This is a genomic window from Chlorobiota bacterium (genome assembly GCA_016710285.1).
Taxonomy (GTDB): domain Bacteria; phylum Bacteroidota; class Ignavibacteria; order OLB7; family OLB7; genus OLB7.
Genome location: JADJXR010000001.1, coordinates 2,076,171 through 2,133,841, shown reverse-complemented (window position 1 = coordinate 2,133,841; position 57,671 = coordinate 2,076,171). Strand labels below are relative to the sequence as shown.

48 protein-coding genes (2 of these 48 cut by a window edge) are annotated in these 57,671 nt (G+C 59.0%); 8 read left to right on the top strand and 40 right to left on the bottom strand.

All coding sequences use genetic code 11. From position 1 onward, the window contains the following. The 3 genes from IPM61_07690 to IPM61_07680 all read left to right on the top strand — a co-directional run. On the top strand, positions 1–437 hold the 3' portion of the coding sequence (locus IPM61_07690) for a MotA/TolQ/ExbB proton channel family protein (GenBank protein MBK8911199.1). The gene continues 232 nt to the left of window position 1, outside the view; the window shows 437 of its 669 coding nt (coding positions 233–669); its start codon lies beyond the left edge, outside the window; the stop codon is at positions 435–437. After that, a complete protein-coding gene (locus tag IPM61_07685; GenBank protein MBK8911198.1) occupies positions 434–841 on the top strand; it encodes a biopolymer transporter ExbD in 408 nt (135 codons plus the stop codon). Before IPM61_07690 ends, IPM61_07685 begins: the two co-directional genes overlap by 4 nt. Positions 842–903: 62 nt before the next feature. After that, complete coding sequence (locus tag IPM61_07680; GenBank protein MBK8911197.1) at positions 904–3,411, top strand: TonB-dependent receptor; 2,508 nt, start codon at positions 904–906, stop codon at positions 3,409–3,411. Positions 3,412–3,522: 111 nt separating this feature from the next. Here IPM61_07680 and IPM61_07675 read toward each other — a convergent pair whose 3' ends face one another. From IPM61_07675 to dnaX, 23 genes are all read right to left on the bottom strand, one after another. Further along, the gene (locus IPM61_07675) at positions 3,523–4,425 is read right to left on the bottom strand and encodes a DUF4249 family protein (GenBank protein MBK8911196.1); all 903 of its coding nucleotides are present in this window, start codon (positions 4,423–4,425) and stop codon (positions 3,523–3,525) included. 8 nt (positions 4,426–4,433) lie between these two features. Then, complete coding sequence (locus IPM61_07670) at positions 4,434–6,749, bottom strand: TonB-dependent receptor (protein MBK8911195.1); 2,316 nt, start codon at positions 6,747–6,749, stop codon at positions 4,434–4,436. A gap of 205 nt (positions 6,750–6,954) precedes the next feature. After that, complete coding sequence (locus IPM61_07665) at positions 6,955–7,485, bottom strand: hypothetical protein (GenBank protein ID MBK8911194.1); 531 nt, start codon at positions 7,483–7,485, stop codon at positions 6,955–6,957. A gap of 63 nt (positions 7,486–7,548) precedes the next feature. Next, on the bottom strand, positions 7,549–8,445 hold the full coding sequence (locus tag IPM61_07660; GenBank protein ID MBK8911193.1) for an NAD(+)/NADH kinase: 897 nt from the start codon (positions 8,443–8,445) through the stop codon (positions 7,549–7,551). 92 nt (positions 8,446–8,537) lie between these two features. Further along, positions 8,538–9,152, bottom strand: coding sequence for a Holliday junction branch migration protein RuvA (ruvA, locus tag IPM61_07655; protein ID MBK8911192.1), 615 nt, complete (start codon positions 9,150–9,152; stop codon positions 8,538–8,540). 46 nt (positions 9,153–9,198) lie between these two features. Further along, entirely contained in the window at positions 9,199–10,683 is a 1,485-nt protein-coding gene (locus tag IPM61_07650) for a hypothetical protein (protein MBK8911191.1), read from the bottom strand. Positions 10,684–10,967: 284 nt separating this feature from the next. Beyond that, positions 10,968–12,323: a cell division protein FtsZ gene (gene ftsZ / locus IPM61_07645; GenBank protein MBK8911190.1), complete on the bottom strand. Its 1,356-nt coding sequence runs from the start codon at positions 12,321–12,323 to the stop codon at positions 10,968–10,970. Between the two features lie 115 nt (positions 12,324–12,438). Continuing rightward, complete coding sequence (gene ftsA / locus IPM61_07640) at positions 12,439–13,740, bottom strand: cell division protein FtsA (GenBank protein MBK8911189.1); 1,302 nt, start codon at positions 13,738–13,740, stop codon at positions 12,439–12,441. Positions 13,741–13,856: 116 nt separating this feature from the next. Further along, positions 13,857–14,648 carry an FtsQ-type POTRA domain-containing protein gene (locus IPM61_07635; protein ID MBK8911188.1) on the bottom strand — a complete coding sequence of 264 codons (792 nt, stop codon included), beginning with the start codon at positions 14,646–14,648 and terminating at the stop codon, positions 13,857–13,859. 107 nt (positions 14,649–14,755) lie between these two features. Next, positions 14,756–15,715: a UDP-N-acetylmuramate dehydrogenase gene (gene murB, locus IPM61_07630; GenBank protein ID MBK8911187.1), complete on the bottom strand. Its 960-nt coding sequence runs from the start codon at positions 15,713–15,715 to the stop codon at positions 14,756–14,758. 25 nt (positions 15,716–15,740) lie between these two features. After that, positions 15,741–17,123, bottom strand: coding sequence for a UDP-N-acetylmuramate--L-alanine ligase (locus tag IPM61_07625; GenBank protein ID MBK8911186.1), 1,383 nt, complete (start codon positions 17,121–17,123; stop codon positions 15,741–15,743). Positions 17,124–17,193: 70 nt separating this feature from the next. Continuing rightward, the gene (locus IPM61_07620) at positions 17,194–17,685 is read right to left on the bottom strand and encodes a hypothetical protein (protein ID MBK8911185.1); all 492 of its coding nucleotides are present in this window, start codon (positions 17,683–17,685) and stop codon (positions 17,194–17,196) included. 76 nt (positions 17,686–17,761) lie between these two features. Further along, positions 17,762–18,844, bottom strand: coding sequence for an undecaprenyldiphospho-muramoylpentapeptide beta-N-acetylglucosaminyltransferase (gene murG, locus IPM61_07615; GenBank protein MBK8911184.1), 1,083 nt, complete (start codon positions 18,842–18,844; stop codon positions 17,762–17,764). After that, the gene (locus IPM61_07610; protein MBK8911183.1) at positions 18,841–20,013 is read right to left on the bottom strand and encodes a cell division protein FtsW; all 1,173 of its coding nucleotides are present in this window, start codon (positions 20,011–20,013) and stop codon (positions 18,841–18,843) included. Before IPM61_07610 ends, murG begins: the two co-directional genes overlap by 4 nt. 61 nt (positions 20,014–20,074) lie before the next feature. Further along, positions 20,075–21,439 carry a UDP-N-acetylmuramoyl-L-alanine--D-glutamate ligase gene (locus IPM61_07605; GenBank protein MBK8911182.1) on the bottom strand — a complete coding sequence of 455 codons (1,365 nt, stop codon included), beginning with the start codon at positions 21,437–21,439 and terminating at the stop codon, positions 20,075–20,077. Between the two features lie 65 nt (positions 21,440–21,504). Continuing rightward, on the bottom strand, positions 21,505–22,629 hold the full coding sequence (locus IPM61_07600; protein ID MBK8911181.1) for a phospho-N-acetylmuramoyl-pentapeptide-transferase: 1,125 nt from the start codon (positions 22,627–22,629) through the stop codon (positions 21,505–21,507). A gap of 94 nt (positions 22,630–22,723) precedes the next feature. Further along, positions 22,724–24,175: a UDP-N-acetylmuramoyl-tripeptide--D-alanyl-D-alanine ligase gene (locus IPM61_07595; GenBank protein MBK8911180.1), complete on the bottom strand. Its 1,452-nt coding sequence runs from the start codon at positions 24,173–24,175 to the stop codon at positions 22,724–22,726. Next, positions 24,172–25,722, bottom strand: a complete 1,551-nt coding sequence (locus IPM61_07590; GenBank protein MBK8911179.1) for a UDP-N-acetylmuramoyl-L-alanyl-D-glutamate--2,6-diaminopimelate ligase — start codon at positions 25,720–25,722, stop codon at positions 24,172–24,174. Before IPM61_07590 ends, IPM61_07595 begins: the two co-directional genes overlap by 4 nt. Positions 25,723–25,811: 89 nt before the next feature. Continuing rightward, on the bottom strand, positions 25,812–27,947 hold the full coding sequence (locus IPM61_07585; GenBank protein MBK8911178.1) for a hypothetical protein: 2,136 nt from the start codon (positions 27,945–27,947) through the stop codon (positions 25,812–25,814). A gap of 21 nt (positions 27,948–27,968) precedes the next feature. After that, on the bottom strand, positions 27,969–28,406 hold the full coding sequence (locus tag IPM61_07580) for a cell division protein FtsL (GenBank protein MBK8911177.1): 438 nt from the start codon (positions 28,404–28,406) through the stop codon (positions 27,969–27,971). 56 nt (positions 28,407–28,462) lie between these two features. Beyond that, complete coding sequence (gene rsmH / locus IPM61_07575; GenBank protein ID MBK8911176.1) at positions 28,463–29,455, bottom strand: 16S rRNA (cytosine(1402)-N(4))-methyltransferase RsmH; 993 nt, start codon at positions 29,453–29,455, stop codon at positions 28,463–28,465. After that, positions 29,455–29,913 (bottom strand): division/cell wall cluster transcriptional repressor MraZ, encoded by a 459-nt coding sequence (gene mraZ / locus IPM61_07570; GenBank protein ID MBK8911175.1) that lies wholly within the window; start codon positions 29,911–29,913, stop codon positions 29,455–29,457. Before mraZ ends, rsmH begins: the two co-directional genes overlap by 1 nt. Before the next feature lie 353 nt (positions 29,914–30,266). Then, entirely contained in the window at positions 30,267–32,447 is a 2,181-nt protein-coding gene (dnaX, locus tag IPM61_07565) for a DNA polymerase III subunit gamma/tau (GenBank protein MBK8911174.1), read from the bottom strand. A 22-nt stretch (positions 32,448–32,469) separates the two neighbouring features. Here dnaX and IPM61_07560 point away from each other — a divergent pair, with 22 nt between their 5' ends. Then, positions 32,470–35,994: an exodeoxyribonuclease V subunit gamma gene (locus IPM61_07560; GenBank protein ID MBK8911173.1), complete on the top strand. Its 3,525-nt coding sequence runs from the start codon at positions 32,470–32,472 to the stop codon at positions 35,992–35,994. A gap of 158 nt (positions 35,995–36,152) precedes the next feature. On the opposite strand, the gene IPM61_07555 is transcribed toward IPM61_07560, so the two are convergent. The 4 genes from IPM61_07555 to IPM61_07540 all read right to left on the bottom strand — a co-directional run bounded on the left by IPM61_07555 (position 36,153) and on the right by IPM61_07540 (position 42,946). Next, entirely contained in the window at positions 36,153–39,107 is a 2,955-nt protein-coding gene (locus tag IPM61_07555) for a choice-of-anchor D domain-containing protein (protein MBK8911172.1), read from the bottom strand. A gap of 653 nt (positions 39,108–39,760) precedes the next feature. Then, entirely contained in the window at positions 39,761–41,119 is a 1,359-nt protein-coding gene (locus IPM61_07550) for a WD40 repeat domain-containing protein (GenBank protein ID MBK8911171.1), read from the bottom strand. Positions 41,120–41,164: 45 nt separating this feature from the next. After that, entirely contained in the window at positions 41,165–41,860 is a 696-nt protein-coding gene (locus IPM61_07545) for a tetratricopeptide repeat protein (protein ID MBK8911170.1), read from the bottom strand. A 627-nt stretch (positions 41,861–42,487) separates the two neighbouring features. Next, entirely contained in the window at positions 42,488–42,946 is a 459-nt protein-coding gene (locus tag IPM61_07540) for a hypothetical protein (GenBank protein ID MBK8911169.1), read from the bottom strand. A 197-nt stretch (positions 42,947–43,143) separates the two neighbouring features. Here IPM61_07540 and IPM61_07535 point away from each other — a divergent pair, with 197 nt between their 5' ends. After that, positions 43,144–44,184 (top strand): transcriptional regulator, encoded by a 1,041-nt coding sequence (locus IPM61_07535; GenBank protein ID MBK8911168.1) that lies wholly within the window; start codon positions 43,144–43,146, stop codon positions 44,182–44,184. Between the two features lie 1,087 nt (positions 44,185–45,271). Here the strand turns inward: IPM61_07535 and IPM61_07530 are convergent. Continuing rightward, complete coding sequence (locus tag IPM61_07530) at positions 45,272–45,505, bottom strand: hypothetical protein (GenBank protein MBK8911167.1); 234 nt, start codon at positions 45,503–45,505, stop codon at positions 45,272–45,274. A gap of 166 nt (positions 45,506–45,671) precedes the next feature. Between IPM61_07530 and ptsP the strand changes: the two genes are divergently transcribed. Then, the gene (gene ptsP / locus IPM61_07525; protein ID MBK8911166.1) at positions 45,672–47,474 is read left to right on the top strand and encodes a phosphoenolpyruvate--protein phosphotransferase; all 1,803 of its coding nucleotides are present in this window, start codon (positions 45,672–45,674) and stop codon (positions 47,472–47,474) included. 76 nt (positions 47,475–47,550) lie between these two features. Here the strand turns inward: ptsP and IPM61_07520 are convergent, their stop codons facing one another. The 12 genes from IPM61_07520 to ygiD all read right to left on the bottom strand — a co-directional run bounded on the left by IPM61_07520 (position 47,551) and on the right by ygiD (position 56,695). Beyond that, positions 47,551–48,015, bottom strand: a complete 465-nt coding sequence (locus tag IPM61_07520; GenBank protein ID MBK8911165.1) for a hypothetical protein — start codon at positions 48,013–48,015, stop codon at positions 47,551–47,553. Positions 48,016–48,049: 34 nt separating this feature from the next. Continuing rightward, positions 48,050–49,195, bottom strand: coding sequence for an RluA family pseudouridine synthase (locus IPM61_07515; protein ID MBK8911164.1), 1,146 nt, complete (start codon positions 49,193–49,195; stop codon positions 48,050–48,052). Next, complete coding sequence (gene rdgB, locus IPM61_07510; protein MBK8911163.1) at positions 49,188–49,820, bottom strand: RdgB/HAM1 family non-canonical purine NTP pyrophosphatase; 633 nt, start codon at positions 49,818–49,820, stop codon at positions 49,188–49,190. The genes IPM61_07515 and rdgB overlap by 8 nt, the downstream gene beginning before the upstream one ends. A gap of 147 nt (positions 49,821–49,967) precedes the next feature. After that, the gene (locus tag IPM61_07505) at positions 49,968–51,314 is read right to left on the bottom strand and encodes a T9SS type A sorting domain-containing protein (GenBank protein ID MBK8911162.1); all 1,347 of its coding nucleotides are present in this window, start codon (positions 51,312–51,314) and stop codon (positions 49,968–49,970) included. Between the two features lie 66 nt (positions 51,315–51,380). Continuing rightward, positions 51,381–52,127 carry a PH domain-containing protein gene (locus IPM61_07500; GenBank protein ID MBK8911161.1) on the bottom strand — a complete coding sequence of 249 codons (747 nt, stop codon included), beginning with the start codon at positions 52,125–52,127 and terminating at the stop codon, positions 51,381–51,383. After that, a complete protein-coding gene (locus tag IPM61_07495) occupies positions 52,120–52,671 on the bottom strand; it encodes a PH domain-containing protein (GenBank protein MBK8911160.1) in 552 nt (183 codons plus the stop codon). Before IPM61_07495 ends, IPM61_07500 begins: the two co-directional genes overlap by 8 nt. Before the next feature lie 80 nt (positions 52,672–52,751). Then, the gene (gene rpiB / locus IPM61_07490; GenBank protein MBK8911159.1) at positions 52,752–53,177 is read right to left on the bottom strand and encodes a ribose 5-phosphate isomerase B; all 426 of its coding nucleotides are present in this window, start codon (positions 53,175–53,177) and stop codon (positions 52,752–52,754) included. Between the two features lie 82 nt (positions 53,178–53,259). After that, positions 53,260–54,246, bottom strand: a complete 987-nt coding sequence (locus tag IPM61_07485; GenBank protein MBK8911158.1) for an SDR family NAD(P)-dependent oxidoreductase — start codon at positions 54,244–54,246, stop codon at positions 53,260–53,262. A gap of 34 nt (positions 54,247–54,280) precedes the next feature. Then, positions 54,281–55,240 carry a HipA domain-containing protein gene (locus IPM61_07480; protein MBK8911157.1) on the bottom strand — a complete coding sequence of 320 codons (960 nt, stop codon included), beginning with the start codon at positions 55,238–55,240 and terminating at the stop codon, positions 54,281–54,283. Then, complete coding sequence (locus tag IPM61_07475; GenBank protein ID MBK8911156.1) at positions 55,237–55,575, bottom strand: HipA N-terminal domain-containing protein; 339 nt, start codon at positions 55,573–55,575, stop codon at positions 55,237–55,239. The genes IPM61_07480 and IPM61_07475 overlap by 4 nt, the downstream gene beginning before the upstream one ends. 1 nt (position 55,576) lies before the next feature. After that, positions 55,577–55,798, bottom strand: a complete 222-nt coding sequence (locus IPM61_07470) for a helix-turn-helix transcriptional regulator (GenBank protein MBK8911155.1) — start codon at positions 55,796–55,798, stop codon at positions 55,577–55,579. Positions 55,799–55,873: 75 nt separating this feature from the next. After that, on the bottom strand, positions 55,874–56,695 hold the full coding sequence (gene ygiD, locus IPM61_07465; protein MBK8911154.1) for a 4,5-DOPA dioxygenase extradiol: 822 nt from the start codon (positions 56,693–56,695) through the stop codon (positions 55,874–55,876). Between the two features lie 328 nt (positions 56,696–57,023). Here ygiD and IPM61_07460 point away from each other — a divergent pair, with 328 nt between their 5' ends. Together IPM61_07460 and nuoK are read left to right on the top strand one after the other, a co-directional pair. Beyond that, positions 57,024–57,536: an NADH-quinone oxidoreductase subunit J gene (locus tag IPM61_07460; protein ID MBK8911153.1), complete on the top strand. Its 513-nt coding sequence runs from the start codon at positions 57,024–57,026 to the stop codon at positions 57,534–57,536. A 35-nt stretch (positions 57,537–57,571) separates the two neighbouring features. Then, a protein-coding gene (gene nuoK, locus IPM61_07455; protein MBK8911152.1) for an NADH-quinone oxidoreductase subunit NuoK crosses the window boundary here: on the top strand, positions 57,572–57,671 show its beginning. The gene runs 209 nt beyond the window's last position; 100 of the gene's 309 nt are visible here — the first part of the coding sequence; its start codon is at positions 57,572–57,574; the stop codon falls past the right edge of the window.

Genomic DNA, 57,671 nt, shown 5'->3' with positions numbered 1-57,671 from the left:
AATCTGGATTGCAGAAACTGCACCGGGGAAGCGCACGGGTCCAACAAGCAATGGAGGACCAGGGGCGCGCCGAGGCAGCAATCCTGGACCGCTACATGGGGGTGCTGGCAACCATGGCCGGCGTGGCCCCGCTGTTGGGATTCCTTGGAACCGTGGTCGGCATTGCGATTGCCTTCGACCAAATTGCGGCGCTTGGCGGGAAAGTCTCGCCCGACGCGCTGGCCGATGGTATCTCGCAAGCGTTGTACACCACCGTTTTTGGATTGATCGTTGGCATCCCTGCGTTTGCGGCCTACAACTACCTTTCCGGCATGATCCAAGGGATTATTGCCGAGCTGGAAAACACCGCACGCGAAACGTTCGACACGATTGAAGAAGAGCTTCCGCAAGGAATGCCCCACGCCACAATCACCCAACCAGAGCAGAGGGCGCAATGAGGTTCACCGCGCAGAAAAAGGACCCGTACCTCTCGGCCTTCAACTTCAGTTCGCTGACCGACATCGTGATGCTGCTGCTGATCTTTTTCCTTCTGACCAGCTCGTTCGTTGCCACCGAAGGGCTGAACGTTGTGCTTCCGCAAGCGGCCAACAGCGACACACAGGAGGATTCGCGTATCTATATCAGCATGAATGAAAAGAAAGTGATCACCGTGAACAACCAAGCGGCCACGCTGCAGACGCTGCCAGAAATTATCCGCGCCGAGCTGGCCAACGACAGCACCCAAACCGTGGTAATCCGTGCGGACCAGTCGCTGCTGCTTAGCGAAGTGGTGGGGGTGCTGGATGTGGTGAAAGGTGCCGGGGCACGGAAGTTTTTTATCGCTACCGAAAAAGACCGGTGAGGGATGGAAGGGCGAACCGTCCATCCCTCGTTATTTATCAAACACACGTTCCCACACAATCCATGAAACGCCTTCCCTTCCTTGCCACCGCGCTGCTGGCAACGGCCACAACCGCACTTGCGCAGCACTCCGCCGGGACCATCACCGGAACAATCCAAAATCTTCCACACTCAATGGCCACAACGCGGGCCGAGTTGGTTGAGCTGCGCACGGCAACGGTTGTGCAATCGCTGCAGGTTGGGACCAATGGCGCGTTCGCCTTCCATGATGTCCCGTTTGCCAGCTACGACGTTCGCATTTCCTCCGATGGCCTGCCGGTGGCCACCCAGCGGGTTGCGGTTCAATCGGCAATCCCGATAGCCATTGCGATGGATGCAAAGCCCCAGGTGCAATCGCCCGAAGTGACGGTGACGGCGGACCGCGTTGGCAACGACCGTTTGGGAACCACCACGCTCTTCACCGCGCAAAGCCTGCGGAAACTTCCCGCCATTGACGGAAGCAAACGGATTGAGTCCGCGCTGCTGGCAACGCCCGGCGTTGTTCCCGATGAAGATGGCCGCCTGCACGTCCGCGGCGAAGATGCCCAGCTTCAGTATGTGGTGGATGGGATACCGATCACCACCAACCTTACCCGCGTCTATTCCAGCTTGTTCGATGCCAACACCATCAAAGCCGTGGCGGTCCAGACCGGCGGGTTGGATGCACGCTACGGCGTGGCCGCCGCCGGAGTGCTGGCCGTCACCACCAAGTCCGGGTTCGACGCGCCAGGGTTCCTTACCGCCTCGGCAGGCGTTGGTTCCTACCACACCACCGACTTCTCGGTGACAGGCGGCGGCAACGTTGATGGCCGCATCGCCGGATGCTTCACCGTAAGCGGCGCAAAAAGCGAACACTACCTTGACCCCATTGCCGAAGGCTCCCCAATCCACGACGACGGGGATGGGCTGCACACCTTCGGGAAGATCAACGCAATCCTGAGCAACTCCATCAGCCTGAATGTGATTGGGCTGTACAACACCACAAACTATTCCATTCCCAACGGAAAAATTGCCACCCCGGCCCAGAACCAACGGCAGGAATTGCGCGATTACATGGGGGGCGTTCGGCTCAGTTTTCTGCTGGGCGAATCTTCCGATCTCAGCATTCTGGGCTATCACCGCAACGCCACGGCAACGGCCACCAGCGGGGGGCTGATGCGGATTGGCTCACCACAAGATTCGGCAAAAGCGGTGGCCGAGAACGAGAAGTTTTTCATCGGGGCCGACCGCTCGAACAGCGCGACCGGTGGCCAGCTTGAGCTTACCACGCCAACCGGCTGGTTCGGCTGGAACAACACCATCCAGGCCGGCGCTGGCGGGGAGCGGTATCCATTGAAGGAGTTCTTCACCTTCGCTGTGGTCAATCCTGCGCTCTCCAATCCAAGCGTCCCGGGTGGCGACAATCGCTACCGCCCGTACGACCTGACGCAAGGGGGAACGCCGTTTCTGGCCGATCAAGAAAAAACCGGGACGCGTGCGTCGGCATGGATCCAGGACCGGATTGCCTTCGATGAATGGATAGTGAATGCTGGGGTTCGTCTGGACCTGTTCAATCTTTTTGAACAAGAACTCTCCTTCTCCCCCCGGCTGGCGGCAAGCTACCGCTACAACGATCAGCTGGTCTTCCGCGGAAGCTACGGGCGGATTGTGATGCAGGCCCCGATTGAGAATATCCTTGTCTCCAGCTCACCCGAAGCCCAGGCCCTGAGCGGTGCCGAGCAAGGGAGCGTGCCAACGCAGGTCCGCAGCGAAAAATCCCATGTGGTTGAGCTTGGTGCCGACTGGGTAGCCAACGAGTATCTGGAGGTTGATGTGGCCGGGTTCGGCAAGCTGATTGATGACTTCATTGTGAAAGCCGAGCTTGGGAACTCCGGCATCATCTTCCCGCTGAATCTGAAGCAAGGGGTTGTGGCCGGCGGCGAAGTTCGCGCCGTGCTCCACCATTGGAACAACCTTGAAGGCTCGCTTTCGGTTAGCAGTTGCGTGGCGTTGGGGATGAAGCCGGAAGATGGCTCGTCGCCGATTGCCGCAGGGTTGATTTTTGGGGAGGAAGGGGCCAATTACTCGCACCCCTTTGCTGGCGAGGATATCTTCCCAACCGAACACAACCAACTTCTGACGGCGGTGCTGGATTTGGGGTGGCATCTTCCCATGGGCCTGTTTGTGCTGCTAGACACCCGCTTCGATTCCGGGCTTCCCTTTGATCTTACCGATGCCAACGGCAACGGCCTGGACCCCGAAGCCTCCCGTGCCGAGCTGCGCGCCCGCGGCTACTCCGATTCTGTCATTGACCTCCTCTCGTTGGAAAGCGAGGAACCTGGCTCGCCCGATAAATCGGTTGCGCCGCACGCAACGGTTGATCTGGCCGTTGGCTACGAGTTCGAAGCGTTGCACGCGCTTCATGGCCGGCTTGCGCTAACCGCCACCAATGTTTTCGACACCCCCTATCTCTACAAATTCGAATCCAGTTTTGGGGGGACGCACTTTGGGCACCCGCGCATGATTGGAGCACGGATCGAGATCGGTATCTGAGCAAGCCGATAGCGGCCAGCGCGGCAATCACACAGCAATCAAGGGATTATCAAAAATGGAGTAACCGCTTGCCCGGGTACTCCATTTTTTTGTGCTGGTTTTTCGCGCCAATCATGGCTGGTTTTTCAGCAGGAACTGCCGCTGGCCCACCACCGAGGCCGAGCCGAACACGCCGATTCCATCCCCTTCCACCGTGGAGAGAAGCGCGTTGAACTCATTCGGGCCAAAGCGCGTTTGCTTGAACCACTCCACCATGTTCGGGTCGGGGGCGTACACCGTAAGGTCATGCAGGCCATACCACTTGTAGGCGAACCACACCAACGGCAATTTGGAGGTTTGCACAAACGCCCAGCGTGTGGTTTCGTTGTACCGCCTGCGGGCATTCTGGTTGATAACGCTGCTGGTGCGCCGGTTCTTTTCCCCGGTTGCCGGGGCCAAGTAGCGGCCATACTCCAACGAGTCCACACAGGAAACGCTGATGATGTACTCGCGGGTTTTGGGGACCGCCGTCCACTCAAAACTGAGGGAATCGGGAGATGGAAGGTTGGCAGTGTCGGCGGGGTACTGAAGCAACGCCCGCGGCGGCTTCACCCACGCAACCCGCGCCGGTGTCACCGTCTGGCCGGTGATGCGCCCGCCATCGCTTAGGGCGATCTCCATCCGATAACTTTTTTCCGGCTGCACCAGAATCGTGGTGTCGGGAAGGTAATATTCGCCGATGTTGTTGCCATCGGTTCGGTACTGCAATCGGTAGGTGTTCGCACCTTCAATAATCCGCACGTCGGCATCGCGGATAACGCTGTTGGAGTACTTGAAGGAATCGGCAACCGCCTGGGACCGCGCCACCACAATGCCCCGAATTGGCTGGTCCACAATCAGATAGGCCGTCACCACATTCTGCGGGATGTAGTCGGTTGGCGCGGGGTCCTGGCAAGCCGCAACCAACAACGGCAGCAAGCCAAGCAGGGCAAGGTTCCAGAAGCGGTTCTTTCTGTTGTGATTTTTTCCGTTCATGGCGTTCATCAAAACTTCACCTCCAGCGCGACCGAGGGGATGATTGGAAGCAAGCGGACATCGGTTACTTTGGTTTCATCGGTGGTGGTGTCGTAGTAGCGGAACCAGATGTCGCGCCGGGAATAGACGTTGTACAGGTCAATCAGTAGCCGCATCGGCAGCCCGAACAGGGTGGAGGTGTAGTTGGCGTTGATGTTCAGCTGGTGCGACGGCGGCAGCCGAAGCCCGAACCGTTCGGAAGGGACCACCACATCGGCAGCAACCGTGTCGCCCGGCAGGTGCGTTCGGAATCGGGAGGTTGCGCCGGTGTACGATTGCCCCGATTGAAAGGCGAACGACGCACCAACTTCCCAGCGTTCGTTGATCTTATACTGGGCAACCACTTTGATGTCGTGCCGGCGGTCGTATTTGGGCCGGAACTCGCGCCCGCCGTTGATGCTGTCGAACTGCGCGGCGATAAACCCCAAGCCATATCCAACCCACCCGGTCAGCTGGCCTGCGCGCTTTTGCAGAAACAACTCCGCCCCGTAGGAATGCCCCTTCCCCGTGTAAAAAATTTGCGAGACCGTCCCCGCCCGCGTGTTGAAGCGGTTCAGCTCGGTAAGGTTCTCCATCGTCTTGAAGTAAACGTCAACATTGAGATTCACCCCCTCCCACGCCTCCGTTTCCACCCCAGCGATGTAATGGTTCCCAATCCCCGGAAGCGACGTGGAGTCGGTGGGAAGCCACGTGTCAAAGAAGGAGAAATCGGGGAGCGAAGCAAGGTGCAGATATTGATGGAACACCCCCCACGCCCCTTTCACCGCAACGCCGGGCTGGACTTGCAGCCGCACCGCCAGCCGCGGGTCCAAGTACGTTTGCTGAAGCTGGTCGTAATGGTCAATGCGCAAGCCGGCTTGCAGGCCAATCAGGTCGGTAAGCTGGTAGTTTCCTTGAAGGAACGCGGACCCGGTCCAATCCCGAATCTTCAGATTGGTCAGCCCCGCTTGCTGGGTTCCGCTGGCAATGGCGGTGTCGCTGCCGGTGGTGTTCTGGTAGTAGCTAAAGGTGTAGTTGGTGATCTCAACGCCCCCCTTCAGCGTGGCATCGTTGGTGATGAACCACTCCATGCTCCCTTTGGCGGTGTAATCGGTGATGGTGTTTTCCACGATGAAGCCAAAGCCACTGTTGTTCCCCACAAAGCCGTTTTCATACTGGCTTCCGCTGATGTTCAGCACCGCAAAAAGGCTTTCGTTGAAGATGTGATTCCAACGCAACGCCCCGGCTTTGTTCCCGATATGGACGTTGAAATCAATCCCACCGCCGTTCAAGCCCAGATCATCACGGCTAAGGAAACCGCTGGCGGAGATGATGTCGTTATCGCCAAGATTTTGGGTCAGCTTGGCGTTGGCATCGTAGAAAGCAAAGTCGGGGAATGGCTCGGCAGGGTCCTGGGGAAGCAATCCCAAAATCAGGTCCAGATAGGTGCGCCTTCCGCCGATAAACCACGAACCCGCGCCCAACGGTCCCTGCAACGATAACCGCGATGAGATTGCCCCCACCGAGGCAACCCCCTCCACTTTTTCCCGGTTCCCATCCTTCTGCGTAAGGTCCAACACCGCCGAAAGCCGCCCGCCATACTCAGCCGGATACCCCCCTTTTATCAGCTCCACATTCTTGACCGCGTCGGGGTTGAAGGTGGAGAAAAAGCCGAGAAGGTGCGAGGGGTTATAGACCGTGGAGCCATCAATCAGCACAAGATTCTGGTCCGGCGAACCGCCCCGAATGTACAGCCCGCTTGAAAGCTGCGAGCTTGTCAGCACCCCAGGCAGATATTGCAGCGAGCGGAAGATGTCGGCCTCGCCACCGATCCGCAGCTGGCTAAGTTGCTCCACCGGAATATCAACGCGGCTTACCAAAATCTCGCGCCGCTCGATTTCATCATCGGCAGTGACGGTGATCTCCTTGGTGGTGACAGGGTTCGGGGGAAGCTCGAACTCCACCCGCTTTGACTCCCCGGGGGCGAACGTCAGTTCTTGCTCCACCCGCCGGTATCCCACAAAGCTGGCGGTGACGGTGTACGTTCCCGGGGGGATTTCCTTGATGGTGAAGAACCCCTGTTTGTTGGTAATCGCCCCCAGCGTTGTTCCCCGCAGCGCGACTGTGGCGGAGATCATCTTCTCCTTGGTTGCCGAGTCGCTCACGAACCCAGTAAGCGAGGCGGCACCCTGCTGCGCGTGGGCGAGGGAGGGAAACAGGAGAGGGAAGGAGATCAGCGCAAGGATCAATCCAATCCTTCCGCTACGCTGAACGAACCGAACGGGATGGTGGCAGAAAGTAGTCATGCGTCAGTAGTTGGCCGGTTGCAGCGGCTGATGGAATGGAGAGATGACGTTGGCAGAACACCGCACGCGCCACGCCGTTGATTGCCCTGAATGACGAACAGCATAGGGAGGCCAAGTGTGGCAAAACGCGCTGGCGAAAAAAAACCAGAGCAACCGAAAACGCTTCGATTGCCCTGGCTGGATTTCCCTTGCTTGCGGCAGCTGGTTATGGAACCGCAAAGAAATCTGCTAAATCTTGGTCCACCGTTTTGCCAGTGGTTGGGGCTTTGATGATGCGCCCTTTCACGTCGCTTCCTTTCAGCACAATGTACACCGGGGCAACGTTGATGTTGTAGGCGGCTTTGATCGAATCAATGCCGTTCAGGCGTGTGTCGGTGGCGTAGATGTTGACGTTGCTGCGGGGGACACCGGCTGCGTCCAGAGTCTTCATAATCTGCGGGAAGGTGTTTTGGGTTTCGCTGCAACCGCAGTTGAGCTTCACGGCCATGGTGATGGAGTGCTGTGCGGGGTCGAAGCTGGCTTTGATTTTGGCAACGCTGCTGTCGAAAATCGCTTTGCCGGCTGCGGTTGGATAGGCATCGTAGCCAACTTGGAACCACGCGTACGCGCTGTTGGCCTGGACTTCCTCGACGGTGGTTTTGCCAAGTTCATCGGTGGTTGAGGAGGTGGTGTCGCTGCAGGCGGAGACCAGCAACGCCAGCGCGGCCAGTACGGAAGGGAACAAGAATCGGCGCATGATCGGTATACACTGTTGGTTAGGTTGACGGAAGGTTACGCACGCTGAATGAGGGTTGCGGCCTTATGGCTGGCTGCCATGCCGCACGGTTCGGACTTCTTCCCCCCACAAGAGCTTGGCGCGAAGGACATCAAAATACGTTGTGGCACTGCTCTTGACAAGGGCAGCCGTCTGTTGATGCCGCGTGATACAGACCCGCAAAGGCATTGGGAGGTTACGGTACACCTGGCCATCGGCGATAATTGTTGCGGTTTCCCCCTCGTGCTGGGCAATCGGGCGAACCTCGATCATGGCGGTGTCGGGGACAACCACCGGGCGGGCGGTCAGCATGTGGGGGGCGATTGGGGCCATCACAATCACCTGCGCGCTGGGAACAACCACTGGTCCCCCTACCGCCAGCGAGTAGGCCGTTGATCCGGTTGGCGTGGCAAGGATCAATCCATCGGCACGGTAGGCCCCCAAAAAATCGCCATTGATGAACGTCTCCATCTGCATCATCAGCCCCGCGCCACGCTTGTCGAACACGATGTCGTTCAGGGCAATCAGCGGCTCCTGCTCGGGAAGGTCGGGGAAGGTGGCTTGCAGCAACATCCGCTCCACAATGCGGCACTCCCCGGCCAGCAATTCATCAATGGTGGCGGCAAGGGTGGCCAGCGAGAACTCCGCCAAAAACCCCAGCTTCCCCAAGTTCACCCCCAGCAACGGGACCCCCGACCCCGGCAGCATCCGGCTTGCCGCCAGCATTGTCCCATCGCCGCCAAAAGCAATCGCGTAGGTGGCGTTGGCGCGGATTTCGGCGTAGGACCCAAACCTGCGCCCTGCGGCTATCCCCCCCAACTCCGCCCGAATTCCTTCATACAACAGGACCGGGATTGCGCGCTCGTCCAAAATTCCCAGCAAGGTGCGGACGGCGTTGGGAAGATCGGGCTTCCCCGGGTTACCAATAATGGCGATCAGCATGATGGAAGAAAGTTCATGGCGTACAGGCGGGCCGCCCACATCCCGCAGAGGGGAGCACCGTGTGGTTCCGGTGGTTCGTTGCTTCCGGCGGCTTATCCCCCCGCAATCTGCTTCAGCGCGGTTTTCAGCAGCGTCTCAACATTGGCTTCGGCTTGCGGACCTTCCTTCAAGGCGTTGCGGATTGCGCGCTCGGCCACCGGACGGCCATACCCCAGCGCAACCAACGCCGCCAACGCCTCGGCACGGATTTCCGGCACGCTTCCCGCGCCTGCGCCAAACGCTGCGCCATCGTCCACTCCCCCCAACGTGTTGACTTTTTCGCGAAGCTCCAAGGCTATCCGTTCCGCCGTTTTTTTGCCGATCCCGGGCAGGGCCGTTAATGCCGCAGCGTTGCCGCGGGCGATGTTCTGGCGCAGGGTGTCGGTTCCGGCACTGCTTAAAATCCCAATGGCGATCTTTGGCCCGATGCCGTTCACCCCCGTCAGCAGCAGGAACATCTCCCGCTCCAGCGTTTCGCCAAATCCGTACAACGTCAGCGCGTCCTCGCGGACGGCAAGGTAGGTATACAGCGATGCGTTCTGGCCAACGGCGGGAAGCCGCTCGAACGTGACCAGCGAGATCAACGCGCCATAGCCAACGCCGCCAGCAACGATTACCGCTTTGGTCGGCGTTTTTTCCAACAGCGTTCCGCTCAGATATTCAATCATGGAAGCAACGTAAAAAAAGTCGTGACGATAATGCCGCAGGCAAGCGTTATTGCTGCACGGCAATCCCCGTGGCGAACGAGCCGATGTCGAACTGCTTCAGGATGTTGAGCGTTGAGGTATCTATCACGTACAGAATCCCCGGCGCTTTCTCCTCGCCCGCAACCGGATGGTGGGAGGATGATCCTCCGCTCCGGTTCTCGCAACTTACAAACGCCTTCTTGCCGTCGGCACTGAAGGCCACGGCGTGGGGCTGGGTGAGCAAGCCCGGGACGGTGGCGATTACCGTGCGCGAGGCAAGGTCAATAATGGAGACACTGCTTGCGCCAGAATTTGGCACCCACAAATCGCGCCCATTCGGGGCCAGGCCGCAGATCAGCGGGGACCGGCCAACGGGGATGCTGTCGGTAACGGTTCCGGTGGCAAGGTCAATAATCCGCACCTCGCTGCTTTGGCGGCAGGTCACCAGCAGGTTCTTTCCATCAGCCGACAGAACGCCGTGGTACGGCTCGTACTTCACCCCACCAATTGGATTCACCGGAAGCCCCGGCGAAATGGGGAACCGCCGCACCACCCCCTTTGTTGATAAATCCACCTCGGTGACATCTTCCCCGCCAGGGTTAATGGAGTAAAGGAATCGTTCATCACTGCTAAGAACAAGGCTGTGGGGGGCATATCCAACATCGTAGATGGTGTCGGTGACGCGCATCGTTGCCGCATCCACACGAACAATGTAGGTAGGGGCACCGGTGTAGCTGAAGTTGGAGACGTAGAGCGTTGTGCCGTCGCGAGTGGTGATGATCTGCGCGGGCTGGTTCCCCACACCGGTCTCCCCCAATTTCTCGAAGGTGCTGGCATCATATTTCTCGATGCGTCCGCGAACAATCAGGTTCACAAACAGGGAGCGGCCATCGGGCGAGAGGAGGACGTTGTGGGGGCTTTCCGGGGGGGTGGTTGCGTCGGGCAAGGTGCCAACGCTGATGTAGCGTGCCACCGTCATTTTCTCCAGATCCACCACCGTCACCTTGTCCTCGCTTTGTGCGCCAATGAACATCCGTTTGCGGTTGGGCCCGCCGTAGGGGATTTCCCCTTGATCGTTTTTCGCGCCTTCTTCAATCCAACGTTTCACCACCAACACTTGCTCCATTGGGATTGGGTCGCGGCTTAGGGGCATTCGGGTGATTGCCACCGGGGCCAACGCGGTGTCGGTGTTGATGTTGTGAAGCAGGTAGCTTTTTCGCGGAGAGAACGGGACCACCACGCCGCCAAACTTAGCCCCAGCAACCAAGTCGTCCCACGTCTCCAGAGCAAGCCCGCCGCCGCGGTCGCCGTTCATGTGGCATCCGCTTCCGGCGCAACTGTTTTCCCAAATCGGTTGGATATGTTTTGAGTAGATGATCGGCTCGGAAGCACCAGGGATCACCACTGGCGGCGGGGCGGTGGGACCGTCGTCACCGCCACATGACGTTAGCCACAGGGAGCCAAGAAGGAACAGCATCGGCAGGGCCGCCGAACGGGTTGTGGAAAGTCTCATCAGCATCAATCGGAAGTATTGGCCGGTAAAATGGAGTTGCCGAAGCAATTGAGCAAGGGGCAGCGCAGGCCGGAAACCAAATTGGCACACGCCGATGAATAATCGGTGCCGAATAATGGTAAAAGATGCTACGTGGCGGACGGAGCAGGGAAAAGGGGCAAGGGAAGCGGTGGAGGTTCTACCAGTGAATTGTTGGCGATGGCCCTGATATCAACGCCCGTTGCGTCCGGCGGGAACCGGGCGGCAACGGGCGTTGTCCTCAACCAACAATGTATCAGTCGCGCTTAATCCATGATCCTCCGTAGGAACGCTGGTTTTTCAACAGCTTGGCGGCGGCGTTCGTGCTGCTGCTCCTGCTGTTCTTGTTGCTCTGGGTTTGCGTTTGCCTCGGCATCCTGGCGGCGGATGTCGAACCCACCACGGTGGATGCCAACCGATCCCCGGCGCATCACTGCCGGCTCGTTGTATTGCTCAAGCTCCTCTTGCCCAATCGGCACGCGGCTTCCTTCGTGTGGGAACGGGTACGCCGTGCGGATGCTGGGCTGGGGGGGCTGTTGAATCGGCTGCTGCGTCTGGTGGACCATTGGCTGGGCCGCCTGTTGCTGGGCCACTTGTTGCGGGCGGAATCCGTTGTTCTGCCAGCTGGCTTCGGCGGGCTGCTGGACCTTGTTCTCCTTGGCTTTGTTGAACCCGGTGGCAATCACCGTCACCATCATTTGGTCGGCCAGGTCATCGTTCAGCACCACACCGAAGATGATGTTGGCATCGGAACCAACGGCATCGTACACCACTTTGACGGCTTCGTCAACTTCCATCATGGTCATGTTGCTGCTGGCGGCGATGTTAATCAGCACCCCTTCGGCGCCGGAGATTGAAATGCCTTCCAGCAGTGGCGACGAGATGGCGTTCTGGGCGGCCTCGGTTGCGCGGTATTCGCCGTTGGCGATTCCGGTTCCCATCAATGCTTCCCCCATGTCCTTCATCACGGTGCGCACGTCGGCAAAGTCAACGTTCACCACGCCGTGGCCGGTGATGATCTCGGCAATGCCGCGCGTGGCGTTGTACAGAACATCATCCACCAAGCGGAACGCGTCGCGGAATCCAACGCGCTTGTCAATGATGGAAAGAAGTTTTTGGTTTGGAACCACAATCAGCGTGTCAACGTGCTGCTTCAGTTCCTTGATTCCAAGCTCGGCCTGGTCCTTCCGCCTTTTCCCCTCCCAGTCGAATGGGCGTGTGACAACGCCCACCACCAACGCGCCGGCAGCTTTGGCGATTTCCGCCACCACTGGCGCGCCGCCGGTTCCGGTCCCCCCGCCCATGCCGCAGGTGACAAACACCATGTCGGCCCCATGCAATGCTTGGTGGATTTCATCGCGGTTTTCCAGGACGGCATCGCGTCCCACGGTTGGGGTTGCCCCCGCCCCCAACCCGCGTGTAAGTTGGCGCCCAACCTGGACGCGAATGGGCGACAGGCTGTTCTGCAACGCCTGCACATCGGTGTTGACAACCATAAACTCGCAGCCGGCAAGCCCACGGTCAATCATGCTGTTGACGGCATTTCCTCCGCCGCCACCAACGCCGATGATTCTGAGTTTTGCGCCGTAGTGTTCTTCGGTGGTACGATCGAGTTCGATCATAGCGGTCCCCCTTGGTAGTTGAGAAAGTAGGTACTGTGAATGTCTATCTTGGATTGGTTCTCCCCGGGGCCGAACCGGATGGATTGGTTCCTGTTCGGCGGGGATGCTTGTTGTCTTAAAATTCGTCTAAGAATCGCTTCATTCTGGAGAAGATGGAGATGCCGCGTGGCTCTTCCTCCTCCTCCTGATGCTCGCTGGGTGGCTCCTCGATGATGATTGGTTGATGTTGTTGATTCTCGAAAGCATGAAGCACCAGCCCCACGGCGGTGGAGTAGATTGGGCTTTCCACCTCGGGCGCAAGTGCGGACCCCCCCAGCCCCGCCGGAATCCCGACCTTGACCGGAAGCCCCAGGACTTGCTGGGCAAGGTCGGCCATGCCGCGAAGCAGCGCGCCGCCACCGGTCAGGACCACCCCGGCGGAAAGCCGCCGCAGATAGCCCGATTTTTTCAGCTCCAGCATCACGAACTCAAGGATTTCCTCCATCCGTGGCTGGATGATTTGGGCAAGGGTCCGTTTGCTGATCTCCATCGGCTTCCGCCCGCCGATTCCCGGAATCATAAACACCTCATCGTTCAGCACCATCTCCTCCATCGCGTAGCCGTACTCCCGCTTGACCCGCTCGGCCTGGTCGCCAATGATTCCCAGCACTTTGCGGATGTCGTCGGTCAGCATCCGCCCTGCCATTCCAATCACCGCTGTGTGGCGGATGGTTTTATCCTCGAACACCGCGATGTCGGTGGTCCCGCCACCGATGTCAACCAGCGCAACGCCCACCTCTTTTTCGTCGTCGTCCAACACGGCGTAGCTGCTGGCAAGCGGCTCAAGAACGATGTCGTTCACGGCCAGCCCGGCACGCTCCACACAGCGGTAGATGTTTTGCGCGGCGGTCACCAAGCCGGTGATGATGTGGACGTTCACCTCCACCCGCAACCCCGACATCCCCACCGGATCGTAGATGCCATCTTGCCCGTCCACGATGTACTCCTGCGGGATCACATGAAGGATGCGGCGGTCGGCGGGGATGTTCACCCGCTTTGCGTCCTCCATCAATCGCTCCATGTCCTGCTGCGTCACCACGCGGTCGGGGTTGGAGATTGTCACCACGCCACGGCTGGGGAATGATTGGATATGGTCCCCAGCAATGCCAACCGAGACGGAGGTGATCTTCACGCCGGACTGCGATTGGGCAAGCTCGACAGCACGTTCCACCGAGCGGACCGTTTTTTCGATGTTGACCACAACGCCGCGGTTCAGCCCCTCCGATGGAGTGTGGCCAATCCCGAGGACGTGGATTCCGCCCGGGTAATCATCGTTTCGTTCGGCCACAATCGCGCACACCTTGCTGGTGCCGAAGTCAAGCCCCACAACGATTTCGCGCGGGTCGCGCCCTGATGCATTGGTCCCTGAACCGTTCATCGTTGTTCCGTTGATATGCTGTATTCTGGACATTGGGTCGGTTGTCTCGCTCTATCTATCTCTACTTCTTTTTATCGAAGTCGTGTTGCTTTGTTTGAATGCTTGCCGGGATTGTTTTAGGCGTTTTCCCCGGTGCGTTTTTTCACCACCACTTGCCCCTGCCACCGAAGGTCTATGGATTGAATGCTGGCCGCCCCCTCGGTAAGCAGCACCGTCCGCCAGAACAGGTCCAACTTCTTCAGATGCCTCGGGATTTCTGCGGCGACCCCGGCCCGAATCGGGATGCCGCCATCGGCAAACAGAAGCGTGTACTGGCCCGTTGGCTCGCGCCGTATCTCGGAAATCTGCTGGTAGAGTGCTGGGTCGAACTCCCGAATCGCCTTCACCACCCCGATGGCCTCCACCCCTTGCAGGCTATCCACCTTCCGCCCGTTGCTGATTCCGCCAAGGAGCGGGACGTCGAAGGCCGCGCTGCTGAATCGGAACGGGAGCGTGATCCCGGCGGAATCCAGATAAACCGGTGCGCCGCCAACAAACGCCACCGCAACCGGCGCGCACTCCTGGATTTGCAGAACCAGCGTCCCCTGTTCTTCCCGATAAACCGAAGCATCGGTAATGAAAGGGTGGCCAATCAGCCGCGTCTCGATCTCCTTCAAGTTCAGTTTGCCAAGAGGAAGGCTGTCGGGGATTGCAGCTTTCTGAACCACCTCGGCCGAGTCCAACACGTGCCTTCCAACAATCCGAATCTGCTCCAGCGGTTCGCGTTTCATCCACTTGTTGGCCACGGCCACCAGCCCGGCCACCCCCCCCGCAATCAGCAACCCCACCGACACTGCCGTGGCAAACCGCCGCGAGTCGTCGCGGCTGCGGGGCTTCTTCTTGGCGATCTGTTTGCGTCGGGCTTTCACGTTGCTGGATTGGCTGTCAAAAAAAAACGTCAGTTGCTAACCGTTGATCGCTGCCGCAGAGTACTCCGCCTGCAAAACTTCTCTCCTCTCTCTTCCCTCTTCTCTCTCTATCCCCCAATCCCCGTCCCCCAATCCCCGCCCCCCGATCCCCGCCCCCCAATCCCCGCTTCCCAATCCCCAATCAGCTTCACCTCCAACTCCAGTTCGATAGCAAATTTTTCAAAGACCGCTTGGCGGGCCACGTGGATCAGGGCCATCACATCGGCGGCGGTGGCTTGGCCGCGATTGATGATGAAATTGGCGTGCAGATCGCTGATCTGCGCCCCGCCGATGATTGTTCCTTTCAGCCCACACTCTTGGATCAACCGGGCCGCAAAATCCCCTTTGGGATTTTTGAAGATGCTTCCGGCGTTCCCCCACTGAACCGGCTGCGAGCTGTTCCGCTTCAGCAGCGTCTGCCGCCGGATGGTTTTCATGTTCTCCTTCTGTCCGCTGGGGAATTGGAAGCTGGCTTCCAAGATCACATCCCCTTGCAGCGTGCTGGTGCGGTAGGCGAAACCAGCATCGTCCTTGCTGATGGTCATCAGCTTGCTGCCCCGGATCAGCTCCACCGCAATCATGTGGTCGGAGATTTCGCCGCCGTAGGCCCCGGCGTTCATAATCACCGCGCCCCCCAGGGTTCCCGGGATTCCGGCCAGCATCTCGGTTCCGGCGTAGCCGTTGCTGATGCAGAAGTCAACGAACTTTGCCAGCTTGATCCCCGCGCCGGCCACCACCGTGCCGTCGTCGTCCTGGTTCCGCACGTAGCTGAACCCGACCTCCAGATTCACCACCGCCCCGCGCACGCCGTGGTCGGAAACAAGGATGTTGCTGCCGTTTCCCATCAGCACGTAGGGGAGTGATTGGCCGCGCAAGTAGGTTATCAAAGCCAGCGCATCCTCTTTGTCCAACGGCTCCAAGTAGATGTCCGCAGCGCCACCGATGCGGAAGGTGGTGTACCGCTCCATCGGTTCGTTCAGGGCGATACGGCCACGAAAACTTTTGCGGATATCATCAAGAGGGATCATCGGAGTGTCAAGCTGGTAAAAAGGGCTACTGGCTCTCTTTCAATTTTCCCAACAACTCCTCTGCCGTCTTCCAGATGTCGCCGGCACCCATCGTCACCACGATGTCGCCAGGTTGGAGAAGGCCCAGAACGTGAGCGGCAACGTTGCCGCGGTCCGGCACATACGCCACGTTGCGGTGGCCAAATCCGGCGGCAGTGTTGGCAATAAGCTCGCCGGTGATCCCCTGGATTGGGCGTTCGCGCGCCGGATAGACATCGGTGATAATGGCCAGTTCGGAGTTGAACAAGGCCTTGCCGAACTCCTCGTAAAAATCTCGCGTGCGGGTGTAGGTGTGTGGCTGGAAAATCGCCACGATCCTGCGGTTCCATCCCTGGCGGATTGCGCCCAGCGTTGCTTTCACCTCGGTGGGATGGTGGGCGTAGTCGTCCACCACCATCACCCCGCCCGCTTCCCCCTTCACCTCGAACCGCCGATAAACCCCGCCAAACCGTGCAAGCGCGTCGGCGATATGCTGGAACGGGACGCCAATCTCTAGGCCAACGGTAACGGCTGCCAGCGCGTTTTTCACGTTGTGCTCCCCGGGAACGCCAACCGTCAATTCCCCCAACCGGTTGCCGTTGTGGATAACGCCGAAGGTGCTGGTCCGCTCGTGGTAGCTGATGTCAACGGCGCGGACATCGCAGTGGGGGGTGGAGCCGTAGCTAACCACGCGCCGCTTCATCTGCGGAAGGATGTCCACCAGCGATGGCTCGTCAAGGCACAGCGCGGTGAAGCCGTAGAACGGGACCTTATTGGCAAACTCGATGAACGCCCGCTTGATGTCATCCAGGTCGGAGTAGATGTCAAGGTGCTCGCGTTCCAGGTTTGTGATTACCGCGATTGTTGGCGAAAGGGTCAGGAAGGAGCGGTCGAACTCATCGGCTTCCACCACGGTCCATTGGCCGTGGCCAAGCCGTGCGTTTGTTCCGCCAAGCCCGCTAAGTTTTCCGCCAACAATCACCGTGGGGTCAATCCCACCCTCCATCAGCACAAGGCCGATCATGGAGGTGGTGGTGGTTTTGCCGTGGGTTCCGGCAACCGCCACGCCATACTTCATGCGGGTGACTTCGGCCAGCATTTCGGCGCGGCGGATCAGGGGGATTTTGCGGCGGATCGCCTCGGCCGTTTCCGGGTTTTCATCGGGGCGGACGGCGCTGGAATAGACAACGACATCGGCACCCACCACGTTCTGGGCATCGTGGCCAATCATCACCCGCGCCCCTTGCGATTCCAGCCGTTCGGTGGCTTCGCTGCGGGCCAGGTCGCTTCCGGTGACGGTGAACCCTTGGTCAAGCAGAATCTCGGCAATCCCCGACATCCCAATGCCGCCGATGCCAACGAAATGAACGGTATGTATGCTGGTAAACACGTGGTTATGAAGTATCTGTTATCAAGAATGAAAGGCCACACGCTGGCGAAAAGATTGCGCCACCATCGTGTCAGTTGTCAAGCGTTCGCTTCCCCCTGCGTAGCGTCACGTTGTTTCGGGTTGCCCACTCCTTCAGGGCGCGGGCAAGCTCGGCTTTCCGCTCGAAGTTGGCCACACGCAACCGCAGCAGCCGGCGGCGTGTTCGCAGTTTGAACCGGGCGGTTGGATACGCCCGCCCGCCGCGCACTTTTGCTTCCTCGCGGCGGAACCCAATCCACTCGATATCCTCCGGCTTTACCACCCGCTCCTTGAACCGCGTGATGAAGACCAACGTGGTGTCGCGGACAATCACCCGCCGCCCCAGCAGGACCGATATCCCCAACCCAACCAGCGACGCTGCCGAGCAACCCCCCAGCAGGTACACAATGGGGTCCCGCAGGATTACCTCGAACCGCCCACCCTCCAGCGTACCACGCACCGCCACGTAGGCGATGAGCGTCAGCACGTAGGCGATGGTGGCCACGTAGTAAACGTCCAGTTTATGTCGGAACGATTCGGGCATTGTTCGCGCCAATTATTGGTTGATGGCACTTTGGCCACCGGGACCTTTCTTACTTGTTCTTTCTATCAATCCCTTGTCAGGGAAGCTGGGCAATCGCTTCTGCAATTCTTTGATCGGCATCGCGCACCCCCAGGGTGGCAACGGCGGCCCCCATTTGCCGCAGCCGCTGGTTGTTGGAAAGCAGCTCCGTCACCACTGGGTAGAGTTGCTGGGCGATCTGGTTATCGGGAACCATCACGCCCCCCCCTGCGGCCTGCATCGCTTCGGCATTTTGCCGCTGGTGCACGGTCTCGACGGGGAGCGGGACAAGCACCGAAGGTTTCCCAACAACGGCCAACTCGGTTACGGTCATCGCCCCGGCGCGGGCCACCACAAGATCAGCAGCGGCGTAGGCAAGCTCCATCTGGTTGATGAAGGTGGCGCGGTGCAAGCCCGGCTCCTTCCGTTCGCCGCCGGCATAGCTTGTGCCGGTTTGCCAGATAAGCTGCACGCCATCGGCACGGAGTTTATCGGCAACCGCATCCAGCGCGTTGTTGATGGAGCGCGCCCCCAGGGACCCGCCAAACGCCAGAACCGTTGGGCGGTCCGGTGCCAACCCAAAATGCTGCCGTGCGGCGGCGGCATCGGGCAGGGTTAGCAGCTGGCTGCGCACCGGGTTTCCGCTTTGCAAGATTGGGCAGCGCGCCCCCAGCTTGCGGAAATGGTCGGCAGCCGAAGGGAAGGCAACGTGAATCTGCGAAGCCTTTTCCGCCAGCTTGCTTAGGGCCAAACCCGGGCGGGCATCGCTGGCCATCAGCACCAGCGGAACGCGGCGCAACCGTGCGGCAATCCCCATTGGCCAGCTGACGTACGCACCAGCGCAGACCACCGCATCGGGACGGAAACGCCCGATAAGCCGCAACGCCTGCGCAACCGACACCGCAACTTTCAGCGGGAAGAGCAAGGTTTTCAAAGAAACGGTCCGCGTAAGCCCGCTAATCCAAAGGAAGTTCAGCGGATAGCCTTCGCTTGGGACAATCTTCTCCTCAATCTTTCCCCGCGTCCCCACAAACTCAATGGCCGCCTGGGGCTGAAGTTGCCGGAATCGCCCGGCCACCGCCAGCGCGGGGAACAAATGGCCGCCGGTTCCCCCGGCAACAAACAGCAGGCGTTTGCTCATGCTTTGACCCCGGTTAGTGCTGGGCTTGGCATTTCACGCGGCATCACGTTGGCTTGCTGCGAGATGTTGAGCAGCACCCCCACCGCCACCGCGCTGAACAGCACCGAGCTTCCGCCGTAGCTGATGAACGGCATCGGCAAACCGGTTGTTGGCAGCAGCCCCGTGGTGACGCAAGCGTTGATAACGGCGTAGGTCCCCAGTATCAGCGTCACGCCGGCGGCAACGTTGCGGCCCACGTCGTCGGGGGCTTGGCGCGCAATCAGGAATCCGCGCCAGACGATGATGCCAAACACCAGCAGAATTGCGATTGTGCCAACCAGCCCGTACTCCTCGCCGATAATCGAGTAGATAAAATCGCCGAACGGTTCGGGGAGGAAGAATCGTTGCCGGCTGTGCCCGGGTCCAAGCCCAAAAATCTCGCCGGACCCGAAGGCGATCAGGCCTTGCATCAGCTGGTAGTTATCGCCGCTGGCAAGCTCGGCCCCGCCGCCGCCATCGCTATGCAGCCCGATGAACGCCATAATCCGGCGCATCCGATACTCGGCACTGACGGCGTAGGCCGCGCCGGCGGCAAGCCCCGCAACCGCAACGCCCAACAGATATTTCAAACTGACCCGCCCGATGAACAGCGTCCCCATTGCCACGGTGAAGATCACCAGCGTGGTGGAAAGGTTCGGCTGCGCGGCCACCAACCCGCACACAATCGCGGTCCAGAAAAGCATCGGGAGGAAGCTGAACTTCAGGTCGTTCAGGTAATCCCGCTTGTCGGCAAGCATCACCCCCAGGTGCATCACCAGCGCGAACTTTGCAAACTCCGACGGCTGGAAGGAGACAAGCCCGACGTCAATCCAACGGGTTGCCCCTTTCATTCGGGTCCCTTCAAACAGCACAAACAGCAGCATCCCAATGGCCAGCACCAGCATCGGTTTGGACCACCGTTCCAGCCAGTGGTAATCCACCCGCGAGAAGAAAAGCATCACCCCAATCCCGGCCAGCACACGCACCGCATGGCTCCAGAAAAACGTCTCGGATGATCCCGTCTTTGCGTCGGCAAATCCCGCCGAAGCTGAATAGACAAAGGCAATGGAAAAGAACATCAGCCCCAACACACCCAGCAGCAAGTACCAGTCGTTATGGCCGCGAGCAGTTATTGATGGGGTTGTCGGCATTCGATTGCGAAAAGAAAGTCGTTAGTCTCGATTTCTGGACCCGAGGTGAGCAAAGCCGATTTCAGTTCACCGCTTCCCCGGCGGGAACCAACTGGTTCACCAGCGTTTTGAAAACCTCACCCCGATGCTCGAAGTTGTTGAACATGTCGAAGCTGGCGCAGGCCGGCGAAAGCAGAACCACATCGCCCGGGATAGCCAAGCTGCGAGCCTGCTCCACCGCCAACTCCATGCTGTGCCCGGCGCGAACGGTTGGGACGTGGCCGGCAAATGCGGACTCCATCGTGGCGGCTTCGTCGCCAATCAGCACCACGGCTTTCACATGTTTGCGAAGCAGCGGAAGGATTGGGGCGTAGTCGTTCTGCTTCCCCTTTCCGCCGGCAATCAGCACGATTGGTTCGGCAAAACTTTGCAGCGCGTACCAAACGGAATCCACGTTGGTGGCTTTGCTGTCGTTGACGTAGCGGACCCCGTCAAGCTGGCGCACCGGCTCAAGCCTGTGGGGAACGCCCGGGAAGTTTTTCAGCCCGTCGCGGATTGCATCCAACCCCACGCCGATTGACTGCGCCGCAAGCGCAGCGGCCATGGCGTTGTACAGGTTATGAGGTCCACGGATTTGGATATCGTCGGTGTGCATAAGTTCTTGTTCTCCGTTGGCGCGAAGTATCATCTTCCCGTCGCGAACAAACGCGCCGTCGGGAAGCGCCTGCGTTAGGCTGAAGCCGATTGCCCGCGCAATGCTGTTGGCCGGAAGCGACGACAGGTTGTGGTCGTCGGCGTTGTAGATCAGCGTATCGGCTGGGGTCTGGTTCATCGTGATGCGGAATTTGGCCCGCACGTAAGCCTCGAAATTTGGGTAGCGATCCAGATGGTCGGGGGTGACGTTCAGGATCATCGCCACCCGAGGGCGGAACGTCTGGATATGCTCAAGCTGGAAGGAGCTAAGCTCCAACACCACCACGCTTTGTTCATCGGCCATCAGGGCGATTTCGCTGAACGGCAATCCAACATTCCCGGCCACGAAGGTGTTCCGCCCTGAGCCGCGAAGGATAAATCCGGCAAGCTCGGTGGTTGTTGTTTTGCCGTTTGTTCCGGTGATTGCGATAATCGGCGCGCGGCAGCGGCTTGCGGCAATTTCAATCTCGTTGGTGATCCGCATCCCCCGCTCCGCCGCTTGGCGAACGATTGGGATGGTGTCGGGAACGCCAGGGGAAAGGACCAACACATCGGCCAACAGCACTTTTTCGGTATGCCCGCCGAACTCGTAGGCGGCCCCCATTGCTTCCAGCCGGGGAATGGCCGTTGGGTTGGCCTGGGCCGGCTTGGAATCGCTAACGAACACACGCGCCCCTTCGCGGCAAAGCAACGCCGCCACCGCCAGCCCCGACCGGGCCGCGCCAAGGATTGAGTATGTGGTTTCGGTAGGCATGATTGATTGCGTTGTTGTTCCCTTGCTCTATTCGGATGCTCTATCAGATTTTCAGCGTTGTTGCTCTATCGGATTTTCAATGTTGTCAGGCCCAAGATTGCCAGCAGAATCGCCACGATGTAGAAGCGGGTGACGATCTTCGCTTCCGGCCACCCTTTTTCCTCAAAGTGATGGTGGAGCGGCGCGCGCCGGAAGATTCTTCGCCCCTGCCCGTAGCGGCGTTTGGTGTACTTGAAGTATCCAACCTGCACCACCACCGAAAGGGATTCGGCAAAGAAGATGCCACCCAGGACGGGGATCATGTACTCCTTTTTCACAAGGATCATCACTGCGCCGATTGCCCCCCCCAATGCCAGCGACCCGGTATCCCCCATGAACACCTGCGCAGGGTACGCATTGAACCAAAGGAACCCCAACCCCGCCCCCAACAATGCTGCGCAGAAAATCGCCAGCTCGTCAACGCCGCGCAGATGGGGGATGTTCAAGTAATTGGCGGCAACCGCATTCCCGCTTAAGTAGGTAATCAACGCCACCGCCAGCGCCACAATGCTTACGGTCCCGATTGCCAATCCGTCCAATCCATCGGTTAAGTTGACGGCGTTGCTGGTGGCCGTCAGCACGAAGATCACCGCTGGGATATAGAGGATTCCAAAGTTGAAGAGCGTATCCTTCACGAACGGAGCCGTGCTGTAGGTGTTGATGTTGGAGTAATTGCCGGGGAACCATTCCGGGAAGAAATAGATGGTCCCGCCAAGCACCAATCCAATCACCACTTGCCCAATGATCTTGTATCGCCCAATCAATCCTTTGGGAAGTTTCTTCACCACTTTCAGGTAATCGTCCAGGAAGCCAACGCCCCCCAGAAACAGCGTCACCACCACCGCAAGAATCACAAACGCGCTTTTGACATCGCACCACAGCAGCGCGGGAACAATCAGCGAAAGCAGGACGATCAGGCCTCCCATGGTGGGCGTTCCGGCTTTGGCCATGTGGCTTTTGGGAGCTTCCTTCTTCCCTTGCTCGGCGATCTGCAGCCGCTTCAGGCGGCGGATAATTTTTGGCCCAAAGACAAACGCAATCAGCAACGCGGTCAGCGCCGCAGCGGCGGCCCGGAACGTCACGAACCGGAACAGGCCGAACCCCGGCGGGGAGAATAATTCGTTGATATACTGGGCCAGATAGTACAGCACGTCGGAAGTCGGTTATCAGGAGTTAGTTGTTCGGAAGCGGTCCGGCACATGGCCGCCGCGCATTTCCTCCACTCTCGGCTTGCTCTCCATTTTTCTATCTATCCATTATCGCCGCCACCACTTCTTCCATCTTCATCCCACGCGAGCCTTTCACCAGGACCACATCGTTCGGGTTCAGCAGCGATTGCAGTGCCGCTATCAGCCCCTTTTTTTCGGCGAAGTGTTGCGATTGCGTTGCCCCATGCGCGGCAACAACGGCGCGGTGTGCCTGCTGCATCTCGGTTCCAAAAAACAGCGCGTGGGCAACTTTCATTTTGGGGATTGCTTCCCCGATGTTCTGATGCTCGGTTGCGGAGCTTGCGCCCAGTTCGCGCATGTCGCCAAGCACCGCGATTCTTCTTCCGCCGCGCCCTGGCCGCAGTGCCCGCAGCGTGTGCAACGCGGCCAGCATCGAGTCGGGATTGGCGTTGTACGTGTCGTTCAGAATGGTTGCCCCGCTGGCCGATTGCGCGATTGCAAGCCGTGCGTAGCCGCCCTTATACTTCGGTGGCTGGAACGATTCCAGCGCGCGTTTCAGGCTTGCGGGGGGAACCTTCAGCGCCCGCCCCACCGCCGCCGCCGCAAGGGCGTTGGTTGCTGTGTGGACGCCCGGGGTCTGCAGGGCTATCGGCCACTCTTTTTCGCCAAACCGAATCGCCAACGATGGCGTGCCCAGTTCGTTCAGCGGTCCCGAAATTCCGCGCAGGTCGGCCGGCTTCCGCAGGCTGTAGCTTACTGATGTTGGCAAGCCTTTTGCCAGCCGGGCAACGTTGCGGTCGTCAAGGTTGACGAAGGCTGTTCCGCCGTTTGCGGCAAGCCAGCGGAAGAGCGATCCTTCCTCCTGGGCAACCCCTTCGATTGTTCCCAGCAGCTCCAGATGTTCGCGCCCGATGTTGGTGATAATCCCGTGCGTTGGCCTCAGGATTCGGCAGAGCGATTCGATCTCCCCCGGCATATTTGTTCCGATCTCGATCACTGCTGCGGTGTGCTGCGGGTTCATCCGAAGCATCATTGCCGGCACGCCAACAAGGTTGTTCAGATTCCCCTCGGTCCGGAGCACGTTGTAGCGTGCCGAAAGAACGTCGGCGATCATCTCCTTTGTGGTTGTCTTGCCGTTGGACCCGGCAACGGCAATCACCGGAATCTGGAATTGCAAGCGGTGCGCCCGCGCAAGCCAGCCGTAGGCCGCAAGCGTATCGGCAACGGAAATGACCGGCAGCGGAGCGGGGTCTCTCTCTCTCTCATCATTCCAAGCATTCGCAACAATGGCGATTGCGGCCCCGCGCTCCGCTGCGGTCCGGATAAAGCTGTGGCCGTCGAAGTTCTCCCCGGCCAGCGCAACAAAGGCATCTCCTTTTTTCAAAGAGCGTGTGTCGGTGGAAACCCCGCGGACGCTACGGCGAAGCGCGGCGGTTGGACCAACAAACTGTGGCTGGGCTGCGGCTTCGGCTGCAGCTTCGGCGCACAGGATATTCAGCAGATTGCGAACCGTACCGAACAGACTCATGAAGCCAGCTCCTGGGGTTGCTGAAGCTGCGCCGCCGATTGCGCCGCTGCCCAATTGCGAACAACCTCACCATCATCGAAATACGTTTTTTGCGTGCCGATGATCTGGTAATCTTCATGCCCTTTCCCGGCAACCAGCAGAACGTCGCCCGCGTGTGCGCCGCTTAGTGCCGTGCGGATGGCCGTGGCGCGGTCGCTAATCCGGACCACTGCCGCAGCGGCTGGCGCGTCGGGCGCGATTCCGGCAGCGATCTGGTCCAGAATCGCTTCTGGGTCTTCGCTGCGGGGGTTGTCGCTGGTAAGTATCACACGGTCGGCAAGGCGTGCGGCCAGCTGGCCCATGATTGGCCGCTTCGTGCGGTCGCGGTCCCCGCCGCAGCCGAACACCACCGTCAGCGTTCCTGTGCCGCTAATCTGGCGCAGCGTTGATAGGGCTTTGGCAAGGGCATCGGGGGTGTGGGCGTAATCCACCACGGCAACGGCTCCGTTCGGAAGGGGGATGGTTTCCATTCTTCCAGGAACCGGGCGAAGCTGGCGAACGGTCTGGACCAACAAGGCTTTCTCCATTCCTTCGGTCAGCGCGGTTGCAACTGCTGCGGTTGCGTTCCAGATGTTGAAAGCACCAACCAATGGCGAGCGAAGCCGCAGCGTATCGCCCCCAAGCTGTTCCGATAATTTCAGCGTCCAGGCGGTGTGGTCCGCCCCAAGCTCCGTTTCCGCGATGTGCGCGTCCGCTTCTTCTTTTGCGCCGTAGGCAACGACATTGGCGTAGCTGTCACGAACCATTGTGGTTCCGTGTAGGTCGTCGAGATTGACCACTGCGGATCGGTCGGCATCCAGGTGATCGAAGAGGCGTTTTTTGGCATCATGATATTCAGCCATTGATCCGTGAAAATCCAGATGATCCTGTGTCAGATTGGTGAAGATTGCCGCGTGGAACCGAACCCCACCAACCCGATGCAACGCCAACGCGTGCGAGGAAACTTCCATCACCACGGCGGTGCAGTTGGCATCGGCCATTTCCGCAAGCAAGGCCACCAGCTCGGGGGATTCCGGGGTTGTGTATCCGGTTGGGGTGAAGGTTCCGTGCAGATATTTCCCCAATGTTCCAATCATTCCAACCCGCTCGCCAGCAGCTTCCAGAAGTTGCAGCAGCAGCCACGCCGTTGTGGTTTTGCCGTTGGTTCCGGTGATGCCAAACACCTTCATCCGGTGCGCGGGGTAGTTGTGGAGCCGGTTGGCCATTTCCCCCATTGCGGCGCGGGCATCATCAACCACCACAAGGGTGATGGATTCGTTGCTGCGGACTTCGATCGGCAAGGCATCGGGAGCATCGGTGACGATGATCTTTGCCCCGGCAGCAATCGCTTCGGGAACGTAGCGAAGGCCCTGGTCGTCGCGCCCGTTGATTGCCACGTACATATCCCCGGCGGCCACCGTGCGGCTGTCGTGCCGGATTCCCGTAACCGGAAGCGTTCGGTCCCCCCGCAGCTCGCGAAGCCCTTCAACAGGAGCCAGTATGGTTTGCAGGTCAATCACGTTGGGCAAAGGAACTCAGGTATCGGAACAATCGGTTGTTGGGAATTGGTTGCCGCACTTTTGGTGCTTCTGCTGCGGCTGCTTTGTTATCCACTTCATCATCTCCGCCCTTCTATCCGGACCTCCATATTTGCTCGGATCGGCGTTCCCGGGGGCGGATACTGCGTTTGCACGATTCCGCTTCCGGCAACTTTTGGCTTGGCGCGGCAGGCGTTCAGGATGTTGAGCGCGCGGCGCAACGGAAGCCCTTGAAGATTGGGCAATGCCCCGGTTGATTGCGGCGACTCCGTTTCCAGCATGATGATTCCGCGATGCTCAACCAACGCGCCGGGCATTGGGGATTGCGTCATCACCAAGTTTCCCGCCCCACGCCGCACCACCCGGAATCCAAGTTTGCGGGCAATCTCCGCTGCGGCATCGGCCTGAATGCCGCGCAGCTCGGGGGCGTGAAGCGTTGCCGAGCCAACGTACCGCGTTGCAATCGTGTCGCTTGCGGCCATTTGGAATTGCGGTTCGGCCGGTGTGGATCCAACGCCCATAATCCGCCGCGCTATCTCCCGAAAAATTGGCGCGGCAACCTGCCCGCCGTAGTAGCCATTGGTTGGAGAATCCAACAGCACCAGCAACGCAACTTGCGGGTCGTCGGCGGGGAAGAACCCAACGAACGAGGCGTTGTATTTCTCCTTGGAGTAGGTTCCGTTGGCAAGCTGTTGGGCCGTTCCGGTTTTGCCGGCGATTCGCAGGCCGTCAACCCGTGCTTCCTTTCCGGTGCCGAACTGCACCACCCCTTCCATCAAGGCGCGAACGCTGTCGGCGGTTTCGCGGCTTACCACCTGGCGAATCTCCTGCGGCATCACTTCCTCGATAACCTCCTGCTCCTTGTTGATGCGCCGTTTCAGCACGTGCGGCTTCATCATCACGCCGCCGTTGGCGATTGTGGCGCAGGCGGAAACCAGTTGCAGCGGCGTTACGGCAAGCTGGTAGCCGAATGCCATGAACTCCTGCGTCCCCTCGCTGAACTCATCCGGCTTTTTCACTTCGCCGCGGGCTTCGCCGGGAAGATCAATCCCGCTGATGATGCCGAACCCGAAGTCGCGCACGTATTTGTAGAAGCGTGGCGCGGGAAGCCGCGAAGCAACTTTGGCGAAGACGATGTTGCTAGATTCCTCGAACGCAGTTCGGAAGCTGGCCATCCCCATCGGATGGTCATCGCGGATGGTGTGATTGCCAAGCTGATATTCCCCCCCTTCGGCATTGATGCTGTCCGGCAGTGCCACCGCGCCTTCCTCAATGGCCGCAGCAGCGGTCACGATTTTCATGGTGGAGCCTGGCTCGTAGGTGTCGGTGATTGCGCGAACGCGAATCATGGATTGCTCGGCTGCCGAAGGGTCGTTCGGGTCGAAGCTGGGCCAGCTTGCGATTGCAAGAATTTCCCCGGTTCGCGGGTCCATTGCAATGGCCGTTCCCGAAGCCGCGCCGGCGCGTTCCACCCCTTTCCGCAACTCATCCTCGACAATGCCTTGCACGTTGATATCCAAGGTCAGCATCAGCCCTTCGCCATGCTCCGGTTTGGCAAGGGGAAGGTCGGCATCGGGGCGGCGGCGGCCGCGTGCGTCGCGCTGCATCACCATGAAGCCATCGGCACCGCGAAGCTGTTGGTTGTAGAAAAGCTCCACACCGCTCAGCCCGTTGTTATCCACGTCGGTGCAACCGATTGCTTGCGCCCCCAGCGTGGCATACTCAAAGTGGCGCAGCGGTTCTTTGATGATTATCAGCCCGTTGTCGTCCAGGTCCTTCAAGGTCGCCAGTGCCTCACCCGTCACCTTCCGCTGAAGCCACACAAACGCGGTGTTGCGGCGTGTGATCTTCCCCAGCCATTCCTGCTGGGTTCCGCCCATTGCCCGTTGGAATGCCGCAGCCAGCTTGCGCGGATTTTCGACGTGGGTTGGGTCCACAGCAAAGGAGTAGCTGGTGCTGTTGGTGGCCAGCAGGTTTCCGTTTCTGTCAAAGAGCGTCCCACGTTCGGCTTGCAGCGCCACACGGGACTCATATTGCCGGCGCGCCATTTCGGCGTAGTCGTTGCCATCAACGGCTTGCAGTTGGACCAAGCGAACCGCAGCAATCGCCAAACCGATCAGAAGGAATCCGGCAACCACATAGATCCGACGCGGGTCGCGATGCGGAGCGCGGCGGGGGGGGGCTTGCTCGGTATTTCCGGCTGGTGCAGCAGGCATGGGAAGAATCGCGCCAAAGGATTATTGGTTGGCAGAAATTCCCGTTGCCTGCGCGTTGGCAGGCGGGACCACTGCGGAAGGTTCCTGCAGCAGCACCGGAGGCACGGTTGGCTGCGCCATTCCAAGCCTTGCGCGTGCCAGCTGGGAAACGCGCTCAACGGCCATCAGTTTTAGCAGTTCGGCGCGGAGCTTTTCGTTCTCGTTTCGCGTTGCGTCCCGCTCCCGTTCCAGCGATGTGATGTCGGCCACCAAGTTGTTGATGGCGATGCTGTTGGCCACATACAGCACAATCAGGCCCGAGGCCACCAGCAGTGCGCCGGCAGCAAACCAGCGGCGGACGAACAAGGCGCGTTTGGTGGGCATGGCCGCCGCATCGGCAACCGCCGCCGCCGGCGATGCTTTGCGCCGCCGCCGGATCAGCCGGTTGGTAATCGTGATAATGCCTGATGATGCGGCCATGATGTTGGCTGTTCGCGCTGCGTTATTGATTGGTTTTGTTGATTCGTAGAACTCGCTTATTCGACTGCTGCGGATCTTCCTTCCCTGCGGTCCACCACCCGTTCGGCAACCCGAAGTTTTGCGCTGCGTGCGCGTGGGTTCTGCTCAATCTCGGTTTGGTCCGGCACCATTGGCTTGCGCGTCAGCACCGTTAGGCGTTGCTTCTTGGTGCAGCGGCAGACCGGCAGTTCCGGAGGGCAGATGCAATCCCGTTCTTCGTGGCGGAAGGCATCTTTCACGATGCGGTCCTCCAGCGAATGGTAGGTCAGCACCGCAAACCTTCCCCCTTCATTCAGCAGCCCTGTGTACTGGTCCAGCGCGAACCGAAGCTCGCCAAGCTCATCGTTCACCGCGATGCGCAGGGCTTGAAATACCCGCGACAGTGTTTTGATAATGAACCGTTCCGGTATCACCGATGCAACCACGTTGCGCAGATCGGTTGTTGTTTGGATTGCCGCGCCACGACGCTGGCGGGCGATTGCTTGGGCGATTGTCCAAGCGGCAGGTTCTTCGCCAAATTGGCGCAGCAGCGAAGCAATAGCTTCGGCAGAATCTTGGTTGACAATCTCGCGTGCCGAGCGCCGATTTTCGCTGGGCCGGAATCGCATATCCAGCGGCATCGTCTGGCGGTAGCTTAGGCCGATTTGATCGCTGTCGAGCTGGCGGCTGGATACGCCCAAATCGAGCAGCACACCATCTACTTTTTCTTCATCATTGCTCAGCATCGCGCAGGCTTCGCTGAAGTATGCTTGCCGAACAATCAGGCGTTCGGGCGGAACATCGGCGAACCGTTTGGCGGCGTTGGCAATCGCCCCTGGGTCGGCATCGAACGCAAGAACGCGGCCACCCGATTGCAGGGCCTGAAGGATGCCAGCGGTGTGCCCCCCTCCGCCCAGCGTGCCGTCCACAAACGCGCCGTGTGGATTGCGAACCAGCATCTGAATCGTCTGCCGGAACATCACCGGAATGTGGTACGGTTCGCTGGCTGGTAACGTGGCGGATTGCTCCATCACGCCCCCCGCAATCCCATCACCGATTGCGCGACGCTGGCGTAGGATTCGGTGCGCCCACGCAGGTAGTTGTCAAAGGTCTCCGGCTTCCAGATTTCAACGTGGTCAATCGCGCCCACGATCAGCGCGGTTTTATCAATGCCGGTGAAATCAATCAAGCCTTTCGGGATGGAGATTCGGGCTTGGTTATCCAGCGTAACCTCATCGGCCCAAAGCAGAAGGGTCCGAACAAAGAAGCGGTCCCGTTCTTGAAATTGATTGAGAGCTTTCAGGCTTTCCTCGAACTTTCTCCATTCATCTAACGGGTAGGCGTAGATGCACGGTTCGTCGTCGGGGCCGCGGGTGACAACGAAGGTGTCGTTCGCCTCCGGCGCAAGATTCTTCCGCATCTTGGCCGGGAGACTAACGCGCCCCTTTGCGTCCACCGAGTAGAGTTCGCTGCCCTTGAAAAACGACATTGCTTGTTCAAACCTGTTCTGATGCTCCAACTTTCCCCACTTTTCCCCACCGAACGCACGCAAGTTAGGTTTTGCCCGTACGCACCTGCCAAGCGATAGCAAGCAAAAACCGCGAAATCAAACTAAAATCGCCAGATGGCTGTTTTTTAGCTGATTTCGCGGTTTTCTTCTTTCCGCAACCAGAATGAATGTGCGTTATGTGCCGTTTACCGTAAAAAAAAAGCCGCACTGAAAAAAATATCAGTTGCAGCTTTTTTAGTGTTTCACGGGCAGAAAGTGGGGAAATGGGGGGAAGAACTGGCGATTCGTGGGGAACCTGTTTCTGGCGATTGCGCCACCTGACGGCATCACTTTTACAAAGGGGTGGCGTGTAGCAATTCCGTGAGCGCGGTAAGGAAAGGGTGGCGATGCGCCACCGCTCCTGCGCCGTTATTGAAGCCATTGTTCGGCAGCGGCTGCGGTGCCATGCCAACAATACTCTCGATGCGCAACGCGGCCCCCTGGAAGAACTCCCTCAGTTTTTGATTGAGCATCTCGCGCGAGCGGTTCAGCATCGTTGCTTGGGTTTCCTCGGCAACGCAAATGCGGAGCGTCGAGCCGACGATCTCGAACGGCTGAGCCGACATCAAGGTGGTGGCCAACAGCTTCTTTTCGCTGCACGCGGTTTGCGCAAATTCTTGCCAGCGATGTTGCACTTCGGCAAAGGGAGGGATGTACTGTGGGATAGCCCGCGCCCCCGCTGCGATAGCTGATAACGGTTCGGCAACCACGCTGCCCGATGCCATTACTATCCCTCCACCGCCGCCCATCAGCGAAGCCCCTAACGTTCCCTCTTGCTGGGGAAGTGTGGGCAGTTCTGGGTCGCTGGTGTAGATCGGCTGGGTCCGCACCGAAGCAGGCGCAGCGGTGGGGAACGCCGCAAGGTTTCGCGAAGCCACAAGCGACGGTGCTGCCGGAACCGCCGCCAAATCCACGCGATTGTTTACGGTTGCTGGTTGCTGCTTCTCGGCTACGTCAATGCTTGCGGAATTGGCACTGCTTCCGTGGTTGTTGTTGTTGCCAGCCGATGCCGTGGAGTATGCCTTGCTTGGCTCGGCAGTGGTGGCAATGCCCGCTTTTATGGATGCCGTAAAACCGCTGTTTCCGCCGCTGGTATTTCCGCTGTTTGGGTTGTCTGGCATTTGGTCAATCTTCTGCAGCAACTGGGCCAGATTAACCGTGGAGTCCATCACCGCAAGCTGAATAAGAGCAAGCTCCAGCCGCAGCCGTGGTTGGGGCGCGGTGCGGATTGCTTGCTGCGCCGCCAGCACCAAATGCAACGCCCGAATGATATCCCCCTGTTCCAGATTTCGAGCCTCGGCAGCGTAGCGGTCAATGTGCATTTTTGCGGCCTCGATCAGCCGTGTCGAGCCAGCCGTTATCACTGTCAGGTAGTTGCGAAGATGCTCGGCAAGGCTTATCAAAAATTCCTGCGGGTCGTATCCAACGCGCATCAGATGCTCAACAATCGCGAACGCCTCGGCAGTCTCCTGCGTGCGCATCATGTCGGTGACGCGGAACAGGAAATCTTGGTCAATAAGGTTCAGCGCGTCGTTGGCCTGGTGGTAGGTGATGGTGGTTCCGCAAAATGCCGTCACCTGGTCGAAAATTGATTGGGCATCACGCATTGATCCATCCGCTTTGCGCGCCACCACCACCAACGCGTCGTCGTCCACCTCCATCTTCTCTTGCTCGGCAATGTACCGAAGCCGCCCCACGATGTCGGGGATCTGCATCCTCCGGAAATCGAACCGCTGGCAGCGCGAAAGAATGGTTGCTGGGACCTTGTGCGGCTCGGTGGTGGCAAACACAAAAATCAGATGCTTCGGCGGTTCCTCCAGCGTCTTCAGCAGCGCGTTGAACGCACTGGTGGAGAGCATGTGGACTTCGTCAATGATGTAGAGCTTGTAGCGGCCGGAGACCGGTGGATACTTGGCGTTGTCGCGCAGTTTGCGGATGTCATCAACGGAGTTGTTGCTTGCGCCGTCAATTTCCACCACATCCATCGAGCGCCCGCTGGTGATTTGTTGGCACGACTCGCAGGCGTTGCACGGTTCGGCATCCTCCCCAGGGTTCAAGCAGTTCAGCGACTTGGCAAGGATGCGTGCAGTTGTGGTTTTGCCAACGCCACGCGGCCCGCAGAACAGATAGGCATGGTGCATCCGGCTGTTCCGAATGGCATTGCGAAGCGTCTGCGTCACGTGCTCCTGGCCCACCACGGAATCGAACTCGGCGGGCCGCCACTTGCGGGCGGTAACTTGATATTCTTGCTGCTGGCTCATGGCTGCTTGGGGATCGTTTTTTTGCTTGGCCGAAGTTACGAAGATTGCACCGCCAGCCAAGCCATAGCAGTAACGGCAACCGAACAAGAAAAGGCCGATAAGCCTGCTGGATTGGGTATATTCGCAGCCGTTGGTGGCTTGCGGGATCAAGCGGTGCAACGCCACGCAATGCCAGCCCAACATCGCCCGCAACTCACTGTCTGCTCCGTTCATTTGACCGCTCGATTCCCAAACCATGCCGCAACTTCTCTACAACTCAACCAACCCCATCTTTAGCTCCGTTGATTTCCGCGAAACAGTGCTGAATGCCGCCAACTCGATGGATCTTCCCTCCTTCCTGTTTGTGGTCCCAACGTTTCGCTACGGGCGGGAGCTGGAGCGGGAGCTAACGGCCAAGCATTTCCAGCGGACACAGCGGCCAATCGGGCGGCTGCCAATCCACACCGTGCGGAGCTACGTCACCCAGTTCCACGACCGCTTGGCAACCGCACGCCGCGACGTCAGCCCCGAAATCCAGATTGCCCTGATGGACCGCGCCATGAACAGCGTGGACCTAAGCTACTACGGACGCGGCGGCAAGCCGACGCTTGGCGTGGTGGAGCGGATCACCCGCGTTATCAACGGCATCCGCGCCGATGGAATCCTCCCTTCCGATTTCCAGCGTGACCTTGAATACACCCGCGAAAATTTCGACAAAGCCGAAAGCGAGGGCTACGACCAAGCCAAACTGAGCGACTTGTACCAGATCTACAGCCGATACTTGGAGCTTCTTCGCAACCGCTGGACCGATTACCCGGGCAAACTCTTCTTCCTGAACAGCGAGCTGTTCCGCGACCGCGCCGCCACCTTCCGCCGCGCCTATCCGCGAGTTCGCACGCTGCTGTTTTATGGATTCAATGAATTCACCTTCCCAGAGATCGGCCATATCCAACAGCTTGGATTGGTCCAGGACCTGAACGTGATGGTCTATTTTGATTACGAGGAAGCCAACGGCCCGCTGTACGGGAACTTCGAGCAAGTGCTGAACCACTTGACCGCCGCAGGGTTCCAGAAATTGGACCTTGACGCAATGCAGATCAACATCCCCGAGGAAGAACGCCGCCCGTTCCAGCACCACATGCGCCGCAACTTGTTCCGCACCGACGAGCGCATCCCCAACCGCCAGTTCGACCCGTTCATCCGTGCGGTCGGTTTCTTCACGCGTGAGGAGGAGGCCCAGGGGATTGCCTCGATGGTGAAATCGTTCGTGGTGGATGAACGGATACGGCCGGAACGAATCTGCATCACCACGCTGCGGCTGGACCGCTATGCCGATCTGCTCCGCGAGCAGCTTGCGGCGCACGGAATCCCCGCAACCATCACCGCCAGCTACCCCCTGCAAAGCAACGCGCTGGTGACGGCCCTTTTCTCGGCATTGAACATCCTTGCCAGCGGGTTCACCCGGCGCGACGTTGTTCGGGCCGTTAGCTCGCCCTATCTCAGTTTTGGAAACGATGTTGACCCGATTGCCCTGACCGATGCCGCCGGGAAGCTCCGCATCACCCGTGGCCGCCGCCGATGGATGCTGCGGATTGGCCGCCGGTTGGAGTATCTGGAAATCCGGCTTGGTCACACGCCGGACCCGGAAGACCGCCGGATGATCGAATCCGAAATCAGAACATTGACCCGCGCACGGAGCAGTTTTGTGGCGGTGGAACGGATGCTGGAGGAGTTCGACCGGAAGATGACCCCCGCCGAGTTCCGTGGCACGTTCTTGCAGCTGATCGCCAAGCTGAACGTGACCGAGCATCTGCTGCGACTGCGGCAACTGCTCGATTCCCACAGCCGCGCCAGCCAGGATTGGCAGCGAATCCATGATGAAATCGAACGCGACACACGCGCACTTGCCAAATTCCTGACCCTGTTGGATGAGTTGGTGGAGTTTCTGGAGCTGGAGGAAGCCGGCGCAAGCCCAACGCCCCAGCCAAGCGATGCCGCCGTGGCTGATTTCACCAATCCTGAAACCAACGCGCCGGAACCAGCCGCGCCAACCAGCGGCGCGCCAAAACACGATCTTGATTTCTATCTGGACCAACTCCGGACCGCCGCCGCAATGGCGTTCTACCAGATTCGGGAGAAGCATGATTACGGCGTGCTGGTTGCGCCGATTGAGCAGATGCAAAGCCTGCCGTTCGATGTGGTGATCCTGTGCGGATTGGTTGATGGCGAGTTCCCCAGCACCTACCTTCCCGAAGCCTTCTTGGGGAAACCGCTCCCTGGCGCGGAGGACCGCCATCTTCGGCGCGAGCGCGTGGCGTTCTACCAGGCCATCACCAGCTTCCGCGACCGGTTGGTGCTGACGTGGCCACGGTTTGCGGGGAATCAATCACTTGTCCGCTCCCCTTTCCTTGAAGCTCTGCTTCGCATCACCACGTTGGAAGAATCGGGAAGGGTCCTGCTGCTGGAGGAACTGCGGGTTCTGCGAAGCCGTGCGCGGCGGGGCGAATCGCTGCCGGAGGGGTTGGAGTTTTTGGGGGAGATTCAAACGTGGGAAGAATTGGCCGAGGAAGCCGGGGCGGTTATCTGGAACAACCAGCAGGTCCCGCGCATCACCGGCGATGCCGAGCAGATGCTGGAGAACTTGCAGCACACCGCCGCCATCGAGCGGGAACGGGCGCGCGCCGTTGCCGAAGCTGACCCCGGCATCGTGCCGGAATACCGAGGGGTGATCGGCGCGGAGTTGACGCCGGAGGAACAGGCCGCCATTGCCGAACGCCGCAACGCCGAATACTCAACCTCGCAGCTGGAGCTGTACGCACGCTGTCCGTTCAAATACTTTGCGGCGCGGGTGGTGCGCGCAACCACCGCCCCCAATTACGATGCCACCCTTACTCCGCTGGAACGTGGCCAGCTTCTCCACTCGGTCCTGTTCAAACTCTACACCGAGCTGAAGGAGCAAGGGATGCTTCCCATCACCCCCCAGCGGCAGGCGTTCGCGATTGAGCGGGCGCGGGAGATTGCTGCCGAGGAGATCAAGGGAATCGTCTTTGAGCATCCGTACTGGAGCCTGGACCAGGAGCGGTTGTTGGGAGGGGAGATGTTTGATGGATTGCTGAAAGAGTGGGTGGCGGTTGACACCATCGCTTCACCGGAAGAGCCGCGGCTGATGCCCTCCTTCTTCGAGGTCGCCTTTGGCCAGAACAACGACCGCAGCGGCGGGTTCGACCACCAGCTTTCGGTGGATCATGGGATCGAGGTCCAAGGGGTCAACGTCCGCGGGCGCATTGACCGGGTGGAGATTCAGCAGACCGACGACGAGATCATCTTTGCCGTTGCCGACTACAAAACCGGAACCCCACCAACACAACGGCAGGTGAACGAAGGAACCAGCCTTCAGCTGATGATCTACTTGGAGGTTGTGCGCCAGATGCTGGCCGAGAAGTTCGGGCTGCCGATCGAGAAGGTCCATCCTGCCGGGGCATTATACTACCGCCTGAAAACACGGGAGATGGAGATTGAACCGAAGTATCTGTTCGTCCCGCAAGAACTTTACCAACTGGTGATGGGAAGCACGGGAAAGAAAAGGAAAACGGGGATTGAAACCATGGAGGAGCTTCAGAAGACCATTGACAACGTGTTCACCAAAGCCCGAGAGTACGTGGAAGGAATTGCCGCAGGTGAGTATCACGTCACCACGCGGAAGGTGAGCGAGGTTTGCCGGCACTGCGACTACCGAACAACTTGCCGCGTGGGGGAGTTGCGAATCGCCGGAGAAGACTGATCCCCGCCGACGCTCTTTCTCTCACTCTTTCACTCTCCGCTGCCGAACAACTGCGGGCACCGCAAACAACGCCACGGAAGCGAAAACAGAATGGGGCAACCTCCACATACCGGAGGTTGCCCCATTGTTCATCTCAGTTCTGTTGGCCTGCTGGCCGATTACTTCGCCACCGTCAGCGTCCGAACTAACGTTTGGCCGCCGCTGACAAGCCGGTAGTGATACGTCCCGCTTGCCAAGCCACCAACGCTGAACACCGTTCCATGTTCCCCTGATTCACGCTCCCCTTCATCCAGCACCAGCACCTGCCGGCCACGCTCGTCGAACAGCACCAACTGCACCAATCCCTTCTCCGCAATGCTGTAGCGGACCTCCACCAACTCACGTCCCGGGTTCGGGCGGCTTTGCCAGAGTTTCACCCCAGCTGCCTCGCTGATTTCTTCGCTGTTCGCCAGGCCAGTCCCAGGCGTTTCCGCCCCGCCGATCTTTGTGGCTGTTCCCCCCAACTGAACTGTCACCGCGCCGTTCGTCGCGTTGCTGTTTACCGTCAGCACCGCGCTGCTTGCCCCCTTGTTCAGCGGACGATACGTCACCTCCATGTACTCCGTCTGCCCGGGTGCCAAGTTCGTCCGTGGCACGCGACCCAGCGTGTAGTCCGTTGAAGTCGGACCGGTGATGGTCGTCGTCCCCAGCTTCAAGGCCGTTGTTCCGGTGTTCGTAATCATCACCGTTTGCCGTGCCACCTTCCCAACAGCCACCGTCACGTTGTCGAACAGCGATGATGGAGTTGCCGCCACCGTCCGCGTTGCCGCTTCGCCAGTAATGGCCACCATCATCGTGTCACCCGATGAGGTAATCAGCAGAAGCGTTGCGTTCCGTGGTCCCGGCTGGCTTCCGGCGGCCGGAGTGTGGATTACCGAAAGGTCCACCGTCTGCCCCGGGTCAATCGCGAACGGCAGTGCTGGCCACGGCTTCAGCGGGTTCATCGCAAACTCGGCTGCGTCGGGGCCGCTAATCTCCACTTTCTCAATCACCACCAGTTCGTCGGTGTTGTTCTCGGCCATTGCGCTGCTGCTTGGGCTTTCGCTGGATGGACCATCCACCACCGCCGGGCTGATTGCGATGTCCCGCGTTTCAATCCCGATGCTTCCAACGCCCACCAAATCCCAGTAGTAGGCCCCCCGCTCGATGTTGTTGTTGACCAGTGCCGAGTCGTTGGTTTGCAGCTGGATGCTGACCCGGCGCGATCCCGTGCGCGACGGCGTAAAGCTGAACGTGATGCTGGCGCAGCTATCTGGCGGAAGAACCCAGGTCTCGTTGTTCGGGTTGGCATCCACCGCAACGTTGCCGAAGGCATCCAAAATCTTGAACTCCTGCACATCCCCATTGATGATGCGGAACTGCTTCTTGCCAATCCGAAGGTCGCACGCGCCGGTGTTGCAGATGCTGACGGTCTGCGTGGAGGTCTTCCCAATTCTTGTTTGCGGGAAGGTGACCGTCTTCGGCAAGGTGTTGCTGTTGGCATCGCTGGCAAACGCGCCAAGCCCGCGCCCGAACACATCCACCACAAGCAAGCCGTCAACCGTGTTGCCATCGGGGTCAACGCCGGTGAAGTTTGCGCCGTTGGTGTAAATGAACATCCGCGCAAACCGCTTGCCAGGAAGCTGCGGAACGAAGTTCACGTAGGTGCGGCCAGTGGTCAGATACGGAATCTCGATTGGGAACTGGGTGGCGTTCTCAGGCGTTGCTGGCGCGGTTCCTGGATCCACCGAGAAGGAATAGTCGTTGATTTGGATAAGGTTCCCGTTGCCATCGCGCAGCAGTGGGTAGCGCGGGACACCCTGGGCATAGACGCTATCGGTCTGGAAGGTGTGGATACTGGTGATCTTGAATGACCCATCGCCGATATTTTTGATATCCACAGGATAGCTTTGGACGGCTTCGCCAACGCAGATGTAATCCTTCTGGAAGATCTGGCTGGTGGGGCCAATCCGCTCGCTGCCGATGTAGAATTCGCCACCGGCAGCCACCGAGTAGGCGTTCAGGATAAAGAAGCGCGTTTCGCCTTCGGCATTCACGGTGATGGAGCCACGTTGATACCCCACCCCCGTTGGTAGGAAGCGGATGTTCGGGCTAAAGGTTGCCCCCTGCGGAGCCGAGAAGGTGAAGCTGTTCACAGGGTTCCCGTTCGGGTCCATGATCTTGTATTGACCCAGCCCTGTGGAGTCAACAATGCTGACGGTGACGGGTGCGTCCGGCGCGGTTATGTTGGCCGCCACGGCGATGTCAATCGGCTTGAAGAACCCGGGGATCAGCCGTTCCACGCGGCTGTTATTCAGCAGTGTATCCTTGTTCGTCACCAGGTTTGGCGTGCCACCTTGCGCGGTGTTTCCGGTCCAAGTTAGGCGGGTCGTGCCTTCGCCAACAAGGTTGAAGGTGCGTGTCACCGTTCCATCGGAGAATGTTAGCACTGCAGGGCGCACCCCTGTATTTGTGGGGCGGAAATTGATTGTTGGAGTTATTGTCTGGCCAATGCTTAACGTCCCTGAGTTTGGGGTTACGCTGTACTCTGCCGCACTGGAGCCACTAACCGTGATGGTGTACTTAGCAGGCAAGCAACCGCTGTACGGCTTCATGGTAAATGGCGTGAACGGCGTTGCCAAGTACCGTTGGACTTTCTTGCCAGATAGAAGGTTATCCCCATTGACCATTCCGGTTGTACCACCTTGAGCGGTATTTCCCACAAGCGATATTCCAGCGGGGGTGAATTTGTACAATACCCCCTTGTCAATCTTGGTTGCGCCAAGGCTAATATTGTTATTGGCCTTCGATGCACTGGCGGTTGCCGTGCTTCCGTTGGGGGTGACGCTGATATAGGTTTTGCCATCGGCAATACCAATCGTCCCGCTGGTGGTAATGGATCCTCCGCTCCACCCTACCGTGTTTCCCGGATCCATGTTGTCGTAGTAGAACTCTATCAGATTGCATTGCTCATACAAGCGGATCTGGAACGTGATTTTTGTTACGACCCCGTCCCCTCCGCCAGATAAGGCCATGTCTTTGTACTCAACAATAAAAATGCGATCGGGAGCCGTTCCTTCTGTGCTGTAACGCACCTGCGAGCCGGAACGAGAACCTAACCGCATCTGATCCCAAAACCCAGCAAGAACTGGAACGGATTCTTGAGCAAGGTCATTGCTGGTTCCCTCGGACATTGAGCTTGCCCCCAACCCTATCACCCCATTGTTCGTAATGCTAACGTCGTTATAGGAAGTCGAATTGAACAGGAAGGGGAAAGGCAAAGGCACAAGCACCGCGCTCGAGGGGATTGCAAGCCACCCGTTTGATCCGGTATAAGTGCTATGGGTTGACACTGGCGAAGAAAGACTTTTCAACGACCCCGTGCTTACCGAGAAAACGTAATCCAACTGCCCCCACGCTGGTGCAGCCAGCACTATCAGCATTGCAGCGGCCGTGAATAGCCGGTGGATCTGTAGCCGTTTCATCTGATGAAACTCCAGTTTATGAATGTGTTGAACGTTGAGAGTCGAACAAGCAAGTATGCGGGGCTTGCATACCCATACGGAAATGGAGGGAGTGTTGGGGCGATCAACCCGAGAAGGATGGCATGGGGATGCCACCAAGAACACAAACTACAGGAGAGAGGTTTCCATCTGGGGGTGGGTGATTTTGTAAGCCGACGCTATCTTACTGAAGATTTAGCACATGGCCAAGCAGAATTTTGGAAAGATTCCCCTGCGGCAACAGATTACTCCCCACCCACGTGAAGCCATGCCCCCTGCCGCTGCGCGCCCCCTGCCACCCCAACATGATACACGCCAGCAGGAAGCCCCCCAAGCGGCAGCAGCAGCGATGGCTCCCCAGCCGCCACTTCTTTCACCATCACAATCGTTCCAATCATGGTGGCCAGCACCACCCGCTGCGGCGTTGCTGCGGCGGTGGGCGCGGGAAGCCACAGCACGGTTTCCCCCGTGGCAGGGTTTGGCCGCAGCTGAATCCCTAATTGCTGGCTTGATGCCGGATGCCCCGGAGCCACCGAGCTTGATAGGCTCCAGATAATCGCCGTGCGGTCGTCGCTGCAGGTCACCACGCGGGCAGCATCGGGGCTGAACTCCGCGCTGTAGAGCGGGGCCGCGTGCCCCAGCAGCAGCCGCACGGTGTCCCCGGTTTCGGTGTCCCAAATCAATGCCGCCCCGTCGAACCCAGCGGTTGCGGCCAGCTTTCCATCGGGGCTGAATCGCGCATCGCGAATGCGATCCATGTGCATCGCCAAGTTGCGGAGCTGCGCCCCGGTGTTCGCATCCCAAATCCGTGCGGTCATGTCGAAGCTGGCGGTGAGTATCCGCGAATCGTCCGGGCTGAAGTATGCCGTGCGGACGCGGTTCGTGTGGCCGGTTAGCATCTGGACCTGCTCCCCCGTCTCGGCGTTCCAAATCCGTGCGGTTCCGTCGAACCCAGCCGACACCACCAGCTTCCCATCGTGGCTGAACTCCGCATAATTCAGCGATCCTTTGTGGCCGCGTAAGGTGAGCAAACGCTCGCCGGTTTCTGCATCCCAAATCTGCACGGTGCTGTCGCCGCCACGTCCGGAGGTCACCACGCGTGTGCCGGCGGGATTGAACCGCGCCGTAAAAAATCCCGGGATTGCATCTGCCGTTAGCGTCCGCAGCAACGCCCCGTTGGCCGCATCCCAAATTCGCGCCGTCCCATCCTCCCCCGTGGTGATGATTCGCTCACCATTATTGCTGAACAGTGCCAGGCGGACATTCCCGTTGTGGCCTTTCAGCAGAAGCTGCTGGCTGCCGGTGGCCGCATCCCACACCCGCGCCGTGCTGTCCCAACTTGCGGTCACCACCCGATCACCATTTGGATTGTAGAAGGCCGAGATAATCCTTGAAGTATGCCCTCGCATTGTCACCTGCTTCGCGCCGGTGGCGGCATCCCAGATCACCGCCGTGCTGTCGTAGCTACTGGTCAGCACATGACGACCATCGGGGCTGAAAACCGCCGAAGTAACGGGAGCCTGGTGCTGCAAAACCGTCTGCGACCTGCCAGAAATGGTGAGCAGAAAAAGACCCACAAGCACGATTACGGAAAGTTGGCGCATTGGAACCATCGGTTGGTTTGGTAGGAATTATGATTGCTTGTTCCCTTATCGCTGCTCTTTGCGCCGGATGCGCTCAACCAGCAATCGGGCTTGCTCGGCAAGGAAGGAATCAGGATCAAGGCGGAAGAACTGTTCAAGTGCTGCTTGCGCTTTGGGGTATTCCCCGCGCTCTATCCAGAGCAGCCCAAGAATGAAGAGAGGGTCGGAGAATGTGGAGTCCAACGCTGCGGATTCTTGCAAACACTCCTCGGCAATCGGGGAACGCCCCATGCTCCAGTAGGTCAGCCCCAATCCAAAAATTTTGGAGGCACCGGTTGCCTGGGTTCGGTTAAATATTCGGAAGGCAACAATCTCCGAGTCGTGGCGGGTCACCAAGTTCTCGTAGTACTCGCTGATGATGATGGCGTAGTTGTAGTTCAGCCCCACCAGCGCGTTGAACTGCGGAAGCCGGTCCGACTGCAGCCGCGCCCCCTGCAATGCCACATCCAACGAGCGGTCGAAGCTCGCCGTTTGCAAGTAGGCAAGGGAGAGTTGTAGCAGGGCCTCGGCATCATTGGGGTTCCGGTCCACCACACGGCGGTAGTGTTCAATCGCCCCGGCGTAATCGAAGCTGTCGCGCAGGGCATTCCCCGCTTGCAGCTCCAGGGAGAGAGAATCGGCCTGCGCCAGCAGCGGCAAGGCCAAATTCCACAACAGGCCAAGCCCGAATAGCAGAGAGGATATGAAGAGCCTCGGAGTCACGGTGGAGGAATCTACAAAACAGAGTTCATTCCGAAGCGTTGCCAATCTCGCTATCCCCTTCCCCGTAACTCCCTTCCCAAACAACGCCAAAGCAACTGACGGAGAGGGGGGCCGGAGAAGAGGTAGCCGCCCCGACCTCCGTCGGGGTTGGTAAAAGGTCTTTAGCCTTCGGCGGATCAGACTGGGCAGGCTAAAGACCTGCCGCTACCCCGGCTGCATCGGGGCCGCTACCCGACCTCACCCCCCAACCCCCTCTCCGTGACTCCCTTCCCGAACAACGCCAAAGCAACTGACGGAGAGGGGGAGCCGGAGAAGAGGTAGCCGCCCCGACCTCCGTCGGGGTTGGTAAAAGGTCTTTAGCCTTCGGCGTGAAGACTCGGCAGGCTAAAGACCTGCCGCTACCCGGCGGGGAGGGAGAGCCGGAGGAGGGTAGCCGAAGGTCTTTAGCCTTCGGTGTCATCTTCCCTCGATCCCGACGGAGGTCGGGGTCGCTACCCAGCGGAGAGGCGGCTTGGGATTTAGAGAGAACGCGATCAACAGCCAAACCCCTTTCCCCCCAGCATTGGGGGGACGCGCAGCCGCTTGCGGCGAAGCAGGGGGGCGCGCTGGTTGGCAACACAAGCCAGACTATTTTTGAACGAACTCTACCTTCCCGCCGCACAACGTTTCCAGCCCGCGCCGGACGTTCCAGTACCATGAGTTGCTATTGGGGTGAAGTTTGCTGTCGCTGTAGTAGGTCTCGTTGGTGTACGTCACTGCCCCAAAGGCGTTCCGCGATTGGTCAATGGCTTTTGCATAGGCCAGCACCGTGTCACCTTTTATGGTGAATATCCATTGCAGGGTGCTGGATGTTCCGGTCCAGATGCTGTGACTTTCGGCGGTGGAGGCTTGCAGGATTCCGATGTTATCGTTGACCAACGTTAGCTGCATCCCCTCGGCCATCACCAGTGCCGAGAGCGCGGCCACAATCTCCTTCGTTGATTTCGACGCGCATGGGGTGGTAAGCTGGATTGGGCGCGGCGCGCAGGCGGCGAACAGCACCGCAATGCCCAGTGCTGCCGCTGAATTTCGTGTCAAGTGTGCCATAGTGGTTATGAAGGTTATTGAATGATTACGTTGCCGAATGGCGGTCGCAACTTCACACCTCCCATCCTCCACTTCGGACAAATTCCGTCCGGTGTGCCTGGGTTCGGGGCGCAGCTTTGCAGCAAATCAATCGGGCTGCGGCCACACTCTTGGACCGATTGGCACCGGCACTTTAATCACACATCCTTGTTCGTATCATGGCCAACAACTCCTTATCAGCCAGCCAAGCATTGCTGCAACTTCTGAACAGCGGGGAAGAATTTTCCACCGTGCAGCTGATGCAACACCTTCACCTTAGCGAACGCCAGGTGCGGCGGATATTGAAAGAATTGGAAGAGGCTGGAATCCCCGTTATCAGCCAGTTCAGAAACCGCCAGAAGTATTTCTCCATCCCCGAGGACCAACGGGTCCACAGCATCCGGACGATTGAGCTAACCGACCAGGAGATGCTGGCATTGTCGGTGGCGGCCCAAGCGGCAACGGCGATGCTGGGAACCACCCCGCTTAGCCAATCGCTGAAATCCAGTTTTGGGAAACTGCTGCACGCGCTGGAGCCGCAAACCGACTCCTTGGACCTTCGCGACGAGCCGAAAAACTGGCACTTCAGCGATGCTCCCGAGGTTCCCATTGACCCAGCGGTGTTCCGCACTTTGCGGCAAGGGATCATCGAACGGAGAAGCGTGCGGATTGAGTACACCTCATCCTCCGGCAAGCAATCTTCCGGGCGGAAAATTGACCCGTACTGCTTGGCGTTCCGGCAAGGCTCGTGGCTGCTGGTTGGCTACTGCCACGTGCGCCAGGCCATGCGAAATTTCTCCATTGCCGACATCGCCGCCGCCCAACTGTGCAACCACGCCACGGACCAGAACGCCACCTTTGAAATCCCAGAAGATTTTGATTCCGCCGAAGCGTTCCGCGACACCTTCTATGTGATTGGTGGGGAATCCCATGTGGTCCGCATCCATGTTGATGCCGAGCTTGCGCGCGCCTTCCGCCGCAAACTCTACTCACCCACCCAACAGATTGAACAGACCCTTCCCGATGGCAGCATCATTGTCAGCATGGAGGTTGCAGGGCTGAAAGAGGTGGCAAACTGGGTGCTAAGCTGGGGCGCAGGGGTGAAGGTGATGGAGCCGAAAGAACTTGTGGAGACAATCCGGCAGACCGCCGGGAAGTTGGCAGAATCCTACCGCCCCGACGCATCGGAGCGGCAAACCAGGGTAGCCGAAGGTCTTTAGCCTTCGCATCGGAGCGGCAAACCAGGGTAGCCGCCCCGACCTTCGTCGGGATTGATAAAAGGTCTTTAGCCTTCGGTGGCATCTTCTCTGGGCCCCGAATTACATCGAAGCCACTACCAGACCGCCATCGCACCCCTCCCCGCCTCCCCCAATTCTGGGGGAGGGGCTGGCAGAAATGGCGTGAGATTCACAGAGAAAAGAAAGAGTAGTAAGAACCCCTTTCCCCCCAGCATTGGGGGGACGCGTAGCCGCTTGCGGCGGAGCAGGGGGGCGCGACGGTATCAGGGTGATGCCGCCCCGACCTTCGTCGGGATTGATAAAAGGTCTTTAGCCTTCGGTGGCATCTTCTCTCGGCAGGCTAAAGACCTGCCGCTACCCGGTGGCCGTCCCGACCTTCGTCGGGATTGATAAAAGGTCTTTAGCCTTCGGTGGCATCTTCTCTCGGCAGGCTAAAGACCTGCCGCTACCCGGTAGCCGCCCCGACCTTCGTTGGGATTGATAAAAGGTCTTTAGCCTTCGGTGGCATCTTCTCTCGGCAGGCTAAAGACCTGCCGCTACCCGGTGGCCGCCCCGACCTTCGTCGGGATTGATAAAAGGTCTTTAGCCTTCGGTGGCATCTTCTCTCGGCAGGCTAAAGACCTGCCGCTACCCGGTGGCTGCCTCGACTCACTCGGGATTGAGACCCCACGGTGGCCGCCCCGACCTTCGTCGGGATTGATAAAAGGTCTTTAGCCTTCGGCGTCATCTTCTCTGGGCCACGAATTACATCGAAGCCACTACCAGACCGCCAACGCAGCAAGCCCCCTCCCCGCCTCCCCCAATTCTGGGGGAGGGGCTGGCAGAAATGGCGTGAGATTCACAGAGAAAAGAAAGAGTAGTAAGAACCCCTTTCCCCCAGCATTGGGGGGACGCGTAGCCGCTTGCGGCGGAGCAGGGGGGCGCGACGGTATCAGGGTGATGCCGCCCCGACTCACTCGGGATTGAGACCCCACGGTGGCCGCCCCGACCTTCGTCGGGATTGATAAAAGGTCTTTAGCCTTCGGTGGCATCTTCTCTCGGCAGGCTAAAGACCTGCCGCTACCCGGTTTTAGCCTTCGGTGGCTGGAAGCTCCGTGCCGCAGCGGGTGCAGAAGAACGCCACCGGGTGGCGCACCAGCGCGCCGCAGGCCGCACAACGGTTCCCCATCGCCGCGCCGCAGCAGGCGCAGAAATCGTCGTCGTCGTAGCCGAAGGCGTTGCAGCTTGGGCAGCGCACCACTTGGGCAGATCGGGAAGGTTCGGGCGTGTTCGGCAAAAAGCTCACGGAGTATGAAGTCAGCATGGAACAGGACTCGATTGGGTTCGGGAATCAATCTACCCCGCCGCAATTACATTTTCCCCTGCTTCCGATAACACCCCGCCGCCCCACGCAATCACCCCTCCAGAATTCTTTCCACCCCGTTTCCCCCCGCTTTGCGGTTCCCGGTTTCAACCGTACTTTTCCCGCCGTGGAATCCAATACCGACCAAACGATCAACCAACCAACCCTCCGCGCCGATGCCGCCAACGGCCAAGCATTGGTTATGCTGGAGGGGATTCCCGCTTCCCCGGGCATTGCCGTGGGAACGGTGCACCTGCTGGCCCCGGTGGGGAGCGCGGAAGCGGAGGAGCGGAGAATCCAAGAGTTTGAAATTGAGATTGAGGTGGAGCGATTCCACGCGGCGGTGGGCACTGCCGATTCCGCGCTGGCCCAGATTGAGGCAATGGCCCGCGAGCAGGTCCACGACCGCGCCGAAATCTTCGAGGCACTTCGGATGATGCTGCACGACCCCACGTTGCACAGCTCCATCTGCGCCGCAATCCGTGCGCATCGGCAGACGGCTTCCGGGGCCATTCGGATGGAGATGACCAAACTTGCGGCGCAGTTCTCCGCAAGCTCCAACTCCACCATCCGCTCCCGTGCCGAGGATGTCCACTCCTTGCAGGAACATCTGATTGCGGCGTTGGGAAGCACGCCAACGGCGCACCCGCTCCACAGCGGTGCAATCCTTGCTGCGCGGGCATTATCGCCCGGCGACACCGTGCTTCATGCACGCGGCGGGGTTGGCGCGCTGCTGCTGGAGGCGGGGGGGATCAACTCCCACGCGGCGATTCTTGCGCGGGCGTTTGGGCTGCCGATGGTGGTGGGGATTCGGGACCTGTTTGCGCAGCTTCAGCCCGGGTTCGGGGTGATTGTGGATGGATACGTGGGGCGGGTAATCATCAACCCTGACCAGGCCACGTTGCAGCAGTACCAGATGCGCAACGAATCGCTGCAAGCGCAGCGGCAACGCTACCGCCAGATTCGGGACCTTCCCGCCGAAACCCGCGATGCCGAGCGCGTCACCCTTGCCGCCAACTTGGACCTGATGGAGGAAATTGAAGGAGCGTTGGAGAATGGCGCGGAGGAGATTGGGCTGATGCGAACCGAATATCTGGCAATGCATCGTGTGGCTCAGATCGGCGTGGAGGAGCAAGCAACCGCCTACCGCCAGATTGCCGAACGCGCCTACCCGATGACCGTGACGTTCCGCCTGTTCGACATCGGCAGCGACAAGCTGCTGGGGAACGCCTGGAGCGGCGACAGCTCGCCGTTGGGATTGCGGGGAATGCGGTTGCTGCTGGCACATCAGGAGATACTCTATCGCCAGTTGGAGGCGTTGCTGCGGGCAAGTGAGATGAAGAATATCAGGGTGATGTTGCCGATGGTGGGAAGCATCGAGGAGATACGGGGGGTGAAGCGGATGGTCGCCGAAATCAAGCATCAGCTTCGGATCCAGCGCGTTCCGTTCGATGAGTATCTGCCGATTGGTGGAATGATTGAAACCCCCGCCGCCGCACTGATTGCCGAAACCCTTGCCAGCGAATGCGCCTTCCTGAGCATTGGCACCAACGACCTTGCCCAATACACCCTTGCGGTGGACCGCGCCCAGGAATCGGTGGCGGCGTGGTATGATGAATTCCACCCGGCGGTGCTGCAACTGATCCGCACCAGCATTCTTGCTGCGCACCGCGTTGGGGTGCCAATCACCTTGTGTGGCGAGATGGCCGGAAACCCGCTTGCCACCGGGCTGCTGATTGGGCTGGGGCTGCGCCGATTCTCCGTTGCGCCGGCGCAGCTTGGTCCGCTGAAGCTGCGGGTGCGCTCGCTTTCGGCTGCCGAAGCACGCGCCTGGGCACGCGCCGCGTTGCGAATGCCGGACCCGGGCCAGGTCCGTGCCTACCTTGCTTCCTGCATGGACGGAGGGGATTCGGAAGTGGAGTTGGAGTAGCCCATAAATCGGGAATGGCAGCGGCGGATCGCGCTCACCATTCGCTCACTCGCTCACTCGCTCACTGCTCACTCACTCACCACCCGCGCCAGAGCGGGCGTTGCGCCAGGGGGGAAAACGGCCAGGGGACCACCGCAAGAATCAGCAGCAACGCAAGGGTCCAGTAGATGGCCACCACGCGGAATTTCTGATGGTGGCTGGTTGGTTGCTTGCTGAGCGCGGTGCCGATTCCCATCAGCATCATTCCCAGCATCATTCCCACCACATGGATGATGGCGAAGAAAAGAAATTGGACGCTGGAATCGCGCACGGCCGGGTCGGTCCAGAAGTATTCCACGAACGGGCTGTAGAAGTAGAGGATCATCCCCACCAGCAGCTGCAGGTGCCCGGCGGATGCGGCGATAATCAACCCCCAGCGATTCCCTTTCCCGAACTCTTTCCGGCGGAGCAACCCCCAATACGTCATCCCCAATGCCCCCCCCAACGAAGCCACAAACACCCAGCGGAGAAGTGAGTGAAGAACCAGTAGTGTGTTGTACATCAATCCGAAGAACGAAGAAGAATGAAATGGATATTCAATGCTGGTGCATCGCTGTGCCGGCGGATTCCTCCCCCAGCTTCTCCACCAGCCTGGCCATATCCTCCGGCAGCTCGGACCCGAACTCCATCAGCTCCCCGGTGCGGGGATGGACGAAGCCAAGCGTTCGGGCGTGAAGGGCTTGGCGGGGGATCATCGCCAGCAAATTGGCGATCCGCTGGCGGTGCTTGGGACCGGTTCCGGGATAGACCACTTGCGCGCCGCCGTAGGTGGAATCGCCAAACAACGGGTGGCCGATATGGGCGCAGTGGACCCGTATTTGGTGGGTCCGCCCCGTTGCCAACCGAAGCACCAGCAGCGTGGCGAACTCGAACCGCTGCACCACCCTGAACCGGGTCAGCGCGTACTTCCCGTGGCGGCGGCTGACGGCGAACTTCTTCCGGTCGCTGGGGTCGCGGGCGATGTTCCCTTCTATCTCCCCTTCGTCCGATCCCACCACGCCCCACACCACCGCCCAGTACTCACGTTTCACCGTTCGGTCGGCAAATTGCTTTGCCAGCGTGGTAATGGCCGCCATGTTTTTTGCAATCACCATCAGCCCGCTGGTGTCCTTGTCCAGCCGGTGGACGATTCCCGGGCGGGGCAGGTCCAGCACGTCGTCCCCTTCCTCCTCGCCTGCGGTGTCGGCAGCGCGATCATCCTCCAGCGTCTCTTCCTCGCTTGCGGCTTCGGTGCTTGATTCGTCGCCGTCAAGGGGGTGCGCAACGGCTTCCAGCAAGCTGCTTCCAACGTGGAACAGCACGGCGTTCAGCAAGGTCCCATCGCGGTTGCCGTAGGCGGGGTGGGTGACAAGCCCAGCAGGCTTGTTGATAACCAGCACGTCGGCATCCTCATGCACGATGTCGAGCGGAATATCTTGGGCGATCAGCTCGATTGGCGGCGGCTTCATCAAGGTGAGCTGGATAACATCGCCCGGGCGGACCTTGTAGTTTGATTTTGTTGGCCGCCCGTTCACCAGCACCGCACCGCCAGCAATTGCTTCCTGGACCTTGTTGCGCGTGGCCCGCAGCACCGAACGTGTGAGGTAGATATCAATCCGCTCGGCGGCTTGGCCGGCGGCAACGGTCAGCAGCCGCGTTTGCGGGATTCGTTCGGGATACTGATCGGTGGGCAACTCAGGCATCGGCGGGGGAAGGTTGTGGCGGCAGTTCCGCCTGGGAGATGATTGGCGCAAGCGCGGCCCGCAGCGCAACCAACGCCCGCCCGCGGTGGCTGATGCTGTTTTTTTGCTTGGGGTTCATCTGGGCAAACGTCTGGTCCTCTCCTTCTGGAAGGAAGATTGGGTCGTAGCCAAACCCGGCATCGCCGCGCCCTTCGTGAAGGATCGTTCCCGCAACGCTCCCTTCGGCAAACAGCGTCCGCAACCCGTCGGTGTAGCAAAGAACCGTGCGGAACTGGGCGCGGCGGTTCTCCTGGTCGGCAAGGGTATCTATCAGCTTGCGGCAGTTGTCGGCGTAGGTGGCATCCGGCCCGGCGTAGCGTGCGGAATAGACCCCGGGCGCGCCCTCAAGGGCTTGGACCTCCAGCCCTGTATCGTCGGCAATCGTGGGGATTCCTGTGGCTTGGAAAATTTCGGCAGCTTTGATGTAGGCGTTGGCTTCCAACGTCTCCCCATCCTCAATCGGTTCGGGAATTGCAACGGGAAGGTCGCGCAGGGTCAGCACGGCAATGCCCTGTTGGCCATCGGCAAGGATCGCCGAAAGCTCCGCAGCCTTATGGGCGTTGTTGGTTGCAAGAAGAATGGTCATAATGGGGCGAAGATAAGGCGGGGGAGGGGTAAGGGATAATGGGTAAAGTGTAAAGGGTAAGGAGGGGGAAAGAATAGAGATTTCAAGAGCGTAGAAGGATCAAGGGCGCAACAGAAGCGGGAGTTGCGCCCTTTGAAATAACTACTGCTACCGTACCACAACGAACATTCGCTGCATCTTCAATCGCCCCTGGTTGATCTGCGCAACGTAGCTTCCTGTTGGGAGATCGGCAACGGAGATAGCCACTTTCATCCCATTCGCAGGAGCCGTAACGATTTTGACAACTTGACCTGCAAGGTTCAGAATCCGGACATCATCGGCAGTGTTAGGCAGCCCTTCAAGGTGAGCGTACAAAATTGATGATGCTGGATTCGGATGCAGGTGAAGAGTGGTGGGTGGCACTGCCAGTTGCAGGCTGCGAATGCTGGTAGTAGAGCTATGGGTGTAGCGATAGATCACGGCACCGGCTGCAAAAGCTAACGTATCATTTACCCGCCGCCAGCGATTGAAATTGATTGCTGTCGGAAACTCAATACGCTCCCACTGCTTTCCACCATCCGTTGTGTGCCACACCTGATTTCCCCATCCGCCAATCCACCCTTCCACAGCAGACATAAATATCATTCCCTGCGGGCCAAAAGAAGTTGGAGGAGATACCGTGGCATAATGATGCTCCTGCCATGTTAGGCCTCCATCAGTGGTAGAGAGATAGTACTTTTCAACCCCAAGTGATTGCACCGCCACGTATCCTTCCATTGGCGTGCGGAAAAATATCTTCCAGCCCTGCTCCCCTTTGCGTGTTGTCTGGTGGCGTTCTTGCCACGTTTTACCTCCATCGGCAGTAAAAAGAATAATAGCCTGTCCTACTTGAATGTTTCCATTGATGTTACCAACAACAAAACCTGAATCAGGAGTCGAGAACCAGCAATCAACTAACCCTGTAGCGTAACTGCTCATATCTATCCCTTCCCATGTAAAACCACCATCAGTGGTTTTCACAACGGTGGGGTGGCCGGTATAAACACCTGACCCGTACACTACTTGGTTATTGACTTTCCACAAACCGCATATTCCTCCTTGTGGTTTTGTACCCAAGAAATTATTAACCCCATACCATGTTGCTCCGCCATCAGTAGTATGCAGTATAGGATTGCTACTACCATAGGTTCCGATGATGCCACGCAACGAGTCAAGGAAGGTGATACTGCGTAAGGCTGGAGGTATGCTACCAACCTCAATTTTGGATGCTGACCAGGAGTCCCCGCCGTCGGTAGTACGGTACAGATACCCTGATAGATTAACCGCCCAACCAAGCCGTTCGTTTAAGAAGTAAATGTCTTCAAAACGGGGTTCAAACCCAGGTGTTTGTGGTGTTTTGGGGAGTTGCCAATTGCCAAAGTTGGTAGGGATCTGCGATAAAAGGAGCTGTGGGAAAATGGCGAGAATGCTCATTGCCAGCAACACAGCGTTGATGGCATAACGATGAAGACGCATAGCAGTGTACGTTTTTGTTGGAGATCGGGTCTTCAGCGAAAAAAGTACCCTACAGAGAAGGGATAGTTACTTCCCAGGGAGCACTCCCTTTTCCGGTAAGATTCCTGCTTGCCCCACCCCTTTCACCTCCTCCAATATCTCCGCCAACAACGCTTTGCTTCTTGCTGATTCCAGGGCTGGCGGGGCGTGGTGGTGGCGATGGCCGTCGTCGGGGTCGCCAAGCCCGGCGGTGCGGTGGCGGCGGAGCAACTCCAAAATAAGGTCGCGCAACTCCTCCGGGTTTTTTATGCCACGCAGCACCGCCCGGTGCGGCACGGCTTGCCCCTCCTGCGTTTTTCCCCCGCCCCCGGCGGTGTCAATCTGGATGTTCGCAAAGCCGAACCACCGCTGCAACGGCCCTTGCGTAACGCGGACGTTTTGGGCGTTGGCAAACGTCAGCGTGATCTCGCGCAGGGTCCACACCCCTTCGCGGATCAGCAGGCTGCGGTCGGTGATGATATACCAGCGGACATCGTACTCAATCCGCGTGGCAATGTACAGGATGCTGATTTTCGCAACCGCCAGCAGGGCCAACGGGATGTCAATCCACCACAAGGCCGGAACCGCTATCGTTGTGGCGATTGTCCCGGCAATCAACCCAACCAGCAGCAGGGCCGATGTGGCCATCCATCCGAACAACCGATACCGCAGATATTCCGGGGCGGCGCGTTCCACACGAAGGAACTCATGGGGATCGTAGCCGGCCGGTGGATTCGGCTGCCCCAACTCAACTTTCAACAGCGGAAAGAAGAGACGCTTCAGGAACTCAACCATGCTGTTTCCCTCCCTCCCCAATCGCCAGCCGGATTCCCCGCAGTTCGTCGCGAATGGCGGCCAACGCCTTTTCGGTGGTTGTTGCTGGTTCGGTTTCTGCGGCTGGGAGGGATTGATTTTGCAGCGTGTGCCCGCGCATCCGTGCGTACAGGAAGTTCCGAACCTCGTTGAATTGGCGGATGCCGGTGATCTCTTCCTCGGCGCTGGCACTCCCCGATGCCGTTTGGATTTTCACCGTCCCAATCCCAAGCCAACGCTCGAACAAATTGCGGGTGACGTGGATGTCCTGGATGCGGGCGTAAGTAAGGTACGACTCGCGCCGCCACAGCAGCCCATAACTGACCGCCAACCCTTCGTTATCGAACCGGTAGCGAAGGGTGCGGAAACGGAAATAGAGATAGGGCATCGTCACGGGGAAGGCCACTGCCGAGGCAATGGCGTAGATGATGAACAACGGCAGCAGGTTGTTATCGGGGCGGGTTAGCGCAAAGATCATTGCGTCGTCAACCGGCGCAAGGTGTGCATCGTCGTCGTGGTGGTGCATGGTCGGTCAGCAATTATTGATGTTCGTATGGCCTTGCGGAAGTCTCCAATTTCATGGCGTGGCTCCCTTACTCTATCTGTTCACTCAATCTGCTCAATCCTGCGTTGATGCCGCCCGGCCTCGAAGTGGGCGTTCAGCCAGGAGTCCACAATCTGGATTGCGGTTTCGGGGTCCATCATCCGTTGCCCCAGCGAGATCACGTTGGCGTTGTTGTGGGCGCGTGCCAGCCGTGCCGACTCCGCATTCCAACAAACCCCGCAGCGGATTCCCCGAACCTTGTTCGCCACAATCGCCTCGCCGTTTCCCGATCCCCCCAAAATAATTCCGCAATCGCACTTCCCACTGGCCACCGATTCGGCGGCTGGGCGGATGAATTGTGGGTAATCCACCGGCTGCTCCGAATCGGTTCCGAAATCAACAACGGTGTGGCCCAACGCCGCCAAGTGGCGGCCAATCAATGACTTGTAGCGGAACCCCGCGTGGTCGGAAGCAAGAGCAATCGTCATCTGGTTCGCGGCAAAAAAGTTTGTGTGATTATGGTCCGGTTGCTGCGTCGGGCTTGCCTCTCTTCCCCCCTTCTCCCCCTCCCTACCACTCCATTCCTCGGAAGGCCGTGGTAAACTCGTTGTGGCGAAGCACCATGGTTTCTCGCATGGCCGCAAGATCGGGGTTTTGGCTTGTGGCGAAGTAGCGTCCAAAATCGGGCGTGCGGCCATCAACGTCGGCGAAGCCATACTCCCGCGCAAGGCTCCAGGAGCTGAACACCTGCCCGGTTTTGCTCAGGATGTTGGGGTCCGCTGCCAGGGCGGCAATGCCCCGGCCCACGTAGTTCGGGGTTTCGGACATGATGAAATGGGGATCAACCGCGGCCCCTTCTTCCCAGTTCTGCTCGGTAACTCCAAAATGCTCCAGCATGGCTTCGGACCGGAGGAACCCCGGGGTGACGGCAACCGCTGCAACGCCGTGCGGGCGAAGCTCCTGCGCCATGGTAAACGCCAACCGGATGACGGAGGATTTCACAAGATCGTAGAAAAGATTTCCCCACGGCATCATGTAGGAGAAGTTCATGGCATCGGTGATCTCCACAATCAATCCAGATTGTGCTTCCACCATCAGCGGCGCGCCGTGGCGCGAGGTGATGATGTGGGAATGAATGCCCCGTTGCAGAACCGTCAGCCCTTTCTCCATGTTCAATTCCCAGAACGGTTTTCCCGTTTCAATCAAGGCATCGCCCCCCCAGACATCGTTAATCAGGATGTCCAATTTCCCCTGCTCGGCACGGACGCGTTGGAACAGTCGCTCCACCTGTTGTTCGTCGGTGTGGTCCGTTTGCACGGGGATTCCAATGCCGCCTAACTCGGTCACCATCTCGGCAGTTTCCTCGATGGTTTCGGAGCGGTGGTCAAGGGAGAATGGGGAGGTGTCGGCGGTGCGTGGCTGCACGATTTTTTGGCGAGTGCTTCGCCCGGTGCAGTAGACGGTTGCGCCGGCTTCGCCTAACATTCGTGCAATTCCCCGCCCCGCGCCACGGGTTGCGCCGGCAACAACGGCAATGCTGTTGGCAAGTGGTTTCATGGTGATGAAGTAAATGTGGATGAGTAATGGCTGATTATTTCCCAATCCCAAAGCGGTGCGCTCGTTCTTGGATCAACTCTATCAACTCTGTCTGCATTGCTGCTGGGACAAAGCTGCGCTGGATACATTCTTCCCAACGCGGAAGCGCACCAGCAAATGTTGTGTAGATCTGATTGGCTTGTTGCGGGCGAATGGTAAGGTGGTGGAAGAATGCATCAACATCACCGCGTGTTATTCGCCGTTTTTTGCCATTCAGTGTCAGTGCAATTTCTTCGGTGTCGCTTGGCATCACGATTGCCGTGGCAACAAGGTCGTAGGCGGGGGAAAGGATGTTCCCAATCCCCGGCTGGCGAATCAACGACACGTTCTTCAGGTGCATATCGGCATTGCCGGTAAGGAGCACAAACAGCATCAATTCGCAGAAATTGACAAGGTCTAGGCCGGGCGTGGCAGAGTGCTTCTGGATTGCGCGTCCAATTTGCTCGTAGGAGCCACGATATTTGTGCTCGGTAAGCCGCCCGGTAATCTGGCACATATCTTCAAGATGGAGTTTCCCCCCTTGCTTTCCATTTCGGTCAATCCGCCGCGTGACGTAGCACAAACTGCCCGATGCCATCCGGAGCAGACCGTGAGGAACCGTCCGAATCCCTGCAATGGAAGCAAGGTGCATGGTAAGGTCCTCTAGCTCCGGCAAATGTGAATACTGCGGGGTTGGCGGTTTCAGGATAAACCCTCCCCACACACCAACAATGGTCATTCGCGAAGGGATGGTGGCTCTGCCGGAAAACTGCAAATCGGCAGAGAGCTTGGGCTGCACCCCAGTTAGGCCAATGCGATGCTGTATTACCTGACGCCCCAAACCAAGCAGATCGGACTCGTCATAAGGGAGTTGCGGAGGAAGAGGTTCATGGAACAATGCACGGCTGCACGCCGGGTGATACTCTTCCTGACCCGATTCCAGCGGCAAATAGCACCCCAGACAACGCTTGTTCACGGAGCCTCCATTGCTTGATCGGGAACAACGCTTACTGCCCCAATGCAATCGCGGCAGCAGGCCAGTAACAGCCCCATTCGGTCGCGGGCGTTCAGCTTCCAGTTTTGCTCGGCAATCTGCAGCATCCACCCTTCAGGGATCAGCCCATCGAAGAAGGGAAAAAGCCTATCACCGTGGTAGCCTTCATCCGACAGTGGCAACGTTACGCTGATTGGTTCGGGCTTGGGGTCAAGAGCAGAAAGATACTCCGCTAGGTAGCTAAAATGATACCCTTCCTCATCTTCAATCAATCGCCCTGCCAGACGGTCGTGCATCATTATCATCGCGCTCCTCACGCTACCCCTCCTCTCGCTTCATCGGCACCGGACCGACGGTGTGGCCGAACATCTGCAGCACCTCGTTGACCTTGTCCAGGCGAAGCGTCCCCTTCCCTTGCTCAAGCTCCCGAACAAAGCGCAAGCCCACCCCTGCCTTTGCTGCAAGCTGAACCTGCGTCAGCTTCAGCAGCTTCCGCCGCTGGCGAATAAACGCCCCAATGATGTTTGATTCCGATTTCATAATTGCACCCGATCAGGTATGAATATACCGTTGGGAGCGGGAATTATACCCGATCAGGTAAAATTCATCCCGCCCTCACCCCACCTTTACTGAGGTCATCGAGATTGCGCCCATCATGGTTTTGTCGTTGAAGAAGGTCAGCGGCTCGTCGGTTTGCTGCAGGCCCAGCACGTAGAGAAGCGGCAGGTAGTGCTCCATTGTTGGCACGGCAAGCGTGGCGGCGGTGCCAAGCGAGCGGTAATCTATCACCCCTTTGTGGTCCCCCTCGGCAATTCGCTTTTTCAGCGTTTCGTTGATCTCAATCGCCCAATCGTATCCCTGCGGGCTGCGGAAGCTGGCCATTCGCAAGTTGTGGACCATGTTGCCGCTTCCAAGAATCAGCACCCCTTTTTTGCGAAGCGCGGCAAGCTCCGCCGCCAGGGCGTAGTGCCATTCCGGAGGGCGGGTGTGGTCCAGGCTCAGTTGCAGCACGGGGATGTCGGCATCGGGGAACATCGGGCGGATAACGCTCCAGCAACCGTGGTCCAGCCCCCATTGCTGGTCCAAACCAACGGTGGTGCTGCTTACCAGCGATGCCGTGTGTTCGGCCAGTGCGGGATCGCCCGGGGCGGGATATTGAACGTCGAACAATGCCTGCGGGAATCCGCCAAAATCGTGGATGGTTTTCGGCTTCTCCATTGCCGTCACCCAGGTCCCTTCCGTTTCCCAGTGGGCCGATACGCAAAGTATGGCGCGCGGGCGGGGAAGCTCCTTCCCAAGTCGCCCCCACTCCTTGTGGAATTCATTCTGTTCGATGGCGTTCATTGGCGATCCGTGGCCAACGAACAGCAGTGGCATCCGTTGCCCATCCTCGGAAAGGTCATCGGACCAACGGCGGAAACCTGAAAGTGTCAGCATGGAAGCTCCGGTTGTGGCAAGTAGCGATGATGCAAGAAACGTGCGACGATTCATGGCCGCTGAAGACGGCAAACGCCGGGAAGGATTGCCGCCCCCGGCTTTGCACCAAGCAAACGTGGAAGAATCGGCCCAGCCCTGGCCCGACTGTTACACCCTGTTCACTCCGATTGCTGCTTCATTCCGTTCCTTTGGTTCTTCGGGGTCGCTTCGGTATGTTTGCCAGCCGTTGTTGCGGTTGGTGGCGGTGATCTTTCACACAACAGAAACCCAAGCCGCAACGCCTGGCATTCGCACGACGCACTTCGCTGATGGACCTTCCGATCTTCCTATGAGCCTTGACCTAACCTTTTTCATCATTCTGGCCACGATGGCGGCGGTAAGTGCCCTCATGGTCATTATGCGCAAGAACCCAATCTCGTCGGCCCTGAGCCTTGTGCTCCATTTCGTCTCGCTGGCGGGGCTGTACCTTACCCTTCATGCCCAATTCATGGCGGTTATCCAGATGCTGGTGTATGCTGGGGCAATCATGGTGCTGGTGGTGTTCGTTATCATGTTGCTCCATTTGCAGCGTGAGGAAAAAATGGCGGTTCGCCAGTCGGCGCGGGCGGCCATTGGAATCGGGGCAACGATGGTGCTGGGCGCGGTGCTGATCTACGGCCTGACGCAGGTGATGCGCCCGGTGGCCGCCGGAAGCCCGCAAGCAATGGCCAACGGGGAGATTGCTGCGGTTGGGAAAGCACTCTTTTCCACGGCGTATGTTTTTCCGTTCGAGATGGTTTCGCTGGTGCTGCTGGCCGCTGCGGTCGGGTCGGTGGTGCTAACCAAACGGAATCTGAAGTAACCCGCGCTGAACCAATCCAAACGTAGAGAACTGTCATGCTGACCCTTCCAATAGAATACTACCTGACGCTCAGCGCGGTGATCTTTATCATCGGCATCATCGGCGTGCTGACCCGCCGCAACGCCATTATCATCT

Coding starts and splice junctions, on each gene's coding strand:
- IPM61_07685 (MBK8911198.1), top strand. CDS start 434: ATGAGGTTCACCGCGCAGAAAAAGGACCCGTACCTCTCGGCCTTCAAC.
- IPM61_07680 (MBK8911197.1), top strand. CDS start 904: ATGAAACGCCTTCCCTTCCTTGCCACCGCGCTGCTGGCAACGGCCACA.
- IPM61_07675 (MBK8911196.1), bottom strand. CDS start 4,425: ATGAACGGAAAAAATCACAACAGAAAGAACCGCTTCTGGAACCTTGCC.
- IPM61_07670 (MBK8911195.1), bottom strand. CDS start 6,749: ATGACTACTTTCTGCCACCATCCCGTTCGGTTCGTTCAGCGTAGCGGA.
- IPM61_07665 (MBK8911194.1), bottom strand. CDS start 7,485: ATGCGCCGATTCTTGTTCCCTTCCGTACTGGCCGCGCTGGCGTTGCTG.
- IPM61_07660 (MBK8911193.1), bottom strand. CDS start 8,445: ATGCTGATCGCCATTATTGGTAACCCGGGGAAGCCCGATCTTCCCAAC.
- ruvA (MBK8911192.1), bottom strand. CDS start 9,152: ATGATTGAATATCTGAGCGGAACGCTGTTGGAAAAAACGCCGACCAAA.
- IPM61_07650 (MBK8911191.1), bottom strand. CDS start 10,683: ATGAGACTTTCCACAACCCGTTCGGCGGCCCTGCCGATGCTGTTCCTT.
- ftsZ (MBK8911190.1), bottom strand. CDS start 12,323: ATGATCGAACTCGATCGTACCACCGAAGAACACTACGGCGCAAAACTC.
- ftsA (MBK8911189.1), bottom strand. CDS start 13,740: ATGAACGGTTCAGGGACCAATGCATCAGGGCGCGACCCGCGCGAAATC.
- murB (MBK8911187.1), bottom strand. CDS start 15,715: ATGATCCCTCTTGATGATATCCGCAAAAGTTTTCGTGGCCGTATCGCC.
- IPM61_07620 (MBK8911185.1), bottom strand. CDS start 17,685: ATGCCCGAATCGTTCCGACATAAACTGGACGTTTACTACGTGGCCACC.
- murG (MBK8911184.1), bottom strand. CDS start 18,844: ATGAGCAAACGCCTGCTGTTTGTTGCCGGGGGAACCGGCGGCCATTTG.
- IPM61_07610 (MBK8911183.1), bottom strand. CDS start 20,013: ATGCCGACAACCCCATCAATAACTGCTCGCGGCCATAACGACTGGTAC.
- IPM61_07605 (MBK8911182.1), bottom strand. CDS start 21,439: ATGCCTACCGAAACCACATACTCAATCCTTGGCGCGGCCCGGTCGGGG.
- IPM61_07595 (MBK8911180.1), bottom strand. CDS start 24,175: ATGAGTCTGTTCGGTACGGTTCGCAATCTGCTGAATATCCTGTGCGCC.
- IPM61_07585 (MBK8911178.1), bottom strand. CDS start 27,947: ATGCCTGCTGCACCAGCCGGAAATACCGAGCAAGCCCCCCCCCGCCGC.
- IPM61_07580 (MBK8911177.1), bottom strand. CDS start 28,406: ATGGCCGCATCATCAGGCATTATCACGATTACCAACCGGCTGATCCGG.
- rsmH (MBK8911176.1), bottom strand. CDS start 29,455: ATGGAGCAATCCGCCACGTTACCAGCCAGCGAACCGTACCACATTCCG.
- mraZ (MBK8911175.1), bottom strand. CDS start 29,913: ATGTCGTTTTTCAAGGGCAGCGAACTCTACTCGGTGGACGCAAAGGGG.
- dnaX (MBK8911174.1), bottom strand. CDS start 32,447: ATGAACGGAGCAGACAGTGAGTTGCGGGCGATGTTGGGCTGGCATTGC.
- IPM61_07560 (MBK8911173.1), top strand. CDS start 32,470: ATGCCGCAACTTCTCTACAACTCAACCAACCCCATCTTTAGCTCCGTT.
- IPM61_07550 (MBK8911171.1), bottom strand. CDS start 41,119: ATGCGCCAACTTTCCGTAATCGTGCTTGTGGGTCTTTTTCTGCTCACC.
- IPM61_07540 (MBK8911169.1), bottom strand. CDS start 42,946: ATGGCACACTTGACACGAAATTCAGCGGCAGCACTGGGCATTGCGGTG.
- IPM61_07535 (MBK8911168.1), top strand. CDS start 43,144: ATGGCCAACAACTCCTTATCAGCCAGCCAAGCATTGCTGCAACTTCTG.
- IPM61_07530 (MBK8911167.1), bottom strand. CDS start 45,505: ATGCTGACTTCATACTCCGTGAGCTTTTTGCCGAACACGCCCGAACCT.
- IPM61_07520 (MBK8911165.1), bottom strand. CDS start 48,015: ATGTACAACACACTACTGGTTCTTCACTCACTTCTCCGCTGGGTGTTT.
- IPM61_07515 (MBK8911164.1), bottom strand. CDS start 49,195: ATGCCTGAGTTGCCCACCGATCAGTATCCCGAACGAATCCCGCAAACG.
- rdgB (MBK8911163.1), bottom strand. CDS start 49,820: ATGACCATTCTTCTTGCAACCAACAACGCCCATAAGGCTGCGGAGCTT.
- IPM61_07505 (MBK8911162.1), bottom strand. CDS start 51,314: ATGCGTCTTCATCGTTATGCCATCAACGCTGTGTTGCTGGCAATGAGC.
- IPM61_07500 (MBK8911161.1), bottom strand. CDS start 52,127: ATGGTTGAGTTCCTGAAGCGTCTCTTCTTTCCGCTGTTGAAAGTTGAG.
- IPM61_07495 (MBK8911160.1), bottom strand. CDS start 52,671: ATGCACCACCACGACGACGATGCACACCTTGCGCCGGTTGACGACGCA.
- rpiB (MBK8911159.1), bottom strand. CDS start 53,177: ATGACGATTGCTCTTGCTTCCGACCACGCGGGGTTCCGCTACAAGTCA.
- IPM61_07485 (MBK8911158.1), bottom strand. CDS start 54,246: ATGAAACCACTTGCCAACAGCATTGCCGTTGTTGCCGGCGCAACCCGT.
- IPM61_07470 (MBK8911155.1), bottom strand. CDS start 55,798: ATGAAATCGGAATCAAACATCATTGGGGCGTTTATTCGCCAGCGGCGG.
- ygiD (MBK8911154.1), bottom strand. CDS start 56,695: ATGCTGACACTTTCAGGTTTCCGCCGTTGGTCCGATGACCTTTCCGAG.
- IPM61_07460 (MBK8911153.1), top strand. CDS start 57,024: ATGAGCCTTGACCTAACCTTTTTCATCATTCTGGCCACGATGGCGGCG.